General features: G+C 44.2%; 46 protein-coding genes and 1 pseudogene (1 of these 47 cut by a window edge). 36 read left to right on the top strand and 11 right to left on the bottom strand.

Annotation, left to right across the window (positions count from 1 at the left end; all coding sequences use genetic code 11):
• The 3 genes in view from IE130_RS12590 to IE130_RS12600 are tightly spaced (at most 8 nt apart) and all read left to right on the top strand, a layout consistent with a single transcriptional unit that may run on beyond the window.
• On the top strand, positions 1–2,445 hold the 3' portion of the coding sequence (locus tag IE130_RS12590; RefSeq protein WP_189586479.1) for an alpha/beta fold hydrolase. It extends 378 nt beyond the left edge of the window; only the last 2,445 of its 2,823 coding nucleotides appear in the window; its start codon lies beyond the left edge, outside the window; the stop codon is at positions 2,443–2,445.
• Between the two features lie 3 nt (positions 2,446–2,448).
• Positions 2,449–3,666, top strand: a complete 1,218-nt coding sequence (locus IE130_RS12595) for a patatin-like phospholipase family protein (RefSeq protein ID WP_189586482.1) — start codon at positions 2,449–2,451, stop codon at positions 3,664–3,666.
• A gap of 8 nt (positions 3,667–3,674) precedes the next feature.
• A complete protein-coding gene (locus IE130_RS12600; protein WP_189586485.1) occupies positions 3,675–4,499 on the top strand; it encodes an SDR family NAD(P)-dependent oxidoreductase in 825 nt (274 codons plus the stop codon).
• 142 nt (positions 4,500–4,641) lie between these two features.
• Here IE130_RS12600 and IE130_RS12605 read toward each other — a convergent pair whose 3' ends face one another.
• The 3 genes from IE130_RS12605 to nadA all read right to left on the bottom strand — a co-directional run bounded on the left by IE130_RS12605 (position 4,642) and on the right by nadA (position 8,674).
• Entirely contained in the window at positions 4,642–5,535 is an 894-nt protein-coding gene (locus tag IE130_RS12605) for a phosphatidate cytidylyltransferase (RefSeq protein ID WP_189586488.1), read from the bottom strand.
• A 78-nt stretch (positions 5,536–5,613) separates the two neighbouring features.
• Positions 5,614–7,533, bottom strand: coding sequence for an L-aspartate oxidase (gene nadB, locus IE130_RS12610; protein ID WP_189586617.1), 1,920 nt, complete (start codon positions 7,531–7,533; stop codon positions 5,614–5,616).
• A 1-nt stretch (position 7,534) separates the two neighbouring features.
• Positions 7,535–8,674, bottom strand: coding sequence for a quinolinate synthase NadA (nadA, locus tag IE130_RS12615; protein ID WP_189586491.1), 1,140 nt, complete (start codon positions 8,672–8,674; stop codon positions 7,535–7,537).
• A gap of 324 nt (positions 8,675–8,998) precedes the next feature.
• Between nadA and IE130_RS12620 the strand changes: the two genes are divergently transcribed.
• The 3 genes from IE130_RS12620 (at position 8,999) to IE130_RS12630 (ending at position 12,292) form a co-directional block, all read left to right on the top strand.
• Positions 8,999–10,033, top strand: coding sequence for an NUDIX hydrolase (locus IE130_RS12620; RefSeq protein WP_189586494.1), 1,035 nt, complete (start codon positions 8,999–9,001; stop codon positions 10,031–10,033).
• Positions 10,034–10,379: 346 nt separating this feature from the next.
• On the top strand, positions 10,380–11,240 hold the full coding sequence (nadC, locus tag IE130_RS12625; RefSeq protein WP_189586497.1) for a carboxylating nicotinate-nucleotide diphosphorylase: 861 nt from the start codon (positions 10,380–10,382) through the stop codon (positions 11,238–11,240).
• A 410-nt stretch (positions 11,241–11,650) separates the two neighbouring features.
• Positions 11,651–12,292 carry a MarC family protein gene (locus tag IE130_RS12630; protein WP_010198985.1) on the top strand — a complete coding sequence of 214 codons (642 nt, stop codon included), beginning with the start codon at positions 11,651–11,653 and terminating at the stop codon, positions 12,290–12,292.
• A 204-nt stretch (positions 12,293–12,496) separates the two neighbouring features.
• Here the strand turns inward: IE130_RS12630 and IE130_RS12635 are convergent, their stop codons facing one another.
• Positions 12,497–13,099 (bottom strand): LysE/ArgO family amino acid transporter, encoded by a 603-nt coding sequence (locus IE130_RS12635; RefSeq protein ID WP_189586500.1) that lies wholly within the window; start codon positions 13,097–13,099, stop codon positions 12,497–12,499.
• Positions 13,100–13,191: 92 nt separating this feature from the next.
• On the opposite strand from IE130_RS12635, the gene IE130_RS12640 reads away from it, so the two are divergent.
• The 3 genes from IE130_RS12640 (at position 13,192) to IE130_RS12650 (ending at position 15,547) form a co-directional block, all read left to right on the top strand.
• Complete coding sequence (locus tag IE130_RS12640) at positions 13,192–14,010, top strand: hypothetical protein (protein ID WP_227676218.1); 819 nt, start codon at positions 13,192–13,194, stop codon at positions 14,008–14,010.
• A 196-nt stretch (positions 14,011–14,206) separates the two neighbouring features.
• Positions 14,207–14,884, top strand: a complete 678-nt coding sequence (locus IE130_RS12645; RefSeq protein WP_189586503.1) for a hypothetical protein — start codon at positions 14,207–14,209, stop codon at positions 14,882–14,884.
• Positions 14,885–14,974: 90 nt separating this feature from the next.
• Complete coding sequence (locus tag IE130_RS12650; RefSeq protein ID WP_189586506.1) at positions 14,975–15,547, top strand: hypothetical protein; 573 nt, start codon at positions 14,975–14,977, stop codon at positions 15,545–15,547.
• 108 nt (positions 15,548–15,655) lie between these two features.
• Here IE130_RS12650 and rluB read toward each other — a convergent pair whose 3' ends face one another.
• Complete coding sequence (gene rluB, locus IE130_RS12655) at positions 15,656–16,603, bottom strand: 23S rRNA pseudouridine(2605) synthase RluB (protein WP_189586509.1); 948 nt, start codon at positions 16,601–16,603, stop codon at positions 15,656–15,658.
• A gap of 432 nt (positions 16,604–17,035) precedes the next feature.
• Here rluB and folD point away from each other — a divergent pair, with 432 nt between their 5' ends.
• Positions 17,036–17,923, top strand: a complete 888-nt coding sequence (gene folD, locus IE130_RS12660) for a bifunctional methylenetetrahydrofolate dehydrogenase/methenyltetrahydrofolate cyclohydrolase FolD (RefSeq protein ID WP_189586512.1) — start codon at positions 17,036–17,038, stop codon at positions 17,921–17,923.
• A 106-nt stretch (positions 17,924–18,029) separates the two neighbouring features.
• Positions 18,030–18,548: a phosphate-starvation-inducible protein PsiE gene (locus IE130_RS12665; RefSeq protein ID WP_189586515.1), complete on the top strand. Its 519-nt coding sequence runs from the start codon at positions 18,030–18,032 to the stop codon at positions 18,546–18,548.
• 108 nt (positions 18,549–18,656) lie between these two features.
• On the opposite strand, the gene corA is transcribed toward IE130_RS12665, so the two are convergent.
• Positions 18,657–19,811: a magnesium/cobalt transporter CorA gene (gene corA / locus IE130_RS12670; protein WP_373299695.1), complete on the bottom strand. Its 1,155-nt coding sequence runs from the start codon at positions 19,809–19,811 to the stop codon at positions 18,657–18,659.
• Between the two features lie 137 nt (positions 19,812–19,948).
• Positions 19,949–20,338, bottom strand: a complete 390-nt coding sequence (locus tag IE130_RS12675) for a DUF2237 family protein (protein ID WP_189586521.1) — start codon at positions 20,336–20,338, stop codon at positions 19,949–19,951.
• Positions 20,339–20,839: 501 nt separating this feature from the next.
• On the opposite strand from IE130_RS12675, the gene IE130_RS12680 reads away from it, so the two are divergent.
• From IE130_RS12680 to IE130_RS12735, 12 genes are all read left to right on the top strand, one after another.
• Positions 20,840–22,135 (top strand): ATP phosphoribosyltransferase regulatory subunit, encoded by a 1,296-nt coding sequence (locus tag IE130_RS12680; RefSeq protein WP_189586524.1) that lies wholly within the window; start codon positions 20,840–20,842, stop codon positions 22,133–22,135.
• Positions 22,136–22,265: 130 nt separating this feature from the next.
• Complete coding sequence (locus tag IE130_RS12685; protein ID WP_010199020.1) at positions 22,266–23,555, top strand: adenylosuccinate synthase; 1,290 nt, start codon at positions 22,266–22,268, stop codon at positions 23,553–23,555.
• 291 nt (positions 23,556–23,846) lie between these two features.
• On the top strand, positions 23,847–24,278 hold the full coding sequence (gene ndk, locus IE130_RS12690; RefSeq protein ID WP_189586527.1) for a nucleoside-diphosphate kinase: 432 nt from the start codon (positions 23,847–23,849) through the stop codon (positions 24,276–24,278).
• A gap of 300 nt (positions 24,279–24,578) precedes the next feature.
• Entirely contained in the window at positions 24,579–25,808 is a 1,230-nt protein-coding gene (rlmN, locus tag IE130_RS12695) for a dual-specificity RNA methyltransferase RlmN (RefSeq protein ID WP_189586531.1), read from the top strand.
• 265 nt (positions 25,809–26,073) lie between these two features.
• Positions 26,074–27,009: a type IV pilus biogenesis/stability protein PilW gene (pilW, locus tag IE130_RS12700; protein WP_010199028.1), complete on the top strand. Its 936-nt coding sequence runs from the start codon at positions 26,074–26,076 to the stop codon at positions 27,007–27,009.
• Complete coding sequence (locus IE130_RS12705) at positions 27,006–27,824, top strand: helix-turn-helix domain-containing protein (RefSeq protein WP_189586623.1); 819 nt, start codon at positions 27,006–27,008, stop codon at positions 27,822–27,824. Before pilW ends, IE130_RS12705 begins: the two co-directional genes overlap by 4 nt.
• A 53-nt stretch (positions 27,825–27,877) precedes the next feature.
• A complete protein-coding gene (gene ispG / locus IE130_RS12710; RefSeq protein ID WP_189586534.1) occupies positions 27,878–28,993 on the top strand; it encodes a flavodoxin-dependent (E)-4-hydroxy-3-methylbut-2-enyl-diphosphate synthase in 1,116 nt (371 codons plus the stop codon).
• 90 nt (positions 28,994–29,083) lie between these two features.
• Positions 29,084–30,385, top strand: coding sequence for a histidine--tRNA ligase (hisS, locus tag IE130_RS12715; RefSeq protein WP_189586537.1), 1,302 nt, complete (start codon positions 29,084–29,086; stop codon positions 30,383–30,385).
• Between the two features lie 65 nt (positions 30,386–30,450).
• The gene (locus IE130_RS12720) at positions 30,451–31,242 is read left to right on the top strand and encodes a YfgM family protein (RefSeq protein WP_189586540.1); all 792 of its coding nucleotides are present in this window, start codon (positions 30,451–30,453) and stop codon (positions 31,240–31,242) included.
• 191 nt (positions 31,243–31,433) lie between these two features.
• Complete coding sequence (gene bamB, locus IE130_RS12725) at positions 31,434–32,642, top strand: outer membrane protein assembly factor BamB (protein ID WP_189586543.1); 1,209 nt, start codon at positions 31,434–31,436, stop codon at positions 32,640–32,642.
• Positions 32,643–33,212: 570 nt separating this feature from the next.
• A complete protein-coding gene (gene der, locus IE130_RS12730; protein ID WP_010199034.1) occupies positions 33,213–34,634 on the top strand; it encodes a ribosome biogenesis GTPase Der in 1,422 nt (473 codons plus the stop codon).
• A 164-nt stretch (positions 34,635–34,798) separates the two neighbouring features.
• Complete coding sequence (locus tag IE130_RS12735) at positions 34,799–36,757, top strand: sensor histidine kinase (RefSeq protein ID WP_189586547.1); 1,959 nt, start codon at positions 34,799–34,801, stop codon at positions 36,755–36,757.
• A 274-nt stretch (positions 36,758–37,031) separates the two neighbouring features.
• Here the strand turns inward: IE130_RS12735 and IE130_RS12740 are convergent, their stop codons facing one another.
• Positions 37,032–38,198 (bottom strand): D-alanyl-D-alanine carboxypeptidase family protein, encoded by a 1,167-nt coding sequence (locus IE130_RS12740; protein ID WP_189586550.1) that lies wholly within the window; start codon positions 38,196–38,198, stop codon positions 37,032–37,034.
• A 549-nt stretch (positions 38,199–38,747) separates the two neighbouring features.
• The gene (locus IE130_RS12745; RefSeq protein WP_010199041.1) at positions 38,748–39,182 is read right to left on the bottom strand and encodes an MCR_0457 family protein; all 435 of its coding nucleotides are present in this window, start codon (positions 39,180–39,182) and stop codon (positions 38,748–38,750) included.
• A gap of 550 nt (positions 39,183–39,732) precedes the next feature.
• Here IE130_RS12745 and surE point away from each other — a divergent pair.
• The 12 genes from surE to modB all read left to right on the top strand — a co-directional run bounded on the left by surE (position 39,733) and on the right by modB (position 50,731).
• Complete coding sequence (gene surE, locus IE130_RS12750; protein ID WP_189586552.1) at positions 39,733–40,545, top strand: 5'/3'-nucleotidase SurE; 813 nt, start codon at positions 39,733–39,735, stop codon at positions 40,543–40,545.
• A 147-nt stretch (positions 40,546–40,692) separates the two neighbouring features.
• Positions 40,693–41,499, top strand: a complete 807-nt coding sequence (locus tag IE130_RS12755; RefSeq protein ID WP_189586555.1) for a peptidoglycan DD-metalloendopeptidase family protein — start codon at positions 40,693–40,695, stop codon at positions 41,497–41,499.
• Positions 41,500–41,596: 97 nt separating this feature from the next.
• Positions 41,597–42,901, top strand: coding sequence for a lytic murein transglycosylase (locus IE130_RS12760; protein WP_189586558.1), 1,305 nt, complete (start codon positions 41,597–41,599; stop codon positions 42,899–42,901).
• Positions 42,902–43,541: 640 nt separating this feature from the next.
• Entirely contained in the window at positions 43,542–44,837 is a 1,296-nt protein-coding gene (locus tag IE130_RS12765) for a molybdopterin molybdotransferase MoeA (protein ID WP_189586561.1), read from the top strand.
• 122 nt (positions 44,838–44,959) lie between these two features.
• Positions 44,960–46,072: a GTP 3',8-cyclase MoaA gene (moaA, locus tag IE130_RS12770; protein ID WP_189586564.1), complete on the top strand. Its 1,113-nt coding sequence runs from the start codon at positions 44,960–44,962 to the stop codon at positions 46,070–46,072.
• A 57-nt stretch (positions 46,073–46,129) separates the two neighbouring features.
• Positions 46,130–46,660, top strand: a complete 531-nt coding sequence (gene moaB, locus IE130_RS12775) for a molybdenum cofactor biosynthesis protein B (protein WP_189586567.1) — start codon at positions 46,130–46,132, stop codon at positions 46,658–46,660.
• Positions 46,661–46,666: 6 nt separating this feature from the next.
• Positions 46,667–47,395 carry a molybdenum cofactor guanylyltransferase gene (mobA, locus tag IE130_RS12780; protein ID WP_189586570.1) on the top strand — a complete coding sequence of 243 codons (729 nt, stop codon included), beginning with the start codon at positions 46,667–46,669 and terminating at the stop codon, positions 47,393–47,395.
• Positions 47,396–47,431: 36 nt separating this feature from the next.
• Positions 47,432–47,938: a cyclic pyranopterin monophosphate synthase MoaC gene (gene moaC, locus IE130_RS12785; RefSeq protein ID WP_189586573.1), complete on the top strand. Its 507-nt coding sequence runs from the start codon at positions 47,432–47,434 to the stop codon at positions 47,936–47,938.
• A 101-nt stretch (positions 47,939–48,039) separates the two neighbouring features.
• A complete protein-coding gene (locus tag IE130_RS12790; RefSeq protein ID WP_189586576.1) occupies positions 48,040–48,321 on the top strand; it encodes a MoaD/ThiS family protein in 282 nt (93 codons plus the stop codon).
• Positions 48,322–48,371: 50 nt separating this feature from the next.
• Positions 48,372–48,863: a molybdenum cofactor biosynthesis protein MoaE gene (locus IE130_RS12795; RefSeq protein ID WP_189586578.1), complete on the top strand. Its 492-nt coding sequence runs from the start codon at positions 48,372–48,374 to the stop codon at positions 48,861–48,863.
• A gap of 18 nt (positions 48,864–48,881) precedes the next feature.
• Positions 48,882–49,724 carry a molybdate ABC transporter substrate-binding protein gene (gene modA, locus IE130_RS12800; RefSeq protein WP_189586581.1) on the top strand — a complete coding sequence of 281 codons (843 nt, stop codon included), beginning with the start codon at positions 48,882–48,884 and terminating at the stop codon, positions 49,722–49,724.
• 308 nt (positions 49,725–50,032) lie between these two features.
• Positions 50,033–50,731: a molybdate ABC transporter permease subunit gene (gene modB, locus IE130_RS12805; protein WP_189586585.1), complete on the top strand. Its 699-nt coding sequence runs from the start codon at positions 50,033–50,035 to the stop codon at positions 50,729–50,731.
• Between the two features lie 57 nt (positions 50,732–50,788).
• Here the strand turns inward: modB and IE130_RS12810 are convergent, their stop codons facing one another.
• On the bottom strand, positions 50,789–51,367 hold the full coding sequence (locus IE130_RS12810; RefSeq protein ID WP_189586588.1) for a hemerythrin domain-containing protein: 579 nt from the start codon (positions 51,365–51,367) through the stop codon (positions 50,789–50,791).
• A gap of 249 nt (positions 51,368–51,616) precedes the next feature.
• Positions 51,617–52,570: a 1-acylglycerol-3-phosphate O-acyltransferase, YihG family gene (gene yihG, locus IE130_RS12815; RefSeq protein WP_189586591.1), complete on the bottom strand. Its 954-nt coding sequence runs from the start codon at positions 52,568–52,570 to the stop codon at positions 51,617–51,619.
• A 1,396-nt stretch (positions 52,571–53,966) separates the two neighbouring features.
• Between yihG and IE130_RS12820 the strand changes: the two are divergent.
• Positions 53,967–55,824, top strand: a pseudogene (locus tag IE130_RS12820) (hypothetical protein); the annotation flags it as partial.

Raw genomic sequence — 55,824 nt, forward strand, 5'->3', positions numbered from 1 at the left:
TTTCCCAACAATATATCAATTCATCAGCCACATATTGTCGGTCTAATCGTGCTTAGTATCGGCACCGAGTTACTAGGTATCGCCAGTAATAGGATGTTAGACATTAGAGCGAATCAAGGGCCTTTGGGCAAAAGTGATCGTGCTTTTGTGCTCGGTGTGCTTGGCACTTTTATGGCAATTAAAGCGCCGATCGTGCTATCTCATATCAGAGTAGGGCAATTATTTATACTCACAGAGGCGCTGCTACTAAAAACTTGTCTCAATCGACTGCGTTATATGGCAGACTTATATTTGATGCGTAAACTACCTGTGCTGCGCTCAAACCGCTCAGACAGTCTTGAGTCAATACCAGACGCATCGTATCAATCTATTTCATCTATCGATTGCCAAGCGATTATTGATCAACCTGATACGCTATCTCCCAATACCTTGTCATTAAATTCTCCTTTATCGAACTCTCCTTTATCAAACTCTGCTGCTAAAACGTCCCTTTTGGAGTCCCAGACAATGCCCGCTATTTCTAAAAATTCCCAGTCTACCAATGCCAAAGCTGCCCCAAACAAGGTTAGCGATGACCTTCATCTATCATCGTCCGAAGTTGTTAGCGGTGAAAGTTGCTACAACGCGTATGATGGCACGGCAATCTATTATCGCTATTGGTTGACGATGCCTTTAGAGAATATCAAACAAGCCGGTCAGCAACACACACAACAGCGCCAAGTCATTCTGTTGCATCGTGGTCACGAGCATTCAGGACGCTTAGCAGAACTTGGGGAACAATTTGCAAAAGCTGGCTATCAAGTATTTGCTTGGGATGCGCGTGGTAATGGGCGCTCAGGTGGTATCAAGGATCATGCCGAAAGCGTCACCGAGCTGGAGCGCGATTTAGACGGTTTTGTGCAACTGGTTATTGGGCAAACGGGCATTGCTATTGAGGATACATTAATCGTCGCCAGTAGTATCGGCGCAGTACTCGCAGCAGCATGGGTACATGATTATGCCCCCAGTATTCGCGGAATGATATTGGGTACGCCAGCGCTGAGTATTCGCTTGTACATGCCTTTTGCCATACCGTCGCTAAAGGTAGCTCGCGCGCTTGGACTGATGTCACGCGTGAGCAGCTACGTCAAGGCGCAAGTCTTAACGCATGATAAAGACGCACAGCAAGCTTATAATGCCGATCCGCTGATATCGAATAGCATCTCGACCGACTTGCTCATCGATACGCATGCAACGGGTCAACGCTTGCTCGATGATGCGGGTGCTATCACCGTGCCAACCTTTATATTATGTGCCGGTAAGGATTATGTAGTCGATAAGCAGGCAGAGCGCGATTTTTATGAGGCCATCAATACCACTGATAAACGCTGGCAATTATATCCAGACAACTATCATGCGATCTTTCATGAGACCAATAAGGCAGATGTCTTTGCAGATTGTATTGATTTCGCCGAGCAAGTCTTTAAATCTGCAGTCAAAGCGCCTGATTTAAGCGCGGCTCATCTTAATAGTGCCAGTAAAGATAAGGTTGATCGTTTAGCGATTAAACCCTTTAATCCAAGCTTTGCCATTACTAGATTTGCTATGCAAAAATTTGGTCATGTCAGCGACGCGATTGCCACAGGACTGGAGCATGGATTTGATTCGGGGCATTCGCTCGATCACGTGTATTATAATCAGCCCAGTGGTCAGAATAAATTTGGTCAGGCGGTCGATAAGTTTTACTTGAGCAATATTGGTTGGCAAGGGATTCGTATTCGCCGTGAGCATATATTAGAGCTGGCACGTGAAGCTTTAGCAGATATAAAGTCTGGCAATCAAAACCAAGCTAGTCAAAACCAAGCTAAGCAAAACAGCACTGAGTCATTCCAGCCGAAACTACTCGATATCGCTAGTGGGCATGGCTTTTATGCCTTTGATTTATTGACAGAGTTTACCAACTTGCACGCTGAGCTACGCGATTATGAGCAGCACAATATCCAAGCCTTACAGGCAAAGGCGGAACAGTTAGAGATTGCTGATCGAGTCCTTACTTGTCAAAAAGATGCGTTTGACCCTGCCAGTTATTCTTATGTACAGAAGGGAAGTGGCGATGCTAAAGGTCTTGATGATAAAAAGTTCGATATCGCCATTGCCTCTGGCGTGTTTGAATTGTTTTCTGACAATACGCTACCAGCGACGGCATTGGCGGGTATTTATGACAGTTTAAAATCTGATGGTTATTTACTTTATACCAATCAGCCGTGGCATCCTGAGCAAGAATTTATTAGTAAAACCTTAAACAATCATCGCGGTAGCAGTTGGGTGATGCGCTGTCGCTCACAAGCGGAAATGGATCAATTGGTTGAGAATGCTGGCTTTAAGAAAGTCGCCATGCGCATCGACCGTTTTGGTATCTTTACCGTGTCATTAGCAATTAAAACAGCATCAACCGATGATAAGTGATAGATGAATAATAAAAGCGTCAAGCCTTTGAATAGAAAAAGCAGCAAACCTTATGAGCGTGTCCAGCTTTTCTCCGGAGGTGGCTCGCGTTTTGGTTATTATTTGGGCAGTTATGCGGCATTGGTTGCCCATGATTTGACGCCAGATATCATCGTCGGCACTTGCGGTGGTAGTCTGTCGGCTTATTTAGTCAATTTAGCGCCTGACCCCAAGGATTTGCAGGAGCTGATGTGCAGCCGTGAGTTGTACCGCGTCATTACTGCAATTAGACATGTCGCGCCAGACGAAGCCAATAAACGATTGAAAATACGCTATGTGACTCAGGCGCTTAAACGCTGGCGCTTGTCACGGCAGCTGTCCAACCGCCAAAAACAGCAGCAAGCAGATAACTACGAACGACTATTAGATGAGTTGCAGCAGTTGGCAATGTTTCGGATAGATAACGAGGTGCAATGGCTCGATGAATTGTCTCGTTTTTCTCCCAAGCAGAATAATAATTCTTTTAATGCCGCCGCGCCAGAGATAGCCATTATCGCTAGTCGACTCTATCAAGCACCTAATCAAACGCCTAATGCTGATAAATCTGTTCACAATGAGTTTAAACTACAAGAGTTGTTATTTGCGCCACCGCGTTTGGCAGTATCAGAGCATTTTGATGAAATGCTTAACGCACCTGCGCATACGTTTGCTGATGGGCGTATTCATCAGTCAGTAAATGTCGTAAAGCAGTGGGCGTTTAATTCAGCGGTTCGTGCTTCTATGGCAGATATGTATTATCTACCGCCAACGCCTATAGACGATTTGGGGTGGTGCTTAGGCGGGGTAATTAATCTCACGCCGATCGAGCTAGCATGTCAGCTAGGGCAGACTGTATTTGCAGAGACCAAGGCAGGATACGATACTTATCTTGCTTCGCCAGCGATTCAGCGCGTTTTTGGTTTTGACCCCAATGAGCGTTTGGCACAGGTGCATGGTTATCAGCCAATGGAAACGTCATCACTTGTGAAGTCAGAAAGAAATAGCCGTCAATTGCATTGGTTACCCTTTGCAGATAATGGTCAGCAGTTGGCAGGACAGCATGTACAAAAGCGTTTTAATATAAAGCAAATGACGGTTGAACTCATTCACAGTGACTATGACGGTTTTGTGCAGCAAATGCAGGCGCAATGGCAGTATGGCTATCAGCGTACGGTCAACTATATACAACAGCACGGGCTATGAACTCAAAAATGAAAGACTTTACACAGTCTATTCCAACTCATAAACCATCGCATCTTATCGTTTTTGGCGGTACGAGTGGTCTTGGCTTGGCGTTGGCGCTGCATCATCATCAGCTTGGCTGGCAAGTGAGCGTGGTTGGTCATAGTATGGAGAAGATAGATAATATCAATAGTCAGCATCCTAATATTGTCACTTATTGCTGTGATTTGATGGATAGTGTGCAAACACAAAGTTTGTTAGAGAGCTTGTCAGATATCAGCTTTCAAAGAGTGATTTATAGCGCGGGTAGTTACACAAATGAGCGTGTCTATCGTCTCAATCAAGCGGACAGCGATAAAATGCTCGCGATTAATTTGCAAGCCTTTGAGCAGGTTTTTAGGTGGGCAAGTGAGCAGTTAAAGCGCCAAAGTTATTCATCAGATTGCAAGGAAAACAACAGACTAAGCTTGATTTGTATCGCGTCTATCGCCGGCACTATGCAGTATCCTTATGCCAGTCTTTATGCCAAAAGCAAACGTGCCATGATTGCGGCTGCCAGCGCTTATCGAGCAGCACTTGCACCTTATGATATCCAAGTGAATTGTATTGCCTCAGGCTATATTGATACCCAAGCGTTGCGTGATTTGAATGACGGCGATGCCAGCCATAAGCCATTCATAATCAATACGCAAACGGCGGTTGAGAATGTTATGCAAGCGATTGATGATGATATTGAGCTGGCTATATTTCCACGCTCCATGCGCTATATTACTCGGGCGCTCAATCATTTACCTAAGCCTGTGCTTAACTGGATATTGCGCAGTAGATTGGATAAACCTACTGGATATAGTTAGTCCTAAATAAAAGAAAGACAACTATTATAACGTGCTACTGGTATCAATTTTTCTTGCTTGCTGTGCTTACGCCGACAGAGGCTGCGAATAATTAATCCCAATAGCACTGTATCTTTTAAAAGTGAATCGACTATATAACAGCTTAGCCGAGCAGCCAATAAAATAAGGTAAATAACGGCACGCCAATCAGCAAGCTATCCACTCTATCTAATACGCCGCCATGTCCAGCGAGCATCGTACCCGTGTCTTTTACCCCATGCTGACGTTTAAAGGCGGACTCTAATAAATCTCCAGCGATACCACTGACCGCTAAGCCATAAGCGGCTAATAAGCAAATCCACCAACTAAAAGGCGTGAGCCAAATGCCCAATAGCGTTGCCAATAGCGCCGCGAGCATACTACCGAAAAGAGCACCTTCGATACTTTTATTCGGGCTAATGGTGGAAGCAAGACCACGCTTAAACAGCTTGTGACCAAGCAATCGTCCACATAAATACTGGGCGATATCATTAAACTGACTGGCATATAAAACAAAAAATAAAACGCCATACTGTTCGCGCTGCCAGATTAATTGTTGTAAGGCAATGAGACTGACAATCAAGGTGATAAAAGCAAAACTAAAGAGTAGGTCTAACAGATTTAAACGTGTGTAAGCTTGAGGAGAATGAGGAGAGGTTTGGCTAAAAGGCTGAGTATTCGCCTGCAAACCGCGCGCTTGGAGCTTGTGAATCAGAACAGCTTTGTTGCGTAGGCACCATAAGCGTTTGATCTCATAGCTACCACGCAAACCAATTAAGACGAAAAAGGCAATGAGTAACCACTGGTAGGGGTAGGTAGGAGGTTGTGAGGGTTGGCTATTATCCGTTATCTTAGCGATAACATAACACGCGCAAAGCGCCGCTAACATCAGCCACCACGAGCGTGCAATCAGATAAATTTTTGGCAGGCGCTTACGCAAGCGAGGTAGGGCAAGCAAGGCCCACGTCAAACTGACGACCATCATAAGTCCGATCACAAACAGCGTATCAGTAGCCATATTTTTAGCACTTTGGGGTCAATAAAAAACGGCAATCTACCGTTTTGTGATGGTTAGAGTAGTAACCTTCAATCGCTGTTAAACATTAGCAACGGTATGTGCTGATCCAACCTCTGTGTCACCGATTATAGGCTGAACCATCCAATCAATGCCACCTTCTTTGTTACCTGTTTTGTCATCATCTATCAGCTTCGATAAGGGCTCAATTACACTGGTCCGAGGTGTGGTCGCTAAATGCGGATAGTCTTGACGATAATGACCACCGCGACTCTCATAACGCTGATAAGCCGACTGAATAATCAATGTCGCTAATTGTAATTGTCGTGCTAATTGAAAGTGTGCCAAGCCATCATAGGGAATGGTCTTGCTCTGACTATTCATATCTAGAGAATTAGTTATATCGAGAGAATTAGTTATATTGAGAGGATCAGACTTGAGGCATCCAAGCTGCTGCTGCCAATTTTCTATTTGTAGCAATGCTTGTGCTAATTGCCCAGCGCTGCGAGTGATACCCATATGAGCAGTCATCAAAACTTTTAGTTTGGCGGTTATCCCAGCTATATTAGCATCTATATTGACGTTATGATGAGTATTGCTTTCATGGTCAGTAGACGGTGGTAGAGTAATGGGCTGAGTATCTTTAAGCGTTGGCGGCGTCCAAATGCCAAGGGCTGATAAATTTGAGTTATCATAAATGGCAACGGTATCTAAATTTTCTAATGCTTTCAAATAGCGCGGTAAGTCAGCAGCGATATTACGTCCAACCACCACACATTCTAAAAGTGAGTTACTCGCCAAGCGATTAGCCCCATGCAAACCTGTATAGGCAACTTCGCCAGCGGCATAGAGACCCGCCACATCGGTCATACCATTGACAGATGTGACTACACCGCCGCAGCTATAATGAGCGGTAGGTGCGACCGGAATTGGGTCAGTAGTCATATCGATGCCCAGCTTTAATAACGTTTGATAAATTTGCGGGAAGTGCTCTCGTAAAAACTGTTCTGGCAGATGACTGACATCAAGATTTACGTAGCCAAGTCCATTCGTACTAATCTGCTCAGCAATGGCACGAGCGACGATATCGCGTGGTGCCAGTTCTGCACGCTCGTCAATGTCCAACATAAAGCGCGAACCGGTTTGTGGACAAGTCAGCCGCCCACCTTCACCGCGTAGGGCTTCAGATATCAAAAAGCTACTATCATCTAACGCCAAACCAGTCGGATGAAATTGAATAAACTCTAAATTCGCTAAGCGGCAGCCTGCTTGCCATGCCATCATCACGCCATCACCAACACAGACGTTGGGCGCACTGGCACGCTTAAACAATTGACCCAAGCCACCACTAGCCAGTACGACTGCGCGACTATAAAAAGTCAGTTGTTGTTGACTAATATGATCAAAAACTTGCGCCCCTTGGCACTGATTATCACTGCTTGTTAAAAGGCTCAGCGCTTCATGATAAGGCAAAACAGTGATATTGGCAGCAGATTGAGCCTTTATGGTCAAGGCTTCCATAATGTGTCGACCAGTCGCATCATCCGCATGCGCGACCCGCCTACAACCATGCCCACCTTCTTTGGTTAAATGTAAGTTAGCAGTCTGTAGTTCAGTGAAGGGTTGTGCATTATCATCTTGCTGTATCTGGGTAAAAGGCACACCTTGCTCACATAACCACTGCACAGCCTGCTGTCCAGCACTTAAAATGCTACTGGTATTGTCAGCTTCGCATAAGCCTGCGCCAGCGATTAGCGTATCAGCGATATGGTCAGCGACAGAGTCCTCTTTGTCTAAGCTTGCTGCGATACCACCTTGGGCATAATGGCTTGAACAAACTTCCAAGTCGGCTTTGCTCAATACAGTAATATTCAGCGATGTTGGTAATGCTAGAGCTGTGCTTAAACCAGCCAATCCGGCACCGATGATAAGGACATCGGTTTGTACCGCTCCATCAAAATTATCAGCACTTAGTGCTTCCGCTGTAGACACCGCATTCATATTAGGCTGCTCCGACATTGGCGAACAGCTCACGGTCTTTAACAATGTCACCGCTCGCTACCACTCGCTGTTTTTGTGATTCGGCAAAATCAAGCATACGTTGCAAGGGCTTTTTAGCCGCAACTGCCAGATCAGGCGTCATCAAAACTTCACCGCTCTGATTGATTAGGCATTGCTCGATACCTTTTAAGCCGTTCATCGCCATCCATGGACAAAAGGCACAGCTCTTACAACTGGCGCTTTCACCAGCAGTAGGCGCTGCTAAGAAACGCTTATTTGGCGAGCGCTTTTGCATTTCATGCAAGATACCTAAGTCGGTGGCGACGATAAAGGTATCGGCATCCATCTCATAAGTTGATTGCAACAATTTGCTAGTAGAGCCGACCACATCGGCGAGCGCTACTACGCTGTCAGGGGATTCAGGATGCACCAATACTTTGGCGTTTGGATGCTCCTCTTTTAATTGCATCAGCTCGGTCGCTTTAAATTCATTATGTACGAGGCACGATCCTTGCCAAAGCAGCATATCTGCGCCCGTCTCTTTAGCGATATATTTACCCAAATGGCGATCAGGGCCCCAAATAATTTTTTCACCATTATTATGCAAATGGCGAATGATATCGATGCCAACGGATGACGTCACCACCCAGTCAGCACGAGCTTTGACGGCAGCGCTAGTATTGGCATAAACCACGACGGTACGTTCAGGATGGGCATCACAAAATGCGGAAAACTCGTCAGCAGGGCAGCCCAAATCAAGCGAACACTCAGCTTCTAGGTCTGGCATCAGTACCGTTTTTTCCATACTTAAAATTTTCGCCGACTCACCCATAAAGCGGACACCTGCGACCACCAATGTCTGTGCACTGTGTGCTTGCCCAAAGCGTGCCATTTCTAGTGAATCGCCCACACAACCGCCCGTTGCCAATGCCAAATCCTGAATAAAGGGATCGACATAATAATGGGCGACCAATACCGCATTATGCTTTTTTAATAGCTTCTTGATGTTTTCTTCAACCACGATGCGTTCAGCGCGCGGCAAGTCTGCTGGCATTTTAGCTTTGGCATATTCGATGTTCATTTGAGTGGTGATGCGATTGTCCGTACTCATGATAGGTGCGTCGTAAGGATAAGTTTTCATAAAGGCAAACCTTTTATACAGTAGCGACAAGTAATATGCCGCTAAAAATAAGTCAATTGAATATTGCTAATAAATAAGATGTTTTAATTATGCTCATTTTGAGCATAAATACAAGTGTTTTTTTATAACTGCCTCGATGAAAGTACTTATTTTTTAACTCATCAGACCGTAAAGTCGTTTAATAAGCCGCAGTTTTAGTTTTGTAGAATTACAACGGCAGGCTATGATAGTCTGGGATTCACGTTATACTCATCTACAGTATCAAAGCCGCATTTTATGAACTTATTATTCAATGACTACATTTAAAGGATTGTCGCCAAAACTATGACTTTGTCTTATTCACATGCGCATCAACAGGGAAGTGGCACCACTGAAGTGGTCGCGGTGCTAGTCGCCATCACTGACCACACAGCCCGTGTATTAACAGTGGATCAAGGCAAGCTGCTGCCCAATGGTCCTTTGATGCCGTTGCATCGCTCTTTGCAAGCAGGCGTGCGTCAATGGGTGGAGGAGCAGACACAGCAACCGCTTGGTTATCTGGAGCAGTTATATACCTTTGTTGATACCAATAGACGTAATATCGATGGTCATGCGCTTGTTTATGTGAGCTATTTGGGTTTGGTGCAAGAGACGCAGATGCAAGAGCTACAAAGCGAGGCACTGTGGCGAGATTGGTATGATTATTTCCCGTGGGAAAATCACTTAGATGGTATGCCCAGTATCATCACAGACTTTATCGTACCTGTACTATTGGAATGGGCAAATACTGCCGAAGACTTGATTGTGCAACAGCGTCGACGCCAGCGTATTGGGTTGTGTTGGGGACTGAGTGAGACGTTTTTAGCAGGTGGCGAACTGACAGACACAGACTTGGTTGGCGACCATGCTCATGAAAGTAGGGAGTGGATCGCAGAGCACGTACTGCTCCGCTATGAGATGCTGTATGAAGGGGGGCTGATACCCGAAGCACCCAATTACCCGCCAACTTATCAAGCCGTTGTCTTGCCAGACGATTGGTCACAACGTATAGGCGTCCCGATGTATTACGATCATCGACGCGTGATTGCGACGGCTATTTCGAGACTGCGTGCTAAGATTGAATACAGACCGCTTATTTTTGGTTTGATGCCAGACGTTTTTACTTTATCGCAGTTGCAGCAAAGCGTCGAGGCTTTATCAGGGGTGCGTCTGCATAAGCAGAATTTTCGCCGTTTGCTTGATTCACAAAACTTAGTGATGGAGACAGGAGAGAGTAGTAGCGCTCAGCGCGGTCGACCTGCCAAGCTCTATCGCTTCCGCCACGATATTGAGCTGCAAAGCTTGCTAATGGACAGCAAATTGCCCAAACGAAACAAATAGTTGTCAGATTATTCCTACGATATTTCTGCCATATGCTGTGTTTATAAACGTTGACTAGGGCGTGTCCTCATTTTGAAAATGGTGATAAAAATGAGATAAATTGCAGCCAAACAAGAAAAATAGCACAGATAATATCATGATATTGACCAGCTATTTGACGCAGTTTGGCAAGATTTAGCCATTTTTAGCCCATTTAGGCGCTTTCGTTCAGATTGAGGGCACGCCCTAAACACATAAAATACCGACCTATCCTTGCGGGAAGGCTAACTTTGCGCTATATTTATGCTCATTTTGAGTTTAAATCAATCGAATTTATATTCATAGCATACTTATATAAGGGTTAAAGATGACAGTTGAACGAGAGCCAGCGTTGGATGAAGTATTGCTTAAGCCTTTGGTTGAGGCTGCCCTCACTGAAGACTTGGGTCGACGCGGAGATGTGACTTCGCAAGCCACCATTCCCGCCGATATGCAGGCGCAGCTCCAGATTAAGGCGCGCCAAGCAGGCGTGGTTTGCGGTATGGATTTGGCGCGTCTGTCTTTTGCTTTGGTTGATGCGCAGATAGAGTTTATCGCTCAGGTCATCGATGGTGAGAAGGTTGATGCAGATACAGTATTGGCTATCGTACGTGGTAATGCACGTCATCTATTAACGGCAGAGCGTACGGCATTGAATTTCATGACGCATTTGAGTGGTATTGCGACGGCGACACAGCAGATTGTCGATACTGTGGCGGATTATCCTGCGCAAATTACCTGTACGCGCAAGACCATTCCCGGTTTACGTATCGTGCAAAAATACGCGGTGCGCTGCGGCGGTGGTCGCAATCATCGCTTGGGCTTAGATGATGCAATTTTGATCAAAGACAATCATATTGCTATTGCAGGCGATATTAAAACAGCTATCAAGCAAGCACAAAATTTCGCGGGTCATCTCATTCCGATTGAAGTGGAAGTCGATACGCTAGCGCAATTAGAGCAGGCTTTGGACGCTGGTGTGAGCTTGGTACTATTAGACAACATGCCACCTGAAATATTATCGCAGGCAGTGGCCATGTGTAAAGGTCGCGCCAAGACAGAAGCCTCTGGTGGCATTACTCCTGAGACTGTGCAAGCGGTCGCAAAAACGGGCGTTGATTTCATTGCGATGGGTTATTTGACGCATAGTACCACTGCTCTAGATATCGGTCTTGATTTTAGTGCGTAACGTTTGACTTTATATAGTCAGTTCAATATAAAAAAGAGACAGTGTGACTGATATAAATTTTTTGTAGTCTCTGTCTGCGTAGGCACAGCAAGCAAGAAAAATTTATACCAGTCACGCATTATAATGTCGTGTATCTATTTTATTTAGTATCGACTATAACGGGGTAACGCCCCGCCTTTATTAGCACTGTTAATACGATTATTCATCCGTTAAAAGTTGCTGAGCGACCTACGATAATCAGCTATTGCCGCTAATGCGCTTATATCAGAATGTTAAGCAAAGTTAATGATTTAATTAGCTTATCTGCCTATGCTACAATGTCACTGCTAACCGCCTATTGGTCATCGTTGCACTCGCACGATGGCCTTATCTTTTTGCCCAAGTTTTACCGATAGATAAGCGAGCGCTCAGTGGATACTGAAATTATTAAAATCATCTTAGCCTTTGTGGTTTTGATTAATCCTTTTGCAGCTTTGACGCTGTTCTTGGACTTGACGCGCGGCTACTCGATGATTGATCGACGTAAAGTAGCACGCATTGCCTGCTTGACTATTTTTATCACCATCAGCTTTTTCACCGTGGCAGGCGAGGTGCTTCTAAAGGCACTTGGTATCTCTATTGGCTCGTTCCAGCTGGCAGGCGGTATATTGGTATTTTTGATTGCCTTGAACATGATGAATGGCGATGGTAACCCCGCTAAGCCTGATCAAGAAAATTTCGATGTTGAATACGATAAACACGCACTACCAAGTACCGCCTCAGCAGTAGTACCACTGGCTATTCCTATGATGATTGGACCGGGTGGTATCTCTACGGTTATTATTTATTCTTCTCAAGTTTCAGGCATGTTGCGTGTTTCTGCGGTTATCGTTGCAGGCTTTTTAATCAGTCTTTTTTGCTATTTGGCATTGATGGCGGCAGGTCGTATTAGCCGTTTATTGGGTGATACTGGGCTTAATATCATGAGCCGAATCATGGGTATGTTATTGGCTGCAGTTTCTATTGAAATTATCGTCAATGGATTGCGTACGTTATTTCCTAATTTAATATAGCTTTTGTTAATCCTAAAAAAACCCAAACACGTTTATAGAATGTGTTTGGGTTTTTTGATTTTAAATGTACATTTATATGAACTTGACTGTAGTCGGTTCAATTTAAAAGTGGTACAAGGCAACCAAGTGTAGATGTATATTTAATACCTCAAGCGAGGTTAACGCTGTAACGCTTTTATAGTGGATTGAATATATAGCTGTTTTCTAACTTTGGTATAGATGCCAAGCCAAGTAAAACATCAATATACCCACCAAGGCATCAAGTATATTCCACGCTTTTGGCTTGGCAAACAGAGGTCTGAGTAAGCGCGCGCTATAGCCTAATGCAAAGAAGAAAAAGAATGAGGCACTGACAGCCCCAACCGCAAAGGCCAGTTTACTACTAGCGCCAGTTGAAACCATGCCAACGAGCACCAAGGTATCTAGATAGACATGTGGGTTGAGCCAAGTAAAGCCAAAGCAGAGCAATAGCGCCTTTTTTAAACTGGTCACAACTTGTCCATCGACGGTGAGCGCATGGGATAGGCGTATACTGGCATACAAGCTTTGAATGCCATAGCCCAGCAAAAATATGACGCCCGCAATTTTGGCAATGTTGACGACTTGCGGATACTGAGCGGTCACCGCGCCAAAGCCCGCAACACCTGCAGAGATTAAAAACGCATCGCTGACCGCACAGAATAGACAGATAAAAAAGATGTGCTCGCGTTTGAGTCCTTGTTTAAGCACAAAGGCATTCTGTGAACCAATCGCGATAATGAGCGATAATCCCAGCAAAAAACCAGAAATATAATCGGGTGCATTCATAACCATTTACTCAATGTTAAAGACCAAAACGTTGACGTTTGCTTACTGGCAGCGTGACAAAAAACTGTTAAGATAAGGGATTGAGTGGTCGAATGCAATCAGTAAATGGGCAAGGGGCAGAGCAGAACATGGTCGTAAGTTTGACAAGAATGTTACAGTCATTTGGGCAAGCTCAAGATGATTTGCCAACGCGAGCTGCCAAACATGTTCAGCAAGGCGCCATCGCTCCTAATGCAGAAGATGATGCCAGTCCTGCTGATAGTATTATCCACAATCAAGACAGTGCTCGTGATGAAAACGCCATTAGTGAGCGCTTACCACTGACTCCTCCTGAGCGTGCCGATCGTATCTGCCAAGCGTTATCACAAGTCAATGATATTCGGACGCCAACGCCACTGACCGATCGCTATTTGTCCAATCGTGCGGCGATGCGCCCGACCAACAGACCGCCTTTCGACCCCGATACCCTATGGTATCTCAAACATGGACGCTGTCCGATTATGACTGAGCTTATTGATGTGGTTGATGAGGCCACCCTAAATGCTATGCCTATAGAAGCTGTTGCGATACTAGATCGAATTAACGGCAAGCTCAAGCGTTACCGTGAGTGGAGCAGTGAGCTCAACGAGCAGCAACAGCAGCAACATAACGAGCGTCAGTTTGTTATCGACAAGCTAGTATCCGAGAGCATTCCAGAAGCACTACATCATTATGAGCAGTTGCAACGTTTTAGTCCGCATCGCACCAAAAACACGATGATGCAGGGAAAAATGACCGCAGGCGACATGCTGACTGATTTGTTTTTAGAAATTGATTATGAGCTTGATGAGTTATTGGACGAGTTGCATCAAACGGTTATGAATCGTCTTGCCTCAACGCACCGTTATGTCAAAAGCCGTACGAAAAGCTAATGGCTGTTAATTATCATCATCAAATTAACATAAGTCAGTGCTGTGATTGAATTGAGGACACGGCTTGAACACAAGCGACGCAATGCATAACAATATAGGGCTTTAATGAAGCCTTATTTTTTTGTTTAATCTTATAGAGTTAAGCGTTTTAATATTATCTATAATAATAACTACGATGAATAATAAGGACAATCCTATGACCCAAGTAACGGCGATGTTAGTGATGTTTGTTTTATACGGGATGCTACCAGCAGCTGGGTTATATCTAGGATATCGTGGTATCAAAAAAGTGACCGCGCCCAAAATGCTTGAATATAAAGCGATGCCGCAGTTGGGTTATATTCCTGAAAAAAGTTTACCCATGGAAGTCAAAACAGCCCTTGACCAAATCAATGGAAAAGGCGAAAAGCTACGTGTCATTTATGGCGATACCAATAATGATGGCAAGATAGATGATAAAGATACCGTTAACGAAACCTATATTATGATTCAAAACTTGATGGACAGACATATTCCGCTAGCGGTAGCTGACTATCGACGCTTGCATGACTTAGATGTGGGGGATGGGGCGCTTGCTGATACCACTAAGATTAAGCATTCTAATGTCACCGGAAAAGAGGCGTTGCTAGACGTACTGAGTACCATTAATACTCAGTTTGATGATTTGCTAAATGCCTCATATCACCAAGATGGACAAAAATTGCTCGCAACCAATCGCTATTTGCAACAGCGTTTTGATAATCCAATAGCCAGTACCCAAATTGAGCACTCTAGCAATCAAGAGATAGGCAATCACGGCAGTGGTGATGCTACCGGCAGTGCGATAGAAAACCCGAGTAATAAAGGCCCTAAAGCTGAAGACATTAAGTTATAAAATATCAAACGATCGATAAAGAATGATCAGTGCTAAACCGTCAGCCAGATGATTGAGCGATAAAGAGTAAGTTACAAAGAGTAAATATATATGAGCATATTAATCGGCGTTGGGGTTGTGACAACCGTCACGGTCGTTTATTTGGGTAAAAAAGGCTGGCAAGCTTTGCATAAAGCCGTTGGTATTACGCCAGGTGTGCTTACTTATCAAGATTATGATGCGCCGCTATCACTATCTACATTGTCACCATCTACTATAAAGTGGCAACAGCTTGATCTAAACAACAAGCATCTCCAAAGCTTATCAGAACAACACTTGCGCCAATTAAAACGTATCGATGAAAAAGTTAATCACTATCAACGCTATCAAAAGGCCCTGCAAGCGCAACATAAAATGCCCGAACTCACAGAAGCGCAGTTTGTGTTGCATAAGCTGCTGCATACGCGTTTGCCCGAAATGCTCGCCAGTCACTACCATCTAGCGAATGTGAATATAAATGCTCACAATGTGAGTAATGACAAGAAAGCAGAAGCGAGTGCGTTATTACAACAGGTATTCAATAATATTGAGCAGCGTTTAGATAATCTGTTAGCGCAAATGGACACGCAGCAGTTGCAAGATTTACGAGTCATGAAAAACTATATTAATAGTCATGATAGCTAAATATTGGGTTAGTAAAATTATTATAAAAAACCCATAAAAAAGCTGCCCATAAATATTCATTATGGGCAGCTTTTTTATGGTCTAATTTAAATCTATTGCAGGTTTAAATTAACGCTTGTCGTTGCGGTCACGGGTATTGCGTGTACCACGACTGGCAGGGCTAGCACTGCTTTTAGGCTTCGCGCTGCTGTTGCGATTGTCGCTACCACTGCGGCTATCGCTACGACTGTCAGTAGTGCGACGTGCTTTAAGTGGTTTGTTTCTGATACGCTCTTGCTTCTCTTTCGCCGCGCCATGTAGACCCGTACCATAACGTGGACGTAAGCTCACTAGATCAGTCAAGGTATTGATGTCTTTTCTGTCGAGCTCTAAGAAACGACCAGTACGCAACTCTTTTGGTAATGCAATCGTGCCATAGCGCGTACGCAGTAGACGACTCACTTTTAGGCCTTGCGACTCAAATAAGCGACGTACTTCGCGGTTACGACCTTCTTTTAGCTGGACGTGATACCATTTATTGACGCCTTCACCGCCGCCTTCTTTGATATCTTCAAACTTTGCTATACCGTCTTCTAACATCACGCCAGCTGTTAACGCACGCGCGATATCAGACGTCACTTCACCCAATACACGTACTGCGTATTCACGAGTGACTTCACCAGAGGGATGCATCAAGCGATGCGCCATTTCACCATCATTGGTAAACAATAACAGACCTGTTGAGTTAATATCCAAGCGTCCGACCATGACCCAGCGATCATGAGTCAGCTTCGGCAAACGCTCAAAGACCGTTGGACGACCTTCTGGATCATTGGCAGAGCACACTTCACCTTCAGGCTTATAGTAAGCCAATACGCGGCGACGCTTCTCATTTTCGGCAGTATATTTAATTTGACGACCATCAACACGAATCTCATCACCTGGTTCGACGCGATCACCGATGGTTGCCGGGCCGTTATTGACTGTTACGCGTCCAGATTTAATAACTTCTTCCATCTGACGACGTGAGCCAAGCCCCATACGAGCGAGCGCTTTCTGTAATTTTTCATCTTTCATAATCATGTCCTTGAGTCGGTGGGTTTACATTTCTCAATGTAAAAAAATTAGACTGACTATTCTACGCTATTTACGATGGCTATACAGCCCCTAGTTACTGTTAATTATAATAGCTTCTAAATCGTGAGGCTTGTTAGTGATGAATGCTTCAAGTGTATTATTAGAAAGGCTATCCACTTAAACATGCGTTAGGCGGCGATGCTGAGAGTATTGCGGCTGGTGGTCGATTGTGGCTGGTGATCGATTGTGGCTAGATGAGCGTATGACTGTCGACTGAATTGAGGACATGCCCTAATACAGGCTAGGATTTTTAGACGTAGGCAGGTACAATATCAGTATAAATCACACCTTGATTAAGGATAAGACAGACATGCAAAGTATTTGCGCGCGCTGTCTTTATTTTTTTATATCGTACCCTCTATTGGAGTTACTATGTCTACCGCGCCTACTGCCCAAGAGTCCGCCACCGTTTTAGATGGCAAAGCACTTGCCAAACAAATAGAACAGCAACTACGCGTGCGCGTGGATACGATCAAGGATAAGACGGGACGCACCCCAAGCCTTGCGACGATATTGGTCGGTGATGATCCAGCTTCTGCCACTTATGTCCGTATGAAAGGTAATGCCTGTAAGCGTGTTGGTATGGACTCTATACGTGTTGAGATGCCGAGTATCACGACCACTGAGCAGCTCTTGGCTAAGATAGATGAGCTCAATAATAATCCTGATGTCCATGGCATCTTGCTACAACATCCTGTTCCTGAGCATATCGATGAGCGTGCTTGCTTTGAGCAGATCGACTTGGCAAAAGACGTCGATGGCGTGACTTGTCTTGGTTTTGGTCGAATGGCGATGCAGCAGTCCGCTTATGGCTCATGCACACCGCAGGGCATCATGCATTTATTAGAGCATCATGGTATCGAGCTGGCAGGTTTGGAGGCCGTGGTCGTAGGGCGTAGTGCTATCTTAGGTAAGCCAATGGCGATGATGCTATTAAATGCCAATTGTACCGTAACTATCTGTCATTCAAGAACTCAAGACTTAGCGGCACATATCAAGCGTGCAGATATCGTTGTTGGTGCTGTAGGTGTGCCTGAATTGATTAAAGCAGAGTGGATCAAAGCGGGCGCGGTCGTCATCGATGCAGGTTTCCATCCAACAGCTGATGGCGGTGTCGGTGATATTGAAATGCAAGGTGTGGAAAATATTGCCAGTGCGTATACGCCAGTGCCAGGCGGCGTTGGCCCAATGACCATCAATACGCTGATTCGCCAAACGGTCGATGCAGCTGAAAAATCAGCCGGATTGAACGCTGGCTAAAAAGATAGTCATACGAATACTGATTGCCGATAGATAAGGGGTCTGAGTCTCCATAGTACAAAGACTCAGGCTAAATCAACCACATCTCAGTTGATAGGACTTAAACATGGCTAAAAAAAACGTAGGTATTCACGAGCGACTGCAAGGTATTGGTAGAGAGTTTGTCGATGTCTGTCATTACGTTATTTTATTTTTAATCAGTGTGGTTGTCGTTTGGACCGCCGGTAAAGAGTTCGTTGGTATTATTCAAAAAGGCTCAGCAGATTTAAAAGATATCTTGATGTTATTTATCTATCTTGAGCTGCTCGCTATGATAGGTATTTATTTTAAAACCCATCGTCTGCCAGTACAGTTTTTGATATTTATTGCTATCACCGCTTTATCACGACATTTGGTCGTCGATGTACAGGCGGTCTCAGATTATTTTCATTTATGGCTGCTAGCGACGATTTCTGTGGCCATCATGCTATTGAGTGGCTCTATCGTGGTACTAACGTGGACGGCAAAAACATTCGGTCGTCCAGAAGACAATCTCGATAAACAGCATGCCAATCTAACGGTTAAAGCACTGTTGCCTGATAATGCCCAAGCGCCTGATAGTCATACTAAGCACCGCCGTGAATAATATCAGCAGTACGTGATGGTTCGATATTACTTTTCACTGACTATAGTTGGTGAGCATCATAAAAAAGGGCTACCAGTGGTAGCCCTTTTTTATGCACAGCACTTTATGTCACAACCATTTAAGTCTCTTAAAGTTGTAGTACAAGTAACTACACAAAGCGATAATAACAGTCATGATAACAAGGTACGAGTACTTCCAATGCAGCTCGGGCATAAAGTCAAAGTTCATCCCATAAATACCCGCGATCGCTGTTGGTACGGCTAAGATACCTGCCCATGCCGCAAGCTTACGCACGACTTCGTTCTGTCCCATATTGACCATAGCCATATAGGTATTCATTACCACGCTGAGCATTTCATTGAGACCATTGATGGCATCTAGCGAGTGTAAAAGGTGATCGTTGACATCGCGAAAGTAAGGTTTTGCCGCTTGAGAAAATCCTGAGACCAGCTCACTTTTTTTGTGATTAATAAAAAAGCTACAGATGTCTTGCACAGGTAAAATAATAGCGCGCATATGTACCAGTTGTGACTTAAGCTCGTAGAGATTTTTTAGCGTGCCTTTGTCAAACTCATAGGTAAAGACATAGCGCTCTTGCTCGCGCAAATATCGACCCAAACGATCGGTAATCGGCATATAATTATCCACGATAAAATCGAGTATGGCATGCAGTACAAATATCGGGCCCATACGCAGCTTTTCAGGGCGACGGTGACAATGTTCGCGGACAGGCGCGTAGGAGTTTGACGGACCATTACGGATGGTAATCAGGTAGTTTTTGCCCATGAATATCGCAGTGGTGCCATAACGAATGACATTGTCCTCTAACTTCGCCGTACGCAGTACCACAAACACCATGTCATTGTCGTAGTTCTCAACTTTGGCACGTTGATGATCGGCAAAAGCATCTTCAATCGCCAATTCATGTAGACCAAAGGCTTCTTTTACTTTGACCATGGTCTCTAGACTGGGATCGTAGAGACCGAGCCAAATAAACTGACCATTATTGTTTAGCGCCCGACTGACATCATTGAGCGCTACTGTATCGAGATTTTCCCCAGTTTTACGGGAGTAGGCATAGCAGCTGACCACCTCATCCTCACTTGATGAGTCAATATCCTCATAGCGTTCAGAGTCGGGATCGTAGACCGTCATGGTCTCAATGGTGTCCTCAGTCGTGGCAGCGGCATCACCATAGATATAGCTATCATCATCGTCTAGATAGAGATGCTTGTCACTCATGCTGGCATAGATATGATCCATATTGGAGTCAGGTGCAATATGAGCCGTTTTTTTAATCAATTGATTATTATCATTTTCCATATACTTTCCTGTCATATAATAAAAAACTTCAATAATCCAAATTTGTCGTAAACGCTACTATCGGTTGCTCACCTTAGCTATAGGGCATAGCTTTTTAGGGTTTCAATATCGACTAAGCTTAATAAGCTTTCGTGACAAGCTTCTAGCTTTATTTGTGGCGCGATATCGAAATCTAGGGCTTCGACCCAGCGCAGCGCACAGATACACCAGTAATCACCGGGCTGTAAACCAGCAAAGTTATACTCAGGCAGCGGAGTGATAAGATCATTGCCACGGCTGGCGGAGAAGTTTAAAAACTCACTGGTCATCTTGGCACAAACGGTATGTTGACCGACGTCGTGATTGCCAGTGTGACAAAAGCCATTGCGATAAAAGCCGGTAATAGGATCAAAGCAACAGCTGGCAAGGGCAGTGCCTAAGACGTTGCTTTGGTTAGTGGCTGGGTTTGGGTGGTAATCAGATGACATAAGGCTTCCGAGATAAAAATATAGGGTAGTGTACCATGAGACTGAGTCGAAAACGTGGTTCTAACCATGCTGATGACAGTCTTCATTATACCAAGGCGATATTAACATTTTTAGTTGAACCACAACGTATTTAACACGATTATAATCGCCGTGTCTTTGACAGTAATGACCAGCAATTAGATAGTGATTGTGGCGAATTGTCACTAGGCGAACCTTAACTGCTATGCTAAACTAAAGCATAAAGTGCCTTGGTGATTTATTAAGGTTTACTAGCGCATAAAGATACTCGTCTTATCGTCCTAACTTATACTTATTACTCACCCTTTTGCGGTTACCTAGTTTGTTCATAAATAATTGGGTCAATGATGTTGCGCGTTAAAAATAAAAATGCACAGCATCAATGCAATTGTAAAGATAACCTTTAAGTACTGCATAAGTACCGCATCAGTACCGCATCAGTACCGCGTTTTTGGTAAGCGATACGCCAAACAAGGATTTATTGTGTCTGTCAGTTCTGATTCTGCAAAACTTGCCCAGTTAAATACGACAAATGAAACGGTGGCTCAGCCTGCCGAAAACACGGCTACCTCCACTAGCATGCCATATTTGAATAACTTTGCCAGCGACGTTGCCAATAGTTGGTTGTTGCCTGATGGGGTGGTGGATGTGCTGTTTGAAGATGCCCAAAAGCAAGAAGTGCTCAGGCACAAGCTTACGCAGCAGCTGATTACTCACGGCTATCAGTTGGTCAATCCACCAATGATTGAATTCACCGAGTCGCTGCTGAGTGATGCCTCAGAAGATCTAAAGCGCCAAACTTTCAAGATTATCGATCAGCTAACCGGTCGCTTGATGGGCGTGCGCGCTGATATTACCCCGCAGATTTTACGTATCGATGCGCATCACGGTGGCACGGGTATTGCTCGTTATTGCTATGCAGGTGATGTGATTCATACCTTGCCATCAGGGCTTTTTGGCTCACGGACACCATTGCAATTGGGTGCTGAGATTTTTGGTTGCGGTGAATTGGCTGCCGATATCGAACTGATAGATGTGTTGTTTAGCATGGTGAATAGCTTGGATATGAGCGCCACTTTGCACATCGACTTGGGTCACGTAGCGATATTTAAGCGTTTGGCTGAATTGGCTGAATTGCCAGCGCACGATACTCAGCAGTTGATGAACTTGTATGCCAATAAGAATTTGCCAGAACTAAAGCGGGTTTGCCAAACACTACCGATGGGTGATGACTTTTATGCATTGGCGCGCTTTGGTCATGATATGGCGCATTTATTGGCAAAACTGTCAGCGACAGCACAGCAGGATACGCAAATCGCAACGGCTGTTGATGAGTTGCAACGTCTCACTGCCCATCTACAAGAGCAATGGCAATGTCCGGTCAGTATCGATGTGACAGAGTTGTCAGGCTATCATTATCATACGGGTATTGTCTTTAACGGTTATATCAATAATGAAACCCAGCCGTTGGTACGGGGTGGACGTTTTGATGGTATGCAGAGCTATACACAGCAGCCGCGTGAAGCCACCGGCTTTAGTATGGACGTCAGCCGTTTACTCGCGCATACGCAGCTTGATGCACCAAATATTGTGCTGGTGGATTATAGCGCATTGCACAATGCCGATAAGACCCAGAAGCAGACGTTGCTACAACTAGTGGAAAGTCTACGTCAGCAGGGCTATCGCGTTACCATGCCATTAGATACTCAAGACCATCCAGCAGATGTCACGCATCGCTTAAGTTTCGCAGACAATGAGTGGCAGTTACAGAGCGTGTAAACATAGCTTTCTTAAGTAAGCCATACTTAACGTTGCTATCGTGACTGTTATTTTTTGACGTTATCAAAATCATTTTAGTTTTTTAAACCGTTATTGCACACACCTCAATACATAAAGGTAAGGATTGATCATGGGTAAGAATGTCGTAGTTTTGGGTAGCCAATGGGGCGATGAAGGTAAAGGTAAGATTGTTGATTTACTAACCGAAAAAGCCTCAGCAGTTGCTCGCTTTCAAGGCGGTCACAACGCAGGTCACACGTTAGTTGTCGATGGCAAAACCACCGTCTTGCATTTAATCCCATCAGGTATCCTGCGTGAAGGCGTCACCTGCTTCATCGGTAACGGCGTGGTGTTAGCACCTGACGCACTGTTAAAAGAAATGAAAGAGCTGGAAGACAATAACGTACCAGTACGTGAGCGTCTGCGCATTTCACCAAACTGCCCACTTATCATGCCTTATCATGTCGCACTTGACCAAGCACGCGAAGCCAAGCGCGGTACTGGTAAAATCGGTACGACGGGTCGCGGTATCGGTCCTGCGTACGAAGACAAAGTAGCGCGCCGTGCCATCAAGCTTGCTGATTTATTCCGTGATGATTTAGAGGAAAAATTACGCAATCTTATCGAATATCATAACTTCCAATTGACCCAGTATTATAAAGTTGAAGCGATTGATTTTGATGAGACATTGAAGCTTTGTAAAGAATGGAAAGAAGAAATTAAAGGTATGGTTACCGATGTGACCGAAGACCTTAATCAATTGCGCCTTGCTGGCAAGAACCTGATGTTTGAAGGTGCTCAAGGTACATTACTTGATATCGATCATGGTACTTATCCGTTTGTGACCAGCTCAAGCGTCACTGCTGGTGGCGTATCGACTGGTACTGGTATCGGTCCATTGTATTTAGACTACGTACTGGGTATCACCAAAGCTTACACCACGCGTGTTGGTAGTGGCCCGTTCCCAACTGAATTGTTTGATGATGTTGGTGCACATTTAGCCAAAGTCGGTCATGAGTTTGGTGCCACCACTGGTCGTGCGCGTCGCTGTGGTTGGTTCGATGCCGAAGCCTTACGTCGTGCAGTGGTACTGAACTCCCTATCAGGTATTTGCTTGACTAAGCTTGACGTGTTGGATGGCTTAGAAGAGCTGCTTATCGGTGTGGGTTACGACTTGCCTGAGACTGAATGTAAAGGCGCGCACGATGCTGAATTCTATGAGTCAGTTACGCCAAAATACGAAACCTTACAAGGGTGGAGTGAGTCAACCGTTGGTATCACCAATTATGACGACTTGCCAGAAAATGCGAAAAAATACATCAAGCGTATCGAAGCATTGATCGATTGCCCTATCGATATCATCTCAACTGGTCCTGACCGCGAAGAGACCATCGTATTGCGTGACCCATACGACGCGTAATTGCAGTAACATCTTTATATTTGTTTCACTATCAATAGATATATTGAATGATAAAACCCCAGTGCTTAGCATTGGGGTTTTTACTTTTATGCAAGGTACGGTCATAAATTAACCCTATCATTTATAGTCTTAATCATTATAATAGGCAGCAATCCTATGTTGGCGCTCATATTATCGTATTGATAGACAATGAGTTATTTAAGTTTGCCCAAGCCAGCATTGTGGCCAAAGATAAAACAAAGCATTGACCATTTTATTTTTATTGAATTTATCATTTATTAGGAGCTTTTCATGGCTAACGAACGTACTTTATCTATCATCAAACCTGACGCAGTTGCTGGCAACCACATCGGTGCTATCTATAGCCGCTTCGAGCAAGCTGGTCTAAAAATTGTTGCAGCAAAAATGATGCAACTTGATGACGAAAAAGCAGGCGGTTTTTACGCTGAGCACGCTGAGCGTCCATTCTACAACGATCTAAAATCTTTCATGATGTCAGGTCCAGTATTGGTATCAGTACTAGAAGGCGAAAATGCTATCGCTCAGCATCGTGAAATCATGGGCGCTACTAACCCAAAAGACGCTGCTGAAGGTACTATCCGTGCTGATTTCGCTAGCAGCATCGATGAAAACGCCGTTCATGGTTCAGATTCAGCTGAATCAGCTGCACGTGAAATCAGCTACTTCTTCAATGAAGATGAAGTTTGTGCACGTACGCGCTAGTAGCAGCAATTATTAATATCCGTTTATAGTGTTGGTTATTAATAATTAGTTTTGCAAGACGGCTTATATCTTATGGGTATAAGCCGTTTTAGCTATTATAATAATCCTATTATTCATTGAAATCTTTAACGACTTGCCTCATTATTGGTTTTACGTAGCGTTATCAATCCCTTATCAGCATGTTTTTATCAAATGCGCTCATAACGGATTGCTCATGCACTCATATATTATGTATGTATGACAACATCCATATAAACAATTGCACCGCTTATTTAAGCTTATGCAAAAAGGTTATCTATTATGTCCACTGTTCAATCACCTATCCAACATATCCCTACTAAACTAACAGATAGTATCAAGCTAGTAGATGAAGCGCAGGCAAAAACCAACCTGCTAGGAATGACGCAAGCCCAACTTGCAGAGTATTTTAAGAGCATTGGCGAAAAGCCTTTTCGCTCAACGCAGGTGGTTAGGTGGATATACCAGCAGGGCGTGACCGATTTTGAGCAAATGACCAATCTTAGCAAATCATTGCGTGATAAATTATCAGCCAATGCTTGCGTCGTTCCGCCAAAAGTCATTCATCGCCAATACAGTGATGACGGCACGCGGAAATGGGTGTTCGAAGTGACTGGTGGCTCATTGGTTGAGACGGTACTGATTCCAGCAGATGACAGCAAGATAAATGGTCGTAAGACTTTATGCGTGTCTTCACAAGTTGGCTGTGCGCTGGATTGTAGTTTCTGTAGTACTGGCAAACAGGGTTTTGAGCGCGATTTAACGGCGGCTGAAATCATCGGACAATTATGGGTAGCTAATGCCTCTTATATGACTGACGACAATGACAGCTTAGAAAACGTCGATCATAGCTTATGGGAAAATAACGTCACCAACGTCGTGATGATGGGCATGGGCGAGCCACTACTAAACTACAAGCCAGTGGTTGGTTCGATGGAGCTGATGCTGAGCGATCACGCCTATGGTTTGTCAAAACGTCGAGTGACATTATCAACCTCAGGTGTCGTGCCAAAAATGTATCAGTTGGCGCAAGATATCGATGTGGCGTTAGCGATTTCACTGCACGCACCCAATGATGAGCTGCGCAATGAGCTAGTGCCGATTAATAAAAAGTATCCGCTAGAAGAGTTGATGGCAGCCGCTCGCAATTATGTTTATGACGTCAATCCGCGCCATAAAAAGCATGTGACGATTGAATATGTAATGCTAGATGGTGTCAATGATAGCAATGAGCACGCTCATCAATTGGTGGCTTTATTAGGTGATTTGCCAAGCAAAATTAATCTGATACCGTTTAATCCATTCCCACATGCCAATTACGATAAATCAAGCAATAATCGTATCCACGCTTTTAGCAATATTTTAAGTGAAGCAGGATTTGTGTGTACGATTCGCCAAACCCGTGGTGATGATATCGATGCGGCCTGTGGTCAATTAGTCGGACAAGTTGCTGATCGTACTAGACGTTCGGCAGCGTGGCAGCAAAGCATCAAAGATCGTGAAAACGTGTAGGGTAATATGGTTTGAGGTAGCATAGAAGATTTAGAGTGGTATTGATAACTGAAGACGGTATTGATAGAAATGATAAACAGCCTATAAAGGTTTGATAATTAGCTGTCTTTTATCCATCACAACGGTAATAAAATTGTAGTCATAACTGCTAATAACCATGAAGGTAGCAATTAATAGTAACTAAATTGTACTTATGGGGGCTAAATCTATTAAACTGATGCTTCTTTGATCCCCTGTACTGAACCACAGTTTTATGATGGCGGCTATGATGACTTCTAAAGATTCTTGTCAGTTCAAATATCAAAAACCATTTCTTTCAGCGTTCAAACCGTTGATATCAGCGATTGAGTCACTGGCTACGCCAAAGCGTATGCTGCTGGCAAGTGCATTGGCAGGCTTGCTAGTGAGCGGCTGTCAAAGTACGACGACCAATGATCTAACGGGTAGCACCCCTTATCAAACGTCCACGCGACCGACTAGCGATCGCAACTTGGATCAACAAGAGATTGCTCGTGTGCGCACCTCACTTGCCGCGCAATATATCCGCAAAAACGAGCTTGATACCGCGCAGCGTCAGCTAGAAAAAGCCTTTGCTGCGGATAGCCGTTACGCGCCAGCCTATGATATGATGGGCGTTTTGTTGCAGCAAGAAGGCAGCCGCATCAATCTTGAAAAAGCCGACCAGTATTTTAAAAAAGCCATCGCGCTTGATAAAGATTTTGAGCAAGCGCACAATAATTACGGCGTTTATTTGTCGCAGATGAAGCGTTACAAAGAAGCAGCGGCGCAGTTTGAAATCGCCGGTGCAGCATTAGGCTATGAAGGCCGTATTGGGGCGTTAGAAAACTTGGGTCGCACTTACCTGCAACTCGACGATCATCCGGCAGCCGCCAAAGCATTCTTGCGGGCGTTGGATGGCAATCGAAACAGTATTATTGCCCATATTGAATTGGTAGATTTATTGCTTGAGCAGCAGCGTGTGCAACAAGCACAGCGGCTCTATGATGAGACTTTGATACTGGTACAAGGGCAGGGCATTAGCCCGCGCTTACTATTGCAAGGCATCAAAATTGCCGCTGCACAAAATAACAAAACAACGCGCCAGCAATTGGCACAGCAGCTTTTATCCGCTTATCCGTTAAGCGATGAGGCAAAACAACTTAAGACTTGGCTTAATAATCCAGAGGCACCATGGAAATGACCACCCCATCATCAAACACTCAATCTAACCAGCAGGGATCATTTGGTGCTGTATTGCAACAAGCCCGAAAAAATAAGCAAGTCAGCTTAGAAGAGGTGGCAGCTGAGCTATTTATTTTAAAACGACATCTACAAGCGCTAGAGAGTGAGAATTTCTCTGAGCTACCGCAAGCCGCTTTTGCTCGTGGTTTTGCGATTAATTATGCCAAATTTTTGGATTTAGATCCGGTAAAAATTGCAAGCAGCTTTGATGCCGCTTATCCCAAAGAGCTCAAAGCTCAATTGGCAAACAATACCGATACGCCTTTGCGCCCAATGGGTACATTGCAGCGTGATACGCATAACCGTATTCGCTTTAACCCTTTATTAATCATAGGTGTTATCGGGCTAATCATTTTAGCGATATTTCTATTTCGTATGGTGAGCAATGCGAGCAAAGAAAATAACCAAGAACCAACCGTCGCTGTCGAGGACATATCAGCCGTCGAGCAAGCACAAGGTGCAGCGATTAATACGAATGCCAATGGGGTCGGCGCGTCTGGCTCTGCGCTCAATTTAGGCGGTGACACCAATACCAATGTGGCAGTTTTAGACGTCAAACTGACAGATGACGCCATTATCAGCATTACTGACGCTTCTGGTAGCAACTTGATGAATGGTGCGCAGACCGCTGGTGACTATAAATTATCAGGCATGCCACCATTTAATGTACAGATTGATAATGTCGATAATGTTAGCTTAATGCTGAATCAAGAAGCCGTCGCTCTAGATACTTATGCAACGGATAAGCAGGCCAGTTTTGAGTTGGCTCCTTAGTCTTTTTTGTATTTAAGCCTATTGCTTTTTAGTTTTAATTAAAGGATTTATGTATGTCAATGCCATCGCCTATTAACCGTCGTTTGACCAAAAAAATCTATGTCGGTGATGTCGCGATTGGTGGCGATGCACCGATAAGTGTGCAAAGCATGACCAACACGGACACCTGTGATGTGGCCGCGACCGTGGCTCAAATCGAACGCTGCGTTGAAGCTGGTGCCGATCTGATGCGCGTATCAACGCCAACGATGGATACGGTCAAAGCCTTTGGTGAGATTCGAAAGCTGGTTAGCGTACCATTGATTGCCGACGTACATTTTGACCATAAAATAGCGCTATCGGTTGCCGAAGCGGGTGCAGATTGTCTACGTATCAATCCAGGTAATATCGGTAGCGATGCCAAAGTACGTGAAGTCGTCGCTTGTGCCAAATATCACAACATTCCTATTCGTATCGGTGTCAATGCTGGCTCATTAGAAAAAGACATTCAACGCAAATATACAGAGCCGAATGGCGCGGCGATGCTGGAATCGGCGATGCGTCATATCGATATTTTAGAACGCCTGAACTTTGATCAATACAAAGTCTCGGTCAAAGCCAGCAATGTGTTTTTGACTATGGATGCCTACCGTCTTATCTCTGCCCAAATCGACAATCCGCTGCATTTAGGTGTCACCGAAGCTGGCGTTTATCGTACCGGTTCGGTCAAGTCAGCCATTGCTCTCGGTGGCTTATTATTGGACGGCATTGGCGATACCATTCGTATCTCGTTGGCAGCAGAGCCAGAAGAAGAAATTAAAATTGGCTTTGATATTTTAAAATCGCTCAATATTCGTTCTAATGGCGTGAACTTTATTGCTTGTCCGAGCTGCTCACGTCAAGAGTTTGATGTGATTAGAGTGATGACCGCATTAGAGTCACGCTTAGAAGATGTGCGCGAACCGATGAATTTGTCAGTGATTGGCTGTAAAGTGAACGGCCCAGGTGAGGCGAAGGAATCTGATATAGGTATCGTTGGCGCTGCACGTAAGTCATTGGTCTATCGTATGGGTGAAAAAAGCCATCTTATCGACACTAATAACTTGGTTGATGAAATAGAAAGTATGGTACGTGCCCACGCAGAAGAGCTGGCCAAGAAACGTGAGAATGAAATTATTCGTGTAAAATAAGCTGGGATAATTCAGATTCCGATAGCGCTCGTTGAAGCGTCACAACAATAATAGAATACTTGTTAAAATTTTTAAGGATATGACCGTACCATGATTAAAGCTATTAAAGGGTTTAATGATATTTTGCCTGACCAATCCGCAAAATGGCTGCATCTAGAGGCGATATTGGCTGATGTGCTGGGTAGATACGGTTATGAACATATTCGTCTGCCAATTGTAGAACAAACTGATTTGTTTGCCCGTGCTATTGGCGGGGCAACTGACATCGTCGAAAAAGAGATGTATAGCTTTACCGATAAGTCTGAGCCACCAACACCACTAGCATTGCGTCCTGAAGGCACAGCTGGCGCGGTACGGGCAGTGATTGAACACAATCTACTGCGCGGCGATACACCAAAATTATGGTATATCGGCCCGATGTTCCGCTATGAGCGTCCACAAAAAGGTCGCTATCGTCAGTTTCATCAATTGGGTGTCGAAAGCTTTGGTAGTGCGCTACCGGATGCTGATGCTGAACTGATCGCCATGACGCATCTGATGTGGCAAGAGCTGGGTCTAAAAGATGAAATGCATTTGCAGCTGAATAGCTTGGGCGAGCTGGATGAGCGTCATGCTTATCGCGAGGCGCTAGTTGCTTATTTAACCGACAAACAAGATCAGTTAGACGATGATAGCAAACGCCGCTTGACGACCAATCCATTGCGCATTTTAGACAGTAAAGAGGCGAGCACCCAAGCGGTATTGGTAGACGCGCCAAAGCTTGCTGACTTCTTAGGGGCAGAGAGCGTCGCGCATTTTGAACAAGTGCAAGCGTATTTGACCGACCTTGGCATCAGTTTTGAGATTAACCCGCATTTAGTGCGTGGTCTTGATTACTATAACAAAACCGTCTTTGAGTGGGTAACCGACAAGCTAGGTAGTCAAGCGACGGTTTGTGCTGGCGGGCGTTACGATGGTTTGATTGGACAGCTAAAGTCTATCGGCGGACGTGATGATAAAGACGACAAAAAACCAGTAAAGTCTGAGCCTGCGGTTGGTTTTGCTATGGGACTTGAGCGTTTATTATTGCTCATGGAAGCTGTCGCTCCGATTGCTGATGTGCCAGCTTGCGATGTCTTTGTCGTGGCTCACCCAGATGTTTATAGCGCGGGTATTGGTTATGCGCAAAATTTACGCTATAGCCGCGCAGACTTACGGATAAAAATGGCCAGTGCGACGAGTCTGAAAGCGCAAATGAAAAAAGCGGATAAATCTGGTGCAGCGCTGACCGTTATTATTGCGCAGCAAGAGCTGGACGATCATACCATTAGCATCAAAGACATGCAGACAGGCGAGCAAAAGACCGTTATGCAAGACTGGTTGTTGAGTAAAGAGAATTTTTCTCGAAGATAATCAGTTTTGGCTTTTTTGGTTTTTAATATCAGTAATTTAATAACAATTATATCAGGTAACTACCTATGGCTCTGACACCCAATTCGCCGAATGCAGACAACTCAATGCAAGCCCTAAAGCAGTACGGCAGTTACATTGTCACTGCGATTTTGTTGGCACTGGCTGCCTATTTTGGCTGGACGTATTGGCAGGACAATCATGCCCGTGTGGATACGGTTGCTGCTGATCATTATGCGGACATCCAGCGGTTGAATGAAGAAGTCAGTCTGGCATCACAAAACCCAGATTTAGAAGCAGAGGCGAAAACGGCACTGGCAGAGAGCCGTACGCAGTTAGACAAAGATATTGATAATTTGGTGAGCACGCATGGTGAGTCAGTTTATGCGTGGCAAGCACTGATGATTAAAGCGCGCCAGCAAGTTGATAGTGATGACTTTACAGGGGCAAGCGAGACGCTAAAAAAAGCACTGGCAATCGATTTGGGTGATGCAGGTTTAACAGCAATTACTCGTCTGCGTTATGCCAAAACGCTATTGGCTGCTGGTGATGCAGATGCAGCCTTAGCCGAAGCCAACAACGATATGCCAAGCTCATTTGAAGCCAGTCAGCAAGAGCTATTGGGCGATGTGTATTTGGCACAAGACAATAAGGACTCAGCGATTAAGTCTTATAACAATGCTTGGGAATTATTACGCAGTCGTCAAGAAACACGTGCGGTATTGGCTTTAAAAATGGAAAGTCTTGGTATCGTGCCTGAGCCTATCGAGTCGCAAGCTAGCCTAATTCAAGAGTCTGCCACTGCTGAGCAGCCATTAGTGATTGAAAATACGACAGCTGCTACTGAGCAACCCTCTTAGTTTTAATGATTTATCTGATAACTCAATTATCGAATGACTAAAACCGTTCTACAAACTAAGTAGCGCAGCAAGTCAGCAGGGTAGTATTCAAAGTTAAGGTCAATATACCGAACTTTTTTATTACGGATCAATTGCTTATTTACTGATGGCTAATTTATTAATTGTTAATTTATTTGTAGTGAGAACTTATAATGACTCAATCTATTCGCTCTAGCAACATGTTAAAGGCTAAAACCATCAAGATGACGATTATGCATGTCGCCGTCATCGCAGCGATGGCAACAGCTGTCGCTGGCTGTAATCGCGGTATCAAACCTGTCGTCAACGATCCTATTAAACTGGTGCAAATTGCGCAGCCTATTAGCGTGCTACAGCCTGTGTTTAGCACTGATGTCGGTAACAAAAAAGCCAGCAAAAAAGATCCACTTGATTTGCAAGTGGGTTACGCCAACTCGCAAATTGTTACTGCTTCGCGCGGTGGTGATTTGACTGGTTTTAATAATGCCGGTCAAGAGCTGTGGTCAGTCAATGTAGGTGATCAAATCACAGGTGGTGTCGCAATAGATGCCTTGAGTCAGACTGCGATTGTCAGTACACGTGGCGGGCAAATTATGGCCTTTGATAGCACTACTGGCGCAAAACGCTGGCAGCAGCAGTTATCAGGATCGGTATTGTCACCAGCACTTATTACTAATAATCGGGTGATTTTGTCAGCTAATGATGGTTTCTTGCACGGCTTATCACTACAGACTGGCCAGTCTGTATGGCAATTTGCTACCCAAGTACCCGCTATCAGCATACGTGGTAGTGCGGCACCAACTTTGTTAGATGATAAAACAGCGTTATTGGCCACGGCTGATGGGCGTTTACATGCTGTGACCACCGATAGCGGTCTACCGCAGTGGTCAAGACGTGTTGGTGTTGGTGCGGGCAGTAGCGAAGTTGAGCGTATGAGCGATGTCGATGGCAAGCCTGTCGTCAGTAACAATCAGCTGTTTGCCATTAGCTATAGTGGGCAATTATTAGGTATTGATTTAGCGTCACGTCAAGTCATGTTTATTAATGATCTTGCCAGCCTAAAAGCGCTTACAGTAAACAACCAGCAAGTTATTGCCACCAGCTTGGACGGAAAAGTGGTCGCTTATGATCGCAACAGTGGTGAGATGTTGTGGGAAAGTGAAGAGTTGGCTTATCGCCACTTAACCAACCCTGTTATGATTGGAAACTATATTGCAGTGGGTGATTATGATGGGGTCGTGCATTTATTTGACCCTGCCAGCGGAAAAATCGTCAGCCGTGTAGAGACCAAAGGTGCGCTCACCAACTTGCAAGCAGAAGGTAGCCGTTTGTTGACCCAAAGTACCTCAGGTCAAGTGGCTATTTGGCAATTGGCTCGCTAAGGTTTTATGAGCAGGCGCTTTATTAATAAGGTTTTTTTAAGCCTGTGATTAAGCGTACTGCTCAATGTCGATGCTATGATGAGGCTATGATGAGGCTATGTCGATGTTACGAGGAATAAACGCTGCTTCGTCGGCGTTTCGTGCCTTTTGCAAATGGCTTGTTTAACGCTGAGGTTTCGCGTACTCTATGCGACCGATGCGCTGCCAACATTATCTCTATATAATAGCGGTATGTAGTGCCTGCATATGATGTCTATTAGATGACATCTATACCCAGTATTCGGTAATAATGCAGTCACTAGATATATCATCTATTATTGTAAAATAGCCAATAATTCATTTTTATTGCTATAGTCAGTTCAATATAATTTAGAGACAAGAAAGGCGAGTGAAAGTACTACAAATAGTAGACTAAGCGAGCCTGACACCGTATTTGATTTATAGAGTATTGACTATATCGTTTTATATTTATCATTCATTTTAGTTTACGGTCAAGCGCAGTATATTTACTCATATCATTAAACGAGTAGCTGTCTTATCCGTCATTGTACCCTTCACTGAGAGTAACCCATGAGTATCAAGCCTGTGGTCGCCTTAATTGGTCGTCCAAACGTCGGTAAATCTACCTTATTTAATCAGTTCACTAAAAGTCGGCAGGCACTGGTTGCTGATTTGTCAGGGCTGACTCGTGACCGTCAATACGGCGATGCGGTATATGAAGGCAAAGCCTTTATTGTCGTCGATACGGGCGGTATTGGTGAAGCTGATGATGGTAGCGGCAACATCGATGATTATATGTCTGAGCAGTCGCATACTGCTATTCACGAAGCAGACATCATCGTATTTGTGGTTGATGCCCGTGCTGGTATGATTGGCGCTGATGCCGAAATCGGTAAATTCTTGCATACCCTTGGTAAACCCGTTTATGTGGTTGCCAATAAAGTCGATGGTGTACATGACTCCGCGCCTGCAGAGTTTTATGCTTTAGGCTTGGGCGAGCCGTATCCAATGGCTGCCAGTCATGGTCGCGGTGTCGGTAATTTGCTAGAAATACTGACCGCCGACATGCCTGAACAAGATGCGATGGTAGAACCAAGAGGCTTAAAGCTTGCCATCATCGGTCGTCCAAACGTTGGTAAATCTACCTTGGTAAACCGCTTATTGGGTGAAGACCGCGTCGTGGTGTTTGACATGCCTGGTACCACACGTGACAGCATTTATATCCCTTATAAGCGCGATGGCAAAGACTACGTATTGATTGATACCGCTGGTGTTCGTCGCCGCGGAAAAATCGATGAAAAAGTAGAGAAATTCTCGGTTATCAAAACCTTGCAAGCGATTGAAGACTCTAACGTCACGGTTATTGTCATTGATGCCCACGAAGGTATCGTTGACCAAGATTTGCATATGATAGGCTATGCACTCGATGCAGGTCGTGCCTTAGTGGTAGCGATCAATAAATGGGATGGTCTGACACAAGATCAAAGAGACTATATCAAAATTGAGATGGATCGCCGCTTTAACTTCATTCCGTATGTAAAAGTGCACTTAATCTCAGCATTACACGGTACTGGTGTGGGTAACTTATATCCATCCATCTTACGCGCTTATCAATCTTCTATGTTTGAAGTGTCAACCAACCGTTTGACCCAGATTTTACAAGATGCAGTGACCGCCAATCCGCCACCGACGGTTGCTGGTCGTCGTATCAAGCTACGTTATGCCCATATTGGTGGTCACAATCCACCCGTGATTGTTATCCATGGTAACCAAACTGGCTCGCTGCCTAAAAGCTATCAGCGCTACCTAGAAAACCAATTCCGTCAGGTTTTCAAGCTCGAAGGTACGCCACTTAACGTAGTCTTTAAGCTGAACGAAAACCCATACGCCAACAAAAGCGATACGCCGACCAAAGCGAAGGCACAGCAGTTGCGTCAGCGTGAGCGCAATCGAGCGCAAAAGTTCACCACCAAAGATAAAAAACCTCGTTAAAGCGGTAGGCTTATTACTTTTCAGTTCTTTATAAAGCCCCAAAGTATACTCTGCTGCAGCTTTGTTATAACAAGGCTGCAACAGAGTATACTAATGTTGCTCTTATCATGTCTTGCAAATACCTGTAATATAAATAACCAGTCGTCTTAACTCAGTTGAGTGACATGAACAACCAGCCGTTGCAAATCCTTCCTAAGTTTATCTGGCGCTCTGTCGTGCAGGCCATCATTTTGGCTGTGCTGGTAGGTATTCTATTGTCTTTTGTCTATGGTTTTGTGCATCACTATCAGCAAAAGCATCGGCATATTCAGCAGTTGGCTGCCTTACTGACGAGCAGTGCATCGACGATAGACGGTGCAGATACCGTTGCCAAGCAAGTCAGTATTGTGTTGGCGGCAGAACCAAATATCCAAAGTATTTTATTTTATTCAACACCGCAGCCTATTGCAGATATAGATAGGTTCACAGCCTACCAGTCACATGATGATTGGCAAAACGCTTTGTTCTCTGATACGGTCAGCTTCAATTATCCGGTTGTCAGTGATGATATCACTACCGATAGCGCTGCAACGATAGCCACTACTGAGCAAACAGACAAGCCTTTATCAGACAACATGATCGATCCGCCAGACCTTGAGGCGTTAACTGATGATAGTACCTTGGTTGGCTATATTAATATAACTTTGGACGTAGATAAACTGCGTGCCAACTGGTTGCGCAGCAATTTACTATTATGGCTTATCACCACTATATTGGCTGTCATCTGGATGCTATATATTCTGCGCAAACTCAGCTGGCCTGTCAAAGATATTGCAGCGCTAACCGACGTATGTGAAATCGTTAGCAAGCACCCAGAGCTTGAACAGCTGCCCGTTATTTCGCAGCAGTTTAAGTTTCAAGAACTGCTGCAAATTAAGCAGACTTTCACTGTTTTGTTTGATCGCTTGCAAAAGGCACAACAAGACTATGAAGCACTTGCTGTTTTTGAGCAGCAGTTACATCATAAGGATTTGTCTTTAAATGTACAGCTGCATAATTTTCAAAGTATGATTACCCATGAGTTAAAAACCTCGCTGAATGCTATTGTGGGCGGCTTACAGATATTAGATGATGAGCGACTAAGTGATGAGCAAAAAGACGCGTTAGATATCATTCGTAATGGTAGTGAAAAATTGGTATTGTCGCTTGACCAAATCATCCAGTTGAATCAAATACAAAAAGGTCAGATTAGCATCCATTCGAGTGAGTTTAATCCGCTTCAGTTAATTGCTGATCTGTTGGTGGATTTTGAGTCTATTGCTAAACAAAAAGGCTTGACCTTACTCAGCCATGTCTATCATATAGACTATACTCTCGAAGGCGATGTCGACAAAATAAAACAGGTATTATCGATACTCCTTAGTAATGCGATTAAGTTTACCCCAGTAGGGCAAGTGAGTATTACCTCGCAATTGACCCACTTTGACAACAGTAACCGTTGGCAAATCACTATTAGAGATACCGGTATTGGGATCGATAGTGATTATATCGAGGATATTTTCAACCCATTTTTTCAGGTAGATTCATCACAAACCCGTCAATATGAGGGGACGGGTATCGGCTTGCCAGTGGTCAAACAAATCGCTCAGCTAATGAGCGCGACTATCGAGGTTGAGAGTACCTTAGGCGTCGGTACACAGTTCATGTTTACTATTCCTTTGCCCAATAAACACCACGTTCATCAGCAAAACCTGTTGGCTGGTTTGGTTGTGGTTTACTATTATATTCATGAAACAGGGTTTTTGGTGGATGAGCTCCAGCGTTTGGGAGCGGTGGTCATCTGTCATCAGCAGGGGCATCTCGTTATCGATGAGCTAAATACGAGAAAAGTCGATATGGTGATGTTTGCAGAAGACGTGCCATCGAGTAATGCTGAAGTCATAGCCAAGCGTATACGCCAGTTCGAAAGCTACGAGAGTGAGTACCGTGCTTTATTAGTGTATTGGTACGCTCCAGATCAAGCGCAATATTTAGACAGTTTTGAGCATGGGCTAAAAGCGGCTGGCATCGATTATTGCCATAGCGCCGCCTATGATGATAAAGCCTTAAGTGATCTGCTAAAAAGTTGGCTACTATGGGCATAGCTTATACCATTCACAAAAATACGATTAGCTGTGTCAAAATCGCTTAGCCTACAATATGTAGTACTTGCACTCTTCTTCCTTGCTACTCTAATTATTGTGAATGGTATTACTTCAAAAATGGATTGAAATTAATTGATTTAAAAGCAATAGATATAAGTATTAATTAGTATAGCTATAACTCAGTATAGAAACAAAAAAAGACGCCCAAATTTGAGGCGTCTTTTTTATTGATTGATACTTTTATAAAATCATTTTGCTAGCAGACAGCGTCACTTTAAAATAAGTTCTGTACCCAGCGTACGGCATGTTGCCACATACGACTCATAAAGCCTGATTGCTCGACATCATTGGTCGCGATGATAGGCACTGATGCGACTGCTTTACCATCAATGACAGCCATCAATTTGCCAACTTCTTGACCCTTTTTGATAGGTGCTTCCAGGCTTTCAGGGATATCAACCACGGTCGTGATTTTATTTTTCTGCGTTTTGCTGGTCAAAATTTGCAGATTGTCACCCGTGGTTAGCTCTACTTCCTCAGCTTCTCCAAACCATACAGGGATTTTGCTTACGAATTGGCCAGCAGGTGCTTTGGTTACGGTAGTAAAATGACCAAAGCCCCAGTTGAGTAGCTCACGTGACTGATCGGCACGTGCTTGCTGGCTTTCTGTACCCATAATGACAGAGATTAAACGCATGCCTTCGCGGTTGCTTGAGGCGACTAAGCAATAGCCAGCGGCATCGGTATGACCTGTTTTTAGACCGTCAACAGTAGAGTCGGTACTGAGTAGGGCGTTACGGTTACCTTGCGTAATGCCATTGTAGGTAAACTCTTTTTCGGCATAAATACCATAATAGTCACCGCTATTTTTGACGATAGCGCGCGCCAACTTGGCCAAATCCAACGCAGAGGCTTCATGACCTTCGTCAGGCATGCCCGTAGAGTTAACGAAGTGGGTGTTCTCCATACCAAGCTTTTGCGCTTGCTCATTCATTAAGATGGCAAATGAGTCTTCGCTACCAGCAATATGCTCTGCCATCGCTTTTGAGGCATCATTACCTGATTGAATGATAATACCGCGCAGCATATCGATAACGCTGGCCGTCTTGTTCACCGGCACATACATACAAGATTGACTGCTACTACCGCGACACCAAGCATTTTTGCTCATCAATACTTGTTCTTCTTCTTTGAGATCACCTGATGCTAAGCGCTGCTCAATGATGTAACTGGTCATCATTTTTGTTAGAGACGCTGGTGGAAGAGCTTGATTGGCATTTTTTTGTGCCAAAATTTCACCAGTATTGTAGTCCATTAGCACATAGGCTGTATTTTCCATTTCAGGTGGCTGAATGGCGGCGCTCGCCATCACTGCACTCATAGAAATACTCATGCCAACTACCAGCTGCACCAGCTGTTTTTTTACACGCTTTACTGTCATAGATTGTTACACCGCATCATGGAACCAAATGTATCTGTCGCATCATAGCTGGTACTAAACCTCACACCTTCTATCAAACCGTATGTGTTAAATATAAGGGTTTAAAAGAGTATGTGAATGAGGAAAACCATGCCTGAGCGACGGACATAAAATTAACGCCTTATCTTAGCAAAATGCCAACCGATGGGGAATCGATAAATACAAAAAATAGGACGCGACTAAAAAAGAGAGACAACGCTTATAAAGCATTTCGATATATCAGGATTTATGCATATTTTTCACGTACCACAAAAAAGCTTGCCGCACCCACTGCAATTGGACAGTCGGGTGATAGCAAGCTTCTTCTAAGCGTAATGAGCTTATTCATTAAGCCCATTACGCTATCATTCCAGTTATTGAATTTGATAGGGCAAAAGCAGCAATATCTGTGCTTTTTATGGTTATTTATTGCTGCTTATATCCGATTGAATAATAAAGCTGGTTATATGGAGTAGTATTTTTAGGTTTAATAATGTCTGCGTTTTAGTCATAAAACTAAAAGCATCGTAATTAATATTCAGCATTTGCTAAATCTTCACACAAGGCTTTGTTCTCTTGCTTGGAGAAGCCCATGGTCCAGCTACGGATACCTTGTAATATTTGGCGATAATCCTGCTGTGTTGATAGATATTGAATCGCCGCTTTTGGATCTTCTAAAGACGGCATCAATTCATGCAACTGAACGGTATAAGACTTATAAAAACGCTGTTTCTGTTTGCCATTTAGCATCGGTGGACAAATCTCAGACAATACTTGCATCACGGCAATTTCATGCTTGGTGATATTCATACCAGACATATCCAATGGGATAGTGGTTGCTGGATTGGGTGCAGCATTGGTCGCTTGAGACAGCATGGCAACAGACGTTATCAGTCCTGCAAAACCAATTTTTGAGGCGGTCTTTGCTATCACAGAAGCTATAGATAATATCGATTGATTATTCATTCAGTATCACACTCGCTTATCTTTATTTAATGGTCATATGTTAATGGGTAAAAAAACAAAAGTCACATAAAATATTGATTTATGTGTAGATATATTGTGAGCTAAAGGCATTTTGCAGCAACATATCAGTAGCATCAGCTTATAAGTTACGTCAGCATAAAAGTATAAGTTTATATTGTTGTGCGTTGTTGTCTATTGTAACGTGTTACCGACCAGTTTTACTTTCAGATTGCGATTTGACTGCCGCGAAAGATCAAGGATCATGTCAAGCAACAGGCAAATTCAGCGCAAAGAGTGGGTTCGTGTCTCTCCACGATTAAGGTATAATCGCCCACAATGTCGTTGCACCTAACACCGTTATAAGGATAAGGTGCTACCTAATAATGACCATTGCTATGAGAAAACTGAGTGATAACAATTGTTTTTAGCCGTCCGTCAGTGTGAGTTGCGCTAAGCAATAAACCGTCAAATAACGGGCTGAGTATAACAATTTTATCCTTTTAAAGTAGACAAGCAGACAGACGGTCAAACCTAAATATATTGAGTACAAATGAAATTTTTAGTGAGTAATGATGATGGGGTACATGCGCCAGGATTGTTAGCATTAGCGCAAGCCTTGTCAAAGGTTGGCGAGGTGATGGTCGTTGCCCCAAACAATGAGCAGAGTGGCTGTGGTAGCGCCTTGAGCATCTCCCAGCCGTTATATACTCATCAATTACCCTCGGGGTTTATCGCGGTTAATGGATCGCCTGCGGACTGTGTTTATTTAGCGTTACACGAGTTATATCAAGACACACACTTTGACTGCGTGATTACCGGTATTAACTCAGGAGCTAATTTGGGGCAAGATGTATTGTTTTCGGGCACTTTTGGCGCGGCATTGACCGCGCAGCTCTTTGGATTGCCTGCAATTGCAACTTCTCTGGTAGGGGCAAGGATGAAAGGCGATGGACAAGATCAAACGAGCCGATATCAAATGGCTGCCGATGAAATCGTCAAACTGCTAACCGAAACATCTATAGTACAGGCATTCAAAAGTTTGCCCTATCATGTATTAAACGTTAATATCCCCGATGTAAATGATGCCGATGATATCAAAGGCCGAAAAATTACCTGTCTGGGACATAGCCAAATAGCACGGCCTGTGCACCATATGGTGGATCCGCGCGGGCGAGATGCCTATTGGCTATCGCTACGTAAGCAGCAATACAAGTCGCCATCAGAAATTGAAGACACTCAGTCATCGGCAACTAATATGACGGACGACCAAGCGGTGGCAGCGGGTTATATTAGTCTATCGCCAGTACGCTTGCATCACACGCCAGCAGACACTCTCAATAGGCTGTCGGCGTTAATGCTATAATTTAGCGCTGCCAAAGATTAGAAAAATCATTTATTATCGAGTTGTTGATGATGGTATTTGACAAAAATTAAACGGTATAAAAGTTAGCAAAATGCTTGTGATTAGCACAAGGAGTTTGTGAGTAACATAAAGAATAGGAAATCTTGTATGAAGAAGCTTATTGCTGGATCGCGCTTGGCAACGGTAGCATTGATAGGAACGTTGACAGCAGCATCGTTAGCGATAGTCGGCTGTGCGACGAAGCCTACTTACCAATCAGCTAACCAAGCGGGACCTAAGATTATTACCAATGCTAAAGGCGTTCCTAACTATCATCGCGTGCAGCGTGGCGATACGGTCAGTCAAATCGCTGAGCGCTATCGCTTGAGCTATCGTCAAATTGGGGCGATGAACGGTTTGGATAGTAAATATACCATCTATAGCGGTCAATGGTTGAAGCTATGGGAAGGCGCGCCAGTAACGGCAGCTAGCAACAATCGCTATAACACTTATAATGGTGCTAATACCTCTGCTCCGTCACAGCCGACTTATACGCCTCCTGTCAACAGCACGCCAACGCCAGCATATGAAGTAACGGCCAACGCGACATCAGGCTATGACTATCCAAGTCGTAACCAAGTGGTTCGTAACTTTGATGCGGCAGCGGGTAACATGGGCATGTGGTTTGCTGGTAACGAAGGTGATCCTGTGCTTGCCAGCCAATCTGGAACTGTGCTGTATTCGGGCAGTGGTCTACCAGAGTATGGCAACCTCATCATGATTCGCCACAGCGATAATTACATCACCGCCTACGCTCACAATAGTCAATTACTGGTCAAAGAAGGCGAGCAAGTACAACTTGGCCAGCGTATTGCCAGTATGGGTAGCAGTGGTCAAACCAACCAAGTCGGCCTAGAGTTTCAAGTGCGCTTGAATGGCAATCCTATCGATCCACGGGCTGTACTTGGACGTTAAATGCATGGACGTTAAATACCTTGACGTTAAATTTGATGAACTGCTGCTAATTGTTGCCGCTAATCGCTAAGTCACTTATTCATAATTGAGAGTTTTTATGATGTTAAAAAAACAGTATATTGCCCTTTTTCCTGCCTTAGTGATGGTAGGTTGTACCAGTCAACAGGCGATGCAGAAGCCTAGCAAGCCTGTGCGTCAAGGTAATGTACAGATTACCCAGACCCAAACCATCCAAGTAAAGCCAACACCAGCACCGGTTATCAAGCCGCAACCAGTGGCAAAACCAAGCTACAACAGCTTTTCTGATTGGAAGTCTGACTTCTCCATGCGTGCGCTGTCATCAGGCTATGATGCCTCAACGGTTCGACGTCTGATGGATTCTGCTTACTTAAATCAGCAGGTCATCTCGCTTGACTCAGGACAGCCAGAGTTTTCAAAGATGCCGTGGGAATATGTTGATTCTGCGGTATCAGATGGGCGTGTGAGTACGGGTAAGCGTAAGTTTGCTGAGCAACGCGCATTTTTGTCACAATTAGAATCACAGTATGGGGTAAGTGCCGAAACCATCGCTGCGATTTGGGGCATGGAGTCGTCATATGGTGTGGTGACTGGCAATAGCGATTTGCCAAGCGCGCTCTCTAGCCTTGCTTATGATGGTCGTCGCCAAGAGTTCGCCGAAACGCAGTTGCTGTCATTAGCGACGCTATTGCAGCGCGGTGACGTGTCTTGGTCGCAGTTAGAAGGCTCTTGGGCTGGCGGTATGGGACAGACGCAGTTCATCCCAGGTACTTGGTTAGAGCATGGTGTCGATGGCGATAGTAATGGTCATCGCAACCCATGGTCAACGGGTGATGCCTTGGCTTCTACTGCCAATTATCTCAGCAATTCAGGCTGGGTTCGCGGTCTGGCGCCTTTTTATGAAGTAACGGTTCCAGCTTCATTTGATTACTCAGTTGTCGGTAGCAAGCAACCTGTGGCCAGATGGGCAGCGCTTGGTGTTGATACCATAGATGATATTTATCTCGATGCCAATACGCAAATGGAGCTATGGCTACCAGCGGGTAAAGATGGCCCAGTGCTATTGTTAAGCCCAAACTTTGATGTGATCAAAGTCTATAACAACTCATCGAGCTATGCGCTGGGTGTGAGCTTGCTCGGTAAAGCACTGGCTGGGCAAAGTGGTCTAAGAAAATCATGGCCGCGCTATGAAAACCCGTTATCGACTTCTCAAGTGACCAGATTGCAGCAGCGCTTAACTGGTGCAGGTTATGACACCAAAGGCACAGATGGTATTATCGGTACCAATACCCGCAAAGCATTCCAGCGCTGGCAAGCAGATAATGCTCAAACGCCAGACGGTTTTATCAGTCAGCGTAGTGCTTCTTCATTGACATCATGGTGAAGTTGGTTGCTGGCGCTATTATGCAATAATCAACGCCACCGTTTTTGACGACTGTGTTCATGATTATAAATAATTATGAACACAACAAAGCACCTTAACCTAGGTGCTTTTTTATGCCCTATCTAAAGGCATTGATTTACAGGTGTCAGCTGACTTAAACGGTACTGAGTTAAAAGGCTCGCATTGAAAATTAAGCAGTTAAAATTAAGTACTCACTATTCGGGCATGTCATCATTTTAAAAATGGCGATAAAAACGAGATAAAATGAGATAAACGGTAGCCAAACAAGAAAAATAGCTGGTCAATATCGAGATATTGACCAGCTATTTGATACAGTTTGATGGTATTTAGCCTGTTTAGTCTCTTCCGTTCAGATTGAGGACATGCCCTGATGTCGATTATCTGTTAGTGTTTAACGAGAACGGTGCTATATAAACCTATTTGTATGATGCTATCAAAAATGTAAGTACGCCTACATTGACGTTATATAAAACCGGCTACAACAAATAGAAAGGATGCAATTGTAGAAGAGATGCAATTAACGCTGATAGCAAAAAATACGGGCTGCAAATGATAAACTGTCAGCAATGCCTCACTATAATGTAATCCTAATAACAACCGACAAACAGAGTGTGCCCCTATGATTACGATGGAAGCGTTACAGACAGCGATAAAGCTGCGCGTAGATACTTATAATAATAATGACTTTCCACTACCAACAAGGGTGCTCAAAAGCTGTGAGCTGCTAGACAGTCGTAACCAAATACTGGCGCAAGATATCACCGCAACATTCGATATACCAAGGCAGAATCTATCAGCGATGGATGGTTATGCCATTGCTCATGGCAGTGATATATCAAACGACAGCAGCATTCAAATCATTGGCGAATCACAAGCGGGCAGTGCTTATACTGGCGAGCTAGCAGCGGGACAAGGTGTGCGTATCTTTACTGGCGCGGTCGTTCCAGATAGCTGTGACACGGTCATCATGCAAGAGAATACTAACTTTGCCGCTATTAGAGATACAATCGATAAATCAAAACCTTACACGGTGACGCTGTCGCAAACGGCTCAGATCGATAGCAATATTCGCAAACAAGGTGAAGAAATCGAATCGGGCGAGACCGTATTGAAGGTAGGTAAACGCCTTAATGCTGCTGATATTAGCTTACTGGCTAATTTGGGAGCCAGCCAAGTCAAAGTATTTCAGCCGTTGACGGTAGGCTTGCTAGCGACTGGTGATGAGCTGGTTGCCGTTGGCAATGAGCTGACAAGCTTGGCGCAAATATATAATTCCAATACGCCAACACTCAAAACCATGCTGGCTGATCTGCCGGTGACCATTCGTGATTACGGCATTATCCCTGACAATCTAGAGCAGACGACTGCCGCTGTCCATAAAGCGATGCAAGACTGCGATGTCCTGATATCCACGGCTGGCGTCTCGGTTGGTGATTATGATTTTTTGACTACCGTGATTGAACAGCTGGGTCAGATTAACCACTATAAAGTCGCGATGAAGCCGGGTAAGCCATTTGTGTTTGGTGAATTAAATAAAGATATAGCCAAACCCGTGTTATATTTTGGTCTGCCGGGCAATCCATTATCGACGGTCGTTGGGGCATTACAGTTTGTGATACCAGCATTGTGGCAAATGTCAGGCGCTGGTCTGGCAGAGCGACCCATGCAACTGAGTGTCAAAGCGACACTCACAAACGATATCAGAAAATCAGCCGGTCGTAAGGACTTTCAGCGCGGTAGGCTCACACAAAACGACGCTGGCAGTTATCAAGTTGAGTGCTTCTCAGGTCAGCAATCGCATAGAATCAAACGGCTTAGCCGAGCGAATTGTTTTGTTGTTTTGGACAAAGACAGTGGTAATGTGGCATCAGGTGATAGCGTCATTGTGCAGCCGTTCCCTTGGCTACATGCGTAGTGACAGTTTTCTAAATCTCTATAAGATGAATACAAAAAAGCTGAAAATAAATCATACAATGGTAGGCCAAACACGAATAATAAAGTAATGCTGCTCACAAGCACTACTGATGGTAGGAAAATATGAGTGATGACAACATTAAGATAGGCCATGCACAACTGTATTCGCCTAGTATGTCTACATTAACAGCCACTACGGCTTTTGATAAATATCAAGTCCCGTCTGTAGCAGCACCTACCGAGCAAGATATTGAGCACTCTCAACCGTTAACTGATGGTTTTGCTCGACGTCTCACTTATCTGCGTTTGTCTATTACTGACTTCTGTAATTTTCGCTGTGAATACTGTTTGCCGAACGGCTATCAAGGCAAACGCCCTGATGATGAGCTCAGTGTCCCTGAGATTGCCACACTGATACGCGGCTTTGCTCAAGTCGGCACCAAAAAAGTTAGAATCACTGGCGGTGAGCCCTCTATCCGTCGCGATGTCGTCGAGATTATTGAAACCATCAAACAAACTGATGGCATTGAAACGGTGGCGATGACCAGTAATGGTTATAAGCTCGGTAAGCATTTAGCCAGTTGGCAAGCCGCTGGACTCGACCAGTTAAATATCAGCATGGACAGCTTTGATGCTGCTACCTTTCATAAGATGACGGGCTTTGATAGCTTGCCACAGCTGCTCGCTGATATGGATACCTTACTCCAAACCACGGATATTAAGCTTAAAATTAATAGTGTGTTGATGGCAGAAACTGCCTTTGAAAATCTGATAGATGCCATTGATTACGTCAAAGATAGACAAGTGACTTATCGATTTATAGAGTTCATGCAGACCAGTGACAATAGCGACCTGTTTTTTGCCCAGCATGCCCAGTCCGATATTATTACCGATTATTTATTAGAGCATGGTTGGCAGCCACATGAGCGTGGCAGTAGCGATGGTCCTGCAGTAGAGTACAGCCATCCTGATTATATGGGACGCATTGGTATGATTGCCCCTTACGCGGCGCATTTCTGTGATACCTGCAATCGCCTACGGGTGAGCAGTCAAGGAAAAGTGCATCTGTGCTTATTCGATCAAGGCAACTATGATATTCGTCAGCATTTACAGAACAATGATGTGCAGGGTTTAGTCAATGATCTCCATAGCTTTATGCCGATTAAACCTGAGCATCATCATTTGCATGATGCCAATAGTGGCATTATGCACAACCTGTCAATCATTGGCGGTTAAATTAATGAGCACGTTACGCTTTTTTAAACATTAACATCACCTTCTCTAGGAAACTCTATGAGCAAACCCGCTGCAGCATTTACACCGCTTAATATTGCCGTATTAACCGTCTCCGACAGTCGCACACTCGCAGAAGATACTTCAGGACAATACTTGGCAGACAGCTTAACCGAAGCAGGGCATCACTTGGCAGATCGGCAGCTGATCTCTGATGATATCTATCAGATAAGAGCGGTTATCAGTGGTTGGATTGCAGATCCAAAGGTTCAAGCGGTGATTACAACGGGCGGTACGGGATTTTTTATCAGAGACAGTATGCCAGAAGCGGTAAAAGTACTGTTTGATAAGTCGATCGATGGCTTTGGTGAAATGTTTCGTCTCATCTCAAAAGATGAGATCGGCATGTCTACGGTACAATCACGAGCGGTTGCTGGCATGGCAAATGGCACGGGTATATTTTGCTTACCCGGCTCATCAGGCGCGTGTCGTACTGGCTGGGAAAATATCTTGAAAGAGCAGTTTGATAGTCGTACTCGTCCGTGCAATTTTGTGCCACACTTTTTGGCACAAAACCCTGGCCATGACTGATATTTAATGATGGCTAATACTGCACCACATCTAAATAGTTTGGCAGGCGTAGTCATCTTAGCGGGTGGCGCGTCCAAGCGTATGGGCGTGCCCAAAGCGGAACTCACCCTACCGACAGGTGAGCGGCTGTTAGACTATCATGTGGGTCATGTCCTTGAACTAAAAGCAGCTGCCGAAAATGCAACTGATTTCAATATACCGATTATGATTGCGGACAATGAGCGTGGTTTTACGGTTGATTTAGATTTAAGTATTGGTAATCCACAATCTCCAATGATGCATATTGCTGATTACACTCCTGTCAATGATGACGAGCAGAGTGATAACGGTGGAGCATTGGTTGCTATTGAATCAGCTTTGCAGACATTAGCCAAGCTCACTGATACAATGCCAAACCAAAAATCCGGCTCATCATGGTTACTCGTTATTAGCTGCGATAGTTTAATACCGGCAACAGGCTTGTGGCAGAAATTACAACCAGTGATTAGTCAAGTGGCCGATAAAAAAGTGGTTTGCCTAACCGATGATAGCCATCTATATCCGTTGTTAGGGCTGTATCAATTGAGTATTGAGGCCGATTTAAAGGCTTATATTGATAGCGGTCAACGCCGTGTCATGTCATTTATTAAGCCTCTTACGCAAGCTGTGCCTTTGACAGAAAATTGGCAGTGTCTAACCAACTTTAATACCCCTGAAGATTTCCAACGTGCCTGCGCAGCGTTAAGCGATTTATAAAAAATTATCAAGAGACATTATTAAGAGAAATTAGCAATGAATAGCAATAATCAGGAAAGCAGACAATCTAGCTTATCGCATCTAGATGGCAATGGTGATATTACCATGGTCGATGTCAGTGGCAAGATGGCAACGACGCGAGAAGCAAACGCGGTCGGACAAGTGCGTTTTCCAAGCGAGATTTATGCGCAAATCAAAGCTGCTGATGGCATGACTAAAAAGGGTAGCATCACTCAGACGGCACATATCGCCGGTATTATGGCCGCCAAGCGCACACACGATTTGATTCCATTGTGTCATCCATTGCCGCTAGACAAGATTGGTCTAGCCTTTGCTTATGATGACGACCTAAATGCCATTATCGTCAGCGGCACTGTCAAAGTCACGCATAAAACTGGGGTCGAGATGGAAGCCTTAACCGCCGTTAGCATTGCTTGTCTGACCATCTATGATATGACCAAAGCACTATCGCATGATATCGTTATTGATAATATTCATTTGGTGACAAAAACGGGCGGCAAATCAGATTATAGTCATGCTTAAAATCAGGCTTAGATTGATGGAATTTTTTCACGATGAGCATTACTAAATGAGCAGTAATATCAGTATAACGCTTGATAGCTTACACAGAATGGAAGGTTTTTATGAGTACTATTGACGTAGCACCAAACACTGAATCGATGATGACTATCAACGTCTTGTATTTCGCCAGCTTAGCGGATGAAGCCAACTGCCAACAAGAAACGCTCAGCGTTGAGCAGTCGACCTCATTAACTGAGCTGTACGAACAACTCAGTCAAAAGCATCGCTTTAGTCGCCCGCAGGCAGAGCTACGCGTGGCGGTAAATGATTACTTTGTTAAATGGACAGACCAGATCCATGATGGTGACAGTGTGGTATTTATCACGCCAGTCGCGGGTGGTTAAATTTTAGTAGACCGCTTCCTATTTAAAAAGACAGCAAATAGAGATATCACATGACAGATAACGTCCATAGCCACTCAATGACCATCAAGCGTAGCATCGACGAAGCCTATCTAATCGCTGAGCGTGATGGCTTTGCGTTATTGGATGTGGCGATTGATGAAGGCCGACTCAAAGACACCCTCGACGATGATCGCTGCGGCGCTTTTGTCTGCTTTGAGGGCAGAGTACGTAATCACAATAATGCCACCAGCGTTGAACGCTTAACCTATTATGGCTACGAAGACTTGGCACTGAATCAAGGTCGCGCTATCATCGAAGAAGCCAAAAAGCGTTTTGAAATCACTCATGCTATTGCCATCCATCGTATTGGTGCTTTAGAGATAGGCGATGTCGCTGTCTGGGTGGGCGTGGTTTCTGCCCATCGTTATCCCGCTTTTGATGCTTGCCGCTGGATACTAGATACGATTAAGGCAGACATTCCGGTATGGAAGCAAGAGTATTACGACAATGATGTTTCGAAGTGGCTTAGCAATAACGGTTAAGAACGAGGATGGTTAGTAATGGCTAAGTTGATGGCAGTGACACCTATCTTTGCATTTTTACTAGTAGCGTTAAGCGCTTGTACATCAGAAAATACGGTTGACACGGATTCTGCTAGCCAGACACCTGAGCAAACTCAAACCCTGCGTATCGCTGCTGCTGCCAATTTATCGGATGTATTGCCTCAAATTATTGACGGTTATAAAACAGATGAAAACTTAGCGGCGCAGGATATTGACGTCACTTATGCCTCATCAGGTAAGTTATACGCGCAAATAAAAGCAGGGGCACCTTACGATATATTCTTATCTGCCAATCAAGAATTCCCTGCCAAACTGGCGGCTGAAAGAGTCGTAGACAACGATAAAAATAATGAGAGTTATACACCATTTACTTATACGCAAGGTCAATTGGTACTATATAGCGTCACTAAGTCATTGCATGGGCTTGAGCCAGCAGCAGTGAGTGACTTATTAATAAAAGACGCTAATGGCAAGATAGCCATCGCCAATCCTGAGCTTGCCCCTTATGGCGCATCGGCACAAGCCTATTTACAGTCGCAAAATTTATATAACACTTTAAATAAGCAAAAACGCCTGATACAAGCAGAAAATATCGGCCAAACATTTCAATATGCGCATACGGGTAGTGTGGATTATGGCTTTGTTGCACAGTCACAAATCATCGCTATCAAAGCCAAACCCGAACAATTCATCACGTTAGCACCAGCCTCTTATCCAGCGATTTTGCAAGATGGTATCGTTATTAGTGATGCACTCATTGCTACAGATTTTACAGATTATTTACGCTCGAAAGCAGGACAACACTATTTCTCACAAGCCGGCTATCTAATGGTTAAATAACCAAGCATTATCCTTATACCAGACCCAAAAATACGATTAGCTGTGTCAAAATCGCTTGGCCTACAATGCGTAGTACTTACACTCTTTTTCCTTGCTACTCTAATTTTTGTGAATGATATAGTGAGTGAAAAGTAATATTGAACCATCAGGCACTGCTGATATTAATTTTCCTTGCTTGCTGTGCTTACACAGACAGAGGCGACAAAAAATTGATATCAGCAAGACCGTCGCGTTTTTAGTATATTTTGACTATATTACTTGTTACGATCATTAATGGCTAGCAACGACCAAGAAAGAGCAATGACGTTATGATAGCCCAATCTTTTATGGCAGACATGCTCAGTCCATTGTGGGTGAGCGTTAAGCTCGCTAGTGTTACGACCTTATGCTTATTACTGTTTGCCACGCCTGTCGCTTATTGGCTCGCCAAACCGAGCCGTGGCCGAGTACTTAGTCGTTTTAAAGTCTTACTAATGGGCGTTATCGCGTTGCCGTTAGTATTACCGCCTACCGTGATTGGCTTTTATTTATTACTGCTATTAAGCCCCAACGTGGGTATCGGTAGATGGCTCGCTGAGCATGATATCAGCCCATTCATCTTTACCTTTGAAGGGCTTGTCATCGGCTCTATTATTTACTCGTTGCCCTTTTATATTCAGCCTGTCTACGCTCAGTTTTTGCGCATTCCAGCCAGCGTCATCGAAGTGGCGCATTTATTGGAGCCAAGTCGTCTGAGGCGCTTTATGAAAGTAGCATTGCCACAAGCGCGCGTTGGTATTATTCTTGGCAGCTTAATTAGCTTTGCCCATACCATTGGCGAGTTTGGAGTGGTATTGATGATAGGTGGGAGTATCTCAGGTGAGACCAAAGTCGTCTCGATTGCTATCTATGAGCAAGTTGAGGCGCTGAATTATGAAGCGGCACATATGATGTCCGGCATTCTTATTATCATTGGTATCATCATGGTCGCCTTGATTGCCACTGTCAATAAGCTAAATCAACGCTGATGCTCAATTAACGCCAATAGAAGCGACGCAAACCGCATTTTTAACATACTCTAATTTCTAGCGGTTCTCATCTGAGCGCTTAATACTGTCTGGGCTTGCTTGATAAACAGCATCCAGCTCATCCTCTGTTAGATACTTCTCTACAATAGGATATAGTTCGCGCTCCTCAAAACGAATATGGTCGTATAGTAACGTGCCAAGCTCTCTGACTTGTACTCTCGTTAGAGACTGACTCGCCGTTTTTTGACCCGCATCTATCAGGGTCTGCAAGCGTTTATGCTGACCAGCAAGCGCCGCTAATACCGATGCTACTTCAGGTTGAGATGCTCGATAAGGCTCTAACGCATTAGCAATTAAGTTGTCTTCAATCTGAAAATGATCTTCAATCTGAAAATGATCTTCAATCTGAAAATGATCTTCAATCTGAAAATGATCTTCAATCTGAAAATGATCTTCAATCTGAAAATGATCTTCAATCTGAAAGTGATATTGCATATCGTCGATATAAGCGGTGAGATTATGCCAGTGCTTGGCAATCTCTGTAACCGTGTCAGTGCATTCTTTCGCATGACGAGACAAGTTAAGACCAAGGTGATGCTGGCGAGATAATGGCTGTAATTGATTGGCACGTTTCATATTTAAATACCTTGATGAGTCAGGGCGTGTCCTCAATCTGAACGAAAGTGACTAAATGGGTTAAAAACGGCTAAATCTTGCCAAACAGCTAGTTAATATTCTCTGCGCTGTCTCTTTCTTGTATTGACCTAACTATAGTCATGCTCTAACCACCAAGCATGCTTTTTGACACCCCACTCACTTTTTTAATGTGGGGGTCAAAGTATCAAAATATATAAGCCTTATTTATTAACTTTTCTATTGATTGGTTTAGACGTCAGGACGGTTATCAAATTCAGCCAGCATAGCGCTAATACGCTGATCTTTTTGATGCCACATTTCCTCTATCCAAGCAAACATTTGCGCCTTGATGGCCTCATCATTCTCATAACCACCGTTTTTGACTGCATCAAATAGTGCATCAGGTATCTCGACATGTCGCACGTCGACACCCAAACGCTTAATGTTGCCCTTCCACAGATCACTATACGTCGGCACCCCGTCAGGATAAACGATGGTCATATCCAAGATGCCATCCATCTCTTTACCCAACGCATTGATCGCCAATGAGAGACCACCCGCGCGAGGCTTGAGCAGATGCTTATAAGGTGACTGCTGTTTGTCATGCTTGTCTTGGGTAAAGCGCGTCCCTTCTAAATAGTTCAATAAGGTAAAGGGTTTGTCTTTGAGGAGGGCGCACGCGCGTTTTGCTTCCTCAATATCCTTACCTTGTAAGGCTGGGTTTTTAGCAATCGCTTCTTTAGAGTGCCGACGCATCATAGGAAAGTCTAAAAAGTAAAACGCTTGACCAATAACAGGAATATATATCAGCTCAAACTTGGTAAAAAAGCGCGTTAATGGTAAGCGATTTTCACTAATATATTGCACGATACTGGTATCTACCCATGATTGATGATTACTCATCAGTAGGTACTTGCCCTGCATATTGACGTCATCGGGTAGGCTGATACGCCAGTCTTTCTCTGGCAAGATATTATCGATTAAAGCGTTATTACTGTTTATCCAATAATTGGTCACTTTGATCATCGTGTCATCAGCGATCGCTGCACCGGTCACGACTTTGGTAGCACCCATCAGCCATACGGGTAGCGCAACGATTAAGCTATTACCAGCAAGCACACCTGTCGCCGTCGCAAGCGAGGCGACTTTGCCCAGTTTAGGGTTGCGTTTGTGCATTTTTTGCATGAATGATGACAGTCGCATGTTAAATCCTTTTATTCTACTAACTGATAATGACTCCAGTTCACTGAACGCTCGTTAACCATAGTCGGTTCAATATAATTTGGATACAAGGAAGGCAAGGGAAAGTACTACAAATAGTAGACTAAGCGAGCCTGACACCGTATCTGATTTATAGAGGACTGACCATATTTGGTTTTTATGAGCGTATAAACTGGAATTGAGAAGATTCGACCTATCATTATCCACTTGTTGGCGGTGTTTTCTAGCGTTTTTGAGTAATTTCTAACGCCATTGACTCAGTAAATAAAATTGGAACACCATTTGTGTACCAAAATAAGCTATAAATTTTTGTTGACCCGCTATTTAACACTGTTTGGCAAGATTTATCTATGTTTGGCTCATGTAGTCGTTTCCGTTCAGATTGATTACACGTCCTAACGCGCCCCGAATTGTCACAGTAGGCATCATCAATGACTCGAATGCATCTACTGACGCCTGCAATAATCTTGTTAGATTTAAGATGTTAATAGATAACATACTTGATAAGGATATCACGATGATAAACAGGATCACTCATGCTTAATCTAAAAAGACTAACGTTAATCACCGCTATCATTATCCTTTTTCAATCAAGCCGTTCAGAATATAAAAGTGCCATAAGGTGCTGCTTATGTGCTAGGGGACTTCTTACCCACACTTCAATACTTTACTAAGGCTGAATTTTAGGCGTTAAGTTTTGATGCTTATACGTCGCAGGCTATCTGTAGTTCTAAAGGTTTCAGCACAGACCCCTAATATATTTCGGTATAACTCTATACCGTGAGAACAATGGCGATGCGATATGGTTAATTTGGTGACCATCTCTAAAGGCATTCTACCGCCATCGAATTGATCTAAATCAATGGTTTGCATCCTAATTTCAGGAGTGTTGTGAGAGCGGTGAATCTTAAATAAATAGAGAACCAAGATTTTTCCATTAGAGAGAATCATACTTTTATGATGGCTGACGATGTAGAGATATAGTCGCTTGGCGCTTGAATCAACATGCGAATAGCACCTTTTTAAATTTCAGATATGTGGTTCTGTCTTTTTATGGCCATATTCTGTCAGATCTAATAGATATTCGATTATATAAATATATGCTTGCAATGTTTACAAAACAATAATAATATTACATAGTCACTTAGTTTCAATTACATTTAAACAACTTTTATTTACATCATCAAGAAGCCCTATTTAAAGATGTAATATTTTTCATATCGGTACAATTTATTCAGCATTTTCTCAAATAATTTTCTGTAAACCCCTATATGAACTATCTATCGAGCATGTGAAAAAATACGAAATTTGTTTGCAAATTCAAAAATATTTTTGTTCCATGCTGTAATGAATTCCTATTTAAAATAGAGTATTTATCATGATGAAGACAACTAAAACACCTATTTTACAAAGAACTGCTCTCATAATTGCAATGAGTGCAGTCAGTTTTCCATCATATGCGTTAGGTCCTCTTGATAATAGCTACGAATACTTTGATGAGGGTCAGGTCATTGTTAGTAATCGTGATCGGATCACTGCAAATGAAGCTCAAACACAAACTAACACTAATGAACTCAATACCAACCGGCCTTATATAGATCAGTTAATAGACAGTATAGACAATCCACCAGCACCCGTAGTTGTGCCAGATGATCTGCCAACTGCACCAGTAGGTGGTACGGCTCCACAGTCTACAGGATCAGGGCCAGGGCCAGGGTCATCAGGATATTCAGATAGAACTAATAGAAAATGTTCAGAAACTATTGATAATGAAATTCGTACTCTAGAATATACTCAGATAGGTGTTGATTTAGCTGCAATAGCTGTAGAAGCAGCTGGTGAAGCAATACAGGCGTTACCTTTTGGTGCCGGGGCTGGCGGTTCTATTCTTGTTGTTGGCTCACTAGTGACTCAAGCAGCAGGTATTGCACTTGGATTTACTACACTTGCATTGGATGCTGATGCCGCAGATGCGCCGTCATGTGGGCAGGAGTTCGTCGGTGATGTCGAGGTAACAGAGGGTGCAGCTGTTGTTGTTGAAAATAGAGCTGGTACTTCATCAGTATCATTAGGTCCTGATGGAGCAGGTAACCTACAATCGGGAGTGTCTATTGGTGGTGGACAGATACTAGGGGCTGGTGACAGTAACAATGGAGATGCCGCGACAGCATCAGACCCAACAGCGATTGCCATCGGTAATGGTTCTCAAGCATTAGTAGCAAATAGTACCGCTATTGGAGAGAGCGCCATAGCAAGCGGTGCAAATTCAAGCAGCTATGGCGCACAGTCTCAAGCAACGGGTGGAAACAGCACTGCAATTGGACGAGATGCGCAAGCGACCAATACAAATACGACAGCAGCTGGTGTGAGTAGTAGAGCGACAGGTTCAAACAGCACAGCAACTGGACAAGGTGCACAGGCGACCAATACAAATACGACAGCAGCTGGTGTAAGTAGTAGAGCGACAGGTTCAAACAGCACAGCAAACGGACAAGATGCACAAGCTACCGCCATCAATACAACGGCAACCGGTGTGAGTAGTAGAGCGACAGGTTCAAACAGCACAGCAAACGGACAGGATGCACAGGCGGCCGCCATCAATACAACGGCAACCGGTGTGAGCAGTAGAGCGACAGGTTCAAACAGCACAGCAAACGGACAGGATGCACAGGCGACCAATACAAATACGACAGCATCTGGTGTGAGTAGTAGAGCAACGGGTTCAAACAGCACCGCAAACGGACAAAACGCACAAGCCACTCAAGAAAATGCAACGGCAATGGGTCAAAACGCACAAGCTACCGCTGTAAATACAACAGCAGCTGGTGTGAACGCTCTGGCAACGGGCGCAAACAGCACAGCAAATGGACAAGACGCACAAGCCACCAATACAAATACGACAGCATCAGGTGTGAGTAGCAGAGCGATAGGCTTAAATAGCACAGCAGCCGGACAAGATGCACAAGCTACCCAAGAGAATACAACGGCAACCGGTGTGAGCAGTAGAGCAACAGGTTTAAACAGCACAGCAACTGGACAAAACGCACAAGCCACTCGAGAGAATGCAACGGCATTGGGTCGCAATGCGAAAGCCACCGCTGTTAATACAACAGCAACTGGTGTCAATGTGAAGGCAACTGGTCTAGAAGCCACCGCCACTGGTTTTGAAGGCACGGCATCAGGATCTTACGCAACCACCTCAGGTAGTAGAGCCATTGCTTCAGGATTTGGCTCAA

It is taken from the genome of Psychrobacter glaciei (assembly GCF_014652895.1).
In the GTDB taxonomy this organism is placed as follows: domain Bacteria; phylum Pseudomonadota; class Gammaproteobacteria; order Pseudomonadales; family Moraxellaceae; genus Psychrobacter; species Psychrobacter glaciei.

What these genes read in the sequence shown, in the direction of transcription:
- ndk (WP_189586527.1), top strand. Translation starts at nt 23,847, where the DNA reads ATGGCTAACGAACGTACTTTATCTATCATCAAACCTGACGCAGTTGCT.
- moaC (WP_189586573.1), top strand. Translation starts at nt 47,432, where the DNA reads ATGAATAGCAATAATCAGGAAAGCAGACAATCTAGCTTATCGCATCTA.
- nadC (WP_189586497.1), top strand. Translation starts at nt 10,380, where the DNA reads ATGACAGTTGAACGAGAGCCAGCGTTGGATGAAGTATTGCTTAAGCCT.
- IE130_RS12605 (WP_189586488.1), bottom strand. Translation starts at nt 5,535, where the DNA reads ATGGCTACTGATACGCTGTTTGTGATCGGACTTATGATGGTCGTCAGT.
- rluB (WP_189586509.1), bottom strand. Translation starts at nt 16,603, where the DNA reads ATGAAAGATGAAAAATTACAGAAAGCGCTCGCTCGTATGGGGCTTGGC.
- IE130_RS12740 (WP_189586550.1), bottom strand. Translation starts at nt 38,198, where the DNA reads ATGACAGTAAAGCGTGTAAAAAAACAGCTGGTGCAGCTGGTAGTTGGC.
- IE130_RS12745 (WP_010199041.1), bottom strand. Translation starts at nt 39,182, where the DNA reads ATGAATAATCAATCGATATTATCTATAGCTTCTGTGATAGCAAAGACC.
- bamB (WP_189586543.1), top strand. Translation starts at nt 31,434, where the DNA reads ATGACTCAATCTATTCGCTCTAGCAACATGTTAAAGGCTAAAACCATC.
- IE130_RS12645 (WP_189586503.1), top strand. Translation starts at nt 14,207, where the DNA reads ATGACCCAAGTAACGGCGATGTTAGTGATGTTTGTTTTATACGGGATG.
- moaB (WP_189586567.1), top strand. Translation starts at nt 46,130, where the DNA reads ATGAGCAAACCCGCTGCAGCATTTACACCGCTTAATATTGCCGTATTA.
- folD (WP_189586512.1), top strand. Translation starts at nt 17,036, where the DNA reads ATGTCTACCGCGCCTACTGCCCAAGAGTCCGCCACCGTTTTAGATGGC.
- IE130_RS12665 (WP_189586515.1), top strand. Translation starts at nt 18,030, where the DNA reads ATGGCTAAAAAAAACGTAGGTATTCACGAGCGACTGCAAGGTATTGGT.
- nadA (WP_189586491.1), bottom strand. Translation starts at nt 8,674, where the DNA reads ATGAAAACTTATCCTTACGACGCACCTATCATGAGTACGGACAATCGC.
- rlmN (WP_189586531.1), top strand. Translation starts at nt 24,579, where the DNA reads ATGTCCACTGTTCAATCACCTATCCAACATATCCCTACTAAACTAACA.
- IE130_RS12810 (WP_189586588.1), bottom strand. Translation starts at nt 51,367, where the DNA reads ATGAAACGTGCCAATCAATTACAGCCATTATCTCGCCAGCATCACCTT.
- IE130_RS12685 (WP_010199020.1), top strand. Translation starts at nt 22,266, where the DNA reads ATGGGTAAGAATGTCGTAGTTTTGGGTAGCCAATGGGGCGATGAAGGT.
- pilW (WP_010199028.1), top strand. Translation starts at nt 26,074, where the DNA reads ATGATGACTTCTAAAGATTCTTGTCAGTTCAAATATCAAAAACCATTT.
- modB (WP_189586585.1), top strand. Translation starts at nt 50,033, where the DNA reads ATGATAGCCCAATCTTTTATGGCAGACATGCTCAGTCCATTGTGGGTG.
- surE (WP_189586552.1), top strand. Translation starts at nt 39,733, where the DNA reads ATGAAATTTTTAGTGAGTAATGATGATGGGGTACATGCGCCAGGATTG.
- modA (WP_189586581.1), top strand. Translation starts at nt 48,882, where the DNA reads ATGGCTAAGTTGATGGCAGTGACACCTATCTTTGCATTTTTACTAGTA.
- corA (WP_373299695.1), bottom strand. Translation starts at nt 19,811, where the DNA reads ATGGATCATATCTATGCCAGCATGAGTGACAAGCATCTCTATCTAGAC.
- der (WP_010199034.1), top strand. Translation starts at nt 33,213, where the DNA reads ATGAGTATCAAGCCTGTGGTCGCCTTAATTGGTCGTCCAAACGTCGGT.
- IE130_RS12760 (WP_189586558.1), top strand. Translation starts at nt 41,597, where the DNA reads ATGATGTTAAAAAAACAGTATATTGCCCTTTTTCCTGCCTTAGTGATG.
- hisS (WP_189586537.1), top strand. Translation starts at nt 29,084, where the DNA reads ATGATTAAAGCTATTAAAGGGTTTAATGATATTTTGCCTGACCAATCC.
- IE130_RS12795 (WP_189586578.1), top strand. Translation starts at nt 48,372, where the DNA reads ATGACAGATAACGTCCATAGCCACTCAATGACCATCAAGCGTAGCATC.
- ispG (WP_189586534.1), top strand. Translation starts at nt 27,878, where the DNA reads ATGTCAATGCCATCGCCTATTAACCGTCGTTTGACCAAAAAAATCTAT.
- IE130_RS12640 (WP_227676218.1), top strand. Translation starts at nt 13,192, where the DNA reads ATGCAATCAGTAAATGGGCAAGGGGCAGAGCAGAACATGGTCGTAAGT.
- IE130_RS12790 (WP_189586576.1), top strand. Translation starts at nt 48,040, where the DNA reads ATGAGTACTATTGACGTAGCACCAAACACTGAATCGATGATGACTATC.
- IE130_RS12675 (WP_189586521.1), bottom strand. Translation starts at nt 20,338, where the DNA reads ATGTCATCTGATTACCACCCAAACCCAGCCACTAACCAAAGCAACGTC.
- IE130_RS12705 (WP_189586623.1), top strand. Translation starts at nt 27,006, where the DNA reads ATGACCACCCCATCATCAAACACTCAATCTAACCAGCAGGGATCATTT.
- nadB (WP_189586617.1), bottom strand. Translation starts at nt 7,533, where the DNA reads ATGAATGCGGTGTCTACAGCGGAAGCACTAAGTGCTGATAATTTTGAT.
- yihG (WP_189586591.1), bottom strand. Translation starts at nt 52,570, where the DNA reads ATGCGACTGTCATCATTCATGCAAAAAATGCACAAACGCAACCCTAAA.
- IE130_RS12765 (WP_189586561.1), top strand. Translation starts at nt 43,542, where the DNA reads ATGATTACGATGGAAGCGTTACAGACAGCGATAAAGCTGCGCGTAGAT.
- IE130_RS12735 (WP_189586547.1), top strand. Translation starts at nt 34,799, where the DNA reads ATGAACAACCAGCCGTTGCAAATCCTTCCTAAGTTTATCTGGCGCTCT.
- IE130_RS12600 (WP_189586485.1), top strand. Translation starts at nt 3,675, where the DNA reads ATGAAAGACTTTACACAGTCTATTCCAACTCATAAACCATCGCATCTT.
- IE130_RS12650 (WP_189586506.1), top strand. Translation starts at nt 14,975, where the DNA reads ATGAGCATATTAATCGGCGTTGGGGTTGTGACAACCGTCACGGTCGTT.
- IE130_RS12720 (WP_189586540.1), top strand. Translation starts at nt 30,451, where the DNA reads ATGGCTCTGACACCCAATTCGCCGAATGCAGACAACTCAATGCAAGCC.
- IE130_RS12620 (WP_189586494.1), top strand. Translation starts at nt 8,999, where the DNA reads ATGACTTTGTCTTATTCACATGCGCATCAACAGGGAAGTGGCACCACT.
- IE130_RS12635 (WP_189586500.1), bottom strand. Translation starts at nt 13,099, where the DNA reads ATGAATGCACCCGATTATATTTCTGGTTTTTTGCTGGGATTATCGCTC.
- mobA (WP_189586570.1), top strand. Translation starts at nt 46,667, where the DNA reads ATGATGGCTAATACTGCACCACATCTAAATAGTTTGGCAGGCGTAGTC.
- IE130_RS12755 (WP_189586555.1), top strand. Translation starts at nt 40,693, where the DNA reads ATGAAGAAGCTTATTGCTGGATCGCGCTTGGCAACGGTAGCATTGATA.
- moaA (WP_189586564.1), top strand. Translation starts at nt 44,960, where the DNA reads ATGAGTGATGACAACATTAAGATAGGCCATGCACAACTGTATTCGCCT.
- IE130_RS12595 (WP_189586482.1), top strand. Translation starts at nt 2,449, where the DNA reads ATGAATAATAAAAGCGTCAAGCCTTTGAATAGAAAAAGCAGCAAACCT.